The organism is Gilliamella sp. ESL1225, assembly GCF_058502635.1.
In genome coordinates, this window is record NZ_CP196358.1 from 57672 (window position 1) to 115342 (window position 57671).

Annotated in this window: 55 protein-coding genes (2 of these 55 cut by a window edge); 20 read left to right on the forward strand and 35 right to left on the reverse strand. The window is 34.3% G+C overall.

Going from position 1 to position 57671, the window contains the following annotated elements; all coding sequences use genetic code 11:
- From ACSYSW_RS00230 to murA, 8 genes are all read right to left on the reverse strand, one after another.
- Positions 1-556: the 5' portion of an acyltransferase family protein gene (locus tag ACSYSW_RS00230; protein ID WP_491706269.1), read on the reverse strand. The gene continues 449 nt to the left of window position 1, outside the view; the window shows 556 of its 1005 coding nt (coding positions 1-556); its start codon is at positions 554-556; its stop codon lies beyond the left edge, outside the window.
- 243 nt (positions 557-799) lie between these two features.
- Positions 800-1048: a GNAT family N-acetyltransferase gene (locus ACSYSW_RS00235; protein ID WP_491705258.1), complete on the reverse strand. Its 249-nt coding sequence runs from the start codon at positions 1046-1048 to the stop codon at positions 800-802.
- Positions 1049-1126: 78 nt separating this feature from the next.
- Positions 1127-2089: a 6-phosphofructokinase gene (gene pfkA, locus ACSYSW_RS00240; protein WP_491705257.1), complete on the reverse strand. Its 963-nt coding sequence runs from the start codon at positions 2087-2089 to the stop codon at positions 1127-1129.
- A gap of 73 nt (positions 2090-2162) precedes the next feature.
- Positions 2163-3080: a cation diffusion facilitator family transporter gene (locus ACSYSW_RS00245; protein WP_491705256.1), complete on the reverse strand. Its 918-nt coding sequence runs from the start codon at positions 3078-3080 to the stop codon at positions 2163-2165.
- A gap of 172 nt (positions 3081-3252) precedes the next feature.
- Positions 3253-3927, reverse strand: coding sequence for a GNA1162 family protein (locus ACSYSW_RS00250; protein WP_491705255.1), 675 nt, complete (start codon positions 3925-3927; stop codon positions 3253-3255).
- 2 nt (positions 3928-3929) lie between these two features.
- Positions 3930-4292 (reverse strand): DUF4810 domain-containing protein, encoded by a 363-nt coding sequence (locus ACSYSW_RS00255; protein ID WP_491705254.1) that lies wholly within the window; start codon positions 4290-4292, stop codon positions 3930-3932.
- A 57-nt stretch (positions 4293-4349) separates the two neighbouring features.
- Complete coding sequence (locus ACSYSW_RS00260) at positions 4350-5009, reverse strand: CsgG/HfaB family protein (protein WP_491705253.1); 660 nt, start codon at positions 5007-5009, stop codon at positions 4350-4352.
- 307 nt (positions 5010-5316) lie between these two features.
- A complete protein-coding gene (gene murA / locus ACSYSW_RS00265) occupies positions 5317-6570 on the reverse strand; it encodes a UDP-N-acetylglucosamine 1-carboxyvinyltransferase (protein ID WP_491705252.1) in 1254 nt (417 codons plus the stop codon).
- Positions 6571-6833: 263 nt separating this feature from the next.
- Here murA and ACSYSW_RS00270 point away from each other — a divergent pair, with 263 nt between their 5' ends.
- The gene (locus tag ACSYSW_RS00270; protein WP_491705251.1) at positions 6834-7892 is read left to right on the forward strand and encodes an FAD-binding protein; all 1059 of its coding nucleotides are present in this window, start codon (positions 6834-6836) and stop codon (positions 7890-7892) included.
- A gap of 11 nt (positions 7893-7903) precedes the next feature.
- A complete protein-coding gene (can, locus tag ACSYSW_RS00275) occupies positions 7904-8572 on the forward strand; it encodes a carbonate dehydratase (protein WP_491705250.1) in 669 nt (222 codons plus the stop codon).
- A gap of 63 nt (positions 8573-8635) precedes the next feature.
- On the opposite strand, the gene nrdG is transcribed toward can, so the two are convergent.
- The 5 genes from nrdG to trxA all read right to left on the reverse strand — a co-directional run bounded on the left by nrdG (position 8636) and on the right by trxA (position 15225).
- The gene (gene nrdG, locus ACSYSW_RS00280) at positions 8636-9100 is read right to left on the reverse strand and encodes an anaerobic ribonucleoside-triphosphate reductase-activating protein (protein ID WP_491705249.1); all 465 of its coding nucleotides are present in this window, start codon (positions 9098-9100) and stop codon (positions 8636-8638) included.
- A complete protein-coding gene (nrdD, locus tag ACSYSW_RS00285; protein WP_491705248.1) occupies positions 9097-11250 on the reverse strand; it encodes an anaerobic ribonucleoside-triphosphate reductase in 2154 nt (717 codons plus the stop codon). The genes nrdG and nrdD overlap by 4 nt, the downstream gene beginning before the upstream one ends.
- A 357-nt stretch (positions 11251-11607) precedes the next feature.
- Positions 11608-13017 carry an NADP-dependent phosphogluconate dehydrogenase gene (gene gnd, locus ACSYSW_RS00290; RefSeq protein ID WP_491705247.1) on the reverse strand — a complete coding sequence of 470 codons (1410 nt, stop codon included), beginning with the start codon at positions 13015-13017 and terminating at the stop codon, positions 11608-11610.
- A 260-nt stretch (positions 13018-13277) separates the two neighbouring features.
- Positions 13278-14540 (reverse strand): transcription termination factor Rho, encoded by a 1263-nt coding sequence (gene rho, locus ACSYSW_RS00295; protein ID WP_491705246.1) that lies wholly within the window; start codon positions 14538-14540, stop codon positions 13278-13280.
- 358 nt (positions 14541-14898) lie between these two features.
- Complete coding sequence (gene trxA / locus ACSYSW_RS00300) at positions 14899-15225, reverse strand: thioredoxin TrxA (protein ID WP_491705245.1); 327 nt, start codon at positions 15223-15225, stop codon at positions 14899-14901.
- 153 nt (positions 15226-15378) lie between these two features.
- Here trxA and rhlB point away from each other — a divergent pair, with 153 nt between their 5' ends.
- On the forward strand, positions 15379-16605 hold the full coding sequence (rhlB, locus tag ACSYSW_RS00305) for an ATP-dependent RNA helicase RhlB (protein ID WP_491705244.1): 1227 nt from the start codon (positions 15379-15381) through the stop codon (positions 16603-16605).
- A 56-nt stretch (positions 16606-16661) separates the two neighbouring features.
- On the opposite strand, the gene ACSYSW_RS00310 is transcribed toward rhlB, so the two are convergent.
- The 5 genes from ACSYSW_RS00310 to ACSYSW_RS00330 all read right to left on the reverse strand — a co-directional run bounded on the left by ACSYSW_RS00310 (position 16662) and on the right by ACSYSW_RS00330 (position 23094).
- Complete coding sequence (locus tag ACSYSW_RS00310) at positions 16662-17306, reverse strand: TfoX/Sxy family DNA transformation protein (RefSeq protein WP_491705243.1); 645 nt, start codon at positions 17304-17306, stop codon at positions 16662-16664.
- 366 nt (positions 17307-17672) lie between these two features.
- Complete coding sequence (locus ACSYSW_RS00315) at positions 17673-18959, reverse strand: hypothetical protein (protein ID WP_491706270.1); 1287 nt, start codon at positions 18957-18959, stop codon at positions 17673-17675.
- A 648-nt stretch (positions 18960-19607) separates the two neighbouring features.
- The gene (locus ACSYSW_RS00320; protein ID WP_491705241.1) at positions 19608-20486 is read right to left on the reverse strand and encodes an arginase family protein; all 879 of its coding nucleotides are present in this window, start codon (positions 20484-20486) and stop codon (positions 19608-19610) included.
- Positions 20483-21532, reverse strand: a complete 1050-nt coding sequence (locus ACSYSW_RS00325) for a GNAT family N-acetyltransferase (protein WP_491705240.1) — start codon at positions 21530-21532, stop codon at positions 20483-20485. The genes ACSYSW_RS00320 and ACSYSW_RS00325 overlap by 4 nt, the downstream gene beginning before the upstream one ends.
- A 152-nt stretch (positions 21533-21684) precedes the next feature.
- Entirely contained in the window at positions 21685-23094 is a 1410-nt protein-coding gene (locus ACSYSW_RS00330) for an aspartate aminotransferase family protein (RefSeq protein ID WP_491705239.1), read from the reverse strand.
- Positions 23095-23396: 302 nt separating this feature from the next.
- Here ACSYSW_RS00330 and gltA point away from each other — a divergent pair, with 302 nt between their 5' ends.
- From gltA to gyrB, 8 genes are all read left to right on the forward strand, one after another.
- Entirely contained in the window at positions 23397-24680 is a 1284-nt protein-coding gene (gene gltA / locus ACSYSW_RS00335; RefSeq protein ID WP_491705238.1) for a citrate synthase, read from the forward strand.
- Between the two features lie 346 nt (positions 24681-25026).
- On the forward strand, positions 25027-25776 hold the full coding sequence (locus tag ACSYSW_RS00340) for a MipA/OmpV family protein (RefSeq protein WP_491705237.1): 750 nt from the start codon (positions 25027-25029) through the stop codon (positions 25774-25776).
- A gap of 42 nt (positions 25777-25818) precedes the next feature.
- Complete coding sequence (locus ACSYSW_RS00345) at positions 25819-26727, forward strand: recombination-associated protein RdgC (protein ID WP_491705236.1); 909 nt, start codon at positions 25819-25821, stop codon at positions 26725-26727.
- Between the two features lie 199 nt (positions 26728-26926).
- Entirely contained in the window at positions 26927-27979 is a 1053-nt protein-coding gene (ompA, locus tag ACSYSW_RS00350; protein WP_491705235.1) for a porin OmpA, read from the forward strand.
- 178 nt (positions 27980-28157) lie between these two features.
- Positions 28158-29516: a chromosomal replication initiator protein DnaA gene (gene dnaA / locus ACSYSW_RS00355; RefSeq protein ID WP_491705234.1), complete on the forward strand. Its 1359-nt coding sequence runs from the start codon at positions 28158-28160 to the stop codon at positions 29514-29516.
- A 14-nt stretch (positions 29517-29530) separates the two neighbouring features.
- Positions 29531-30634, forward strand: coding sequence for a DNA polymerase III subunit beta (gene dnaN, locus ACSYSW_RS00360; protein WP_491705233.1), 1104 nt, complete (start codon positions 29531-29533; stop codon positions 30632-30634).
- A gap of 11 nt (positions 30635-30645) precedes the next feature.
- Positions 30646-31719 (forward strand): DNA replication/repair protein RecF, encoded by a 1074-nt coding sequence (gene recF / locus ACSYSW_RS00365; RefSeq protein ID WP_491705232.1) that lies wholly within the window; start codon positions 30646-30648, stop codon positions 31717-31719.
- Positions 31720-31873: 154 nt separating this feature from the next.
- Positions 31874-34285, forward strand: a complete 2412-nt coding sequence (gene gyrB, locus ACSYSW_RS00370) for a DNA topoisomerase (ATP-hydrolyzing) subunit B (protein WP_491705231.1) — start codon at positions 31874-31876, stop codon at positions 34283-34285.
- A 231-nt stretch (positions 34286-34516) separates the two neighbouring features.
- On the opposite strand, the gene ACSYSW_RS00375 is transcribed toward gyrB, so the two are convergent.
- The 10 genes from ACSYSW_RS00375 to tyrA all read right to left on the reverse strand — a co-directional run bounded on the left by ACSYSW_RS00375 (position 34517) and on the right by tyrA (position 43665).
- Positions 34517-34942, reverse strand: a complete 426-nt coding sequence (locus ACSYSW_RS00375; protein ID WP_491705230.1) for a F0F1 ATP synthase subunit epsilon — start codon at positions 34940-34942, stop codon at positions 34517-34519.
- 27 nt (positions 34943-34969) lie between these two features.
- Entirely contained in the window at positions 34970-36352 is a 1383-nt protein-coding gene (atpD, locus tag ACSYSW_RS00380) for a F0F1 ATP synthase subunit beta (RefSeq protein ID WP_491705229.1), read from the reverse strand.
- A 50-nt stretch (positions 36353-36402) separates the two neighbouring features.
- The gene (gene atpG / locus ACSYSW_RS00385) at positions 36403-37272 is read right to left on the reverse strand and encodes a F0F1 ATP synthase subunit gamma (RefSeq protein WP_491705228.1); all 870 of its coding nucleotides are present in this window, start codon (positions 37270-37272) and stop codon (positions 36403-36405) included.
- A gap of 14 nt (positions 37273-37286) precedes the next feature.
- Positions 37287-38828, reverse strand: a complete 1542-nt coding sequence (gene atpA / locus ACSYSW_RS00390) for a F0F1 ATP synthase subunit alpha (RefSeq protein ID WP_491705227.1) — start codon at positions 38826-38828, stop codon at positions 37287-37289.
- An 11-nt stretch (positions 38829-38839) separates the two neighbouring features.
- Positions 38840-39373 carry a F0F1 ATP synthase subunit delta gene (gene atpH, locus ACSYSW_RS00395; RefSeq protein WP_491705226.1) on the reverse strand — a complete coding sequence of 178 codons (534 nt, stop codon included), beginning with the start codon at positions 39371-39373 and terminating at the stop codon, positions 38840-38842.
- A gap of 13 nt (positions 39374-39386) precedes the next feature.
- Positions 39387-39857 (reverse strand): F0F1 ATP synthase subunit B, encoded by a 471-nt coding sequence (gene atpF, locus ACSYSW_RS00400; protein ID WP_491705225.1) that lies wholly within the window; start codon positions 39855-39857, stop codon positions 39387-39389.
- 30 nt (positions 39858-39887) lie between these two features.
- Positions 39888-40115, reverse strand: coding sequence for a F0F1 ATP synthase subunit C (gene atpE, locus ACSYSW_RS00405; RefSeq protein ID WP_491705224.1), 228 nt, complete (start codon positions 40113-40115; stop codon positions 39888-39890).
- Between the two features lie 34 nt (positions 40116-40149).
- A complete protein-coding gene (atpB, locus tag ACSYSW_RS00410; protein WP_491706136.1) occupies positions 40150-40917 on the reverse strand; it encodes a F0F1 ATP synthase subunit A in 768 nt (255 codons plus the stop codon).
- A gap of 271 nt (positions 40918-41188) precedes the next feature.
- A complete protein-coding gene (glmM, locus tag ACSYSW_RS00415) occupies positions 41189-42526 on the reverse strand; it encodes a phosphoglucosamine mutase (RefSeq protein ID WP_491705223.1) in 1338 nt (445 codons plus the stop codon).
- A 17-nt stretch (positions 42527-42543) separates the two neighbouring features.
- A complete protein-coding gene (gene tyrA, locus ACSYSW_RS00420; protein ID WP_491705222.1) occupies positions 42544-43665 on the reverse strand; it encodes a bifunctional chorismate mutase/prephenate dehydrogenase in 1122 nt (373 codons plus the stop codon).
- 125 nt (positions 43666-43790) lie between these two features.
- Here tyrA and xthA point away from each other — a divergent pair, with 125 nt between their 5' ends.
- The 3 genes from xthA (at position 43791) to dolP (ending at position 46663) form a co-directional block, all read left to right on the forward strand.
- Complete coding sequence (xthA, locus tag ACSYSW_RS00425) at positions 43791-44600, forward strand: exodeoxyribonuclease III (RefSeq protein WP_491705221.1); 810 nt, start codon at positions 43791-43793, stop codon at positions 44598-44600.
- Between the two features lie 36 nt (positions 44601-44636).
- Complete coding sequence (gene xseA, locus ACSYSW_RS00430; protein WP_491706135.1) at positions 44637-45986, forward strand: exodeoxyribonuclease VII large subunit; 1350 nt, start codon at positions 44637-44639, stop codon at positions 45984-45986.
- Positions 45987-46084: 98 nt separating this feature from the next.
- Entirely contained in the window at positions 46085-46663 is a 579-nt protein-coding gene (gene dolP / locus ACSYSW_RS00435; RefSeq protein ID WP_491705220.1) for a division/outer membrane stress-associated lipid-binding lipoprotein, read from the forward strand.
- A 187-nt stretch (positions 46664-46850) separates the two neighbouring features.
- Here dolP and ACSYSW_RS00440 read toward each other — a convergent pair whose 3' ends face one another.
- Positions 46851-47480 (reverse strand): NAD(P)-dependent oxidoreductase, encoded by a 630-nt coding sequence (locus ACSYSW_RS00440; protein WP_491705219.1) that lies wholly within the window; start codon positions 47478-47480, stop codon positions 46851-46853.
- A 346-nt stretch (positions 47481-47826) separates the two neighbouring features.
- On the opposite strand from ACSYSW_RS00440, the gene ACSYSW_RS00445 reads away from it, so the two are divergent.
- From ACSYSW_RS00445 to ACSYSW_RS00460, 4 genes are all read left to right on the forward strand, one after another.
- Positions 47827-50262 (forward strand): hypothetical protein, encoded by a 2436-nt coding sequence (locus tag ACSYSW_RS00445; protein ID WP_491705218.1) that lies wholly within the window; start codon positions 47827-47829, stop codon positions 50260-50262.
- Between the two features lie 3 nt (positions 50263-50265).
- Positions 50266-50538 (forward strand): hypothetical protein, encoded by a 273-nt coding sequence (locus ACSYSW_RS00450; RefSeq protein WP_491705217.1) that lies wholly within the window; start codon positions 50266-50268, stop codon positions 50536-50538.
- Positions 50539-50701: 163 nt separating this feature from the next.
- On the forward strand, positions 50702-51904 hold the full coding sequence (locus tag ACSYSW_RS00455; protein WP_491705216.1) for a cytidine deaminase-like fold-containing protein: 1203 nt from the start codon (positions 50702-50704) through the stop codon (positions 51902-51904).
- Positions 51905-51929: 25 nt separating this feature from the next.
- Entirely contained in the window at positions 51930-52310 is a 381-nt protein-coding gene (locus tag ACSYSW_RS00460) for a DUF6911 family protein (RefSeq protein ID WP_491705215.1), read from the forward strand.
- A gap of 19 nt (positions 52311-52329) precedes the next feature.
- Here ACSYSW_RS00460 and ACSYSW_RS00465 read toward each other — a convergent pair whose 3' ends face one another.
- On the reverse strand, positions 52330-52500 hold the full coding sequence (locus tag ACSYSW_RS00465; RefSeq protein ID WP_491705214.1) for a hypothetical protein: 171 nt from the start codon (positions 52498-52500) through the stop codon (positions 52330-52332).
- Between the two features lie 43 nt (positions 52501-52543).
- Here ACSYSW_RS00465 and ACSYSW_RS00470 point away from each other — a divergent pair, with 43 nt between their 5' ends.
- Positions 52544-52816 carry a hypothetical protein gene (locus tag ACSYSW_RS00470; protein WP_491705213.1) on the forward strand — a complete coding sequence of 91 codons (273 nt, stop codon included), beginning with the start codon at positions 52544-52546 and terminating at the stop codon, positions 52814-52816.
- Between the two features lie 138 nt (positions 52817-52954).
- On the opposite strand, the gene csdE is transcribed toward ACSYSW_RS00470, so the two are convergent.
- Genes csdE through ubiU form a run of 4 tightly spaced genes read right to left on the reverse strand, consistent with a single transcriptional unit; the run spans position 52955 to position 56504 of the window.
- Entirely contained in the window at positions 52955-53359 is a 405-nt protein-coding gene (csdE, locus tag ACSYSW_RS00475; RefSeq protein ID WP_491705212.1) for a cysteine desulfurase sulfur acceptor subunit CsdE, read from the reverse strand.
- Positions 53360-53408: 49 nt separating this feature from the next.
- Positions 53409-54620 (reverse strand): cysteine desulfurase CsdA, encoded by a 1212-nt coding sequence (csdA, locus tag ACSYSW_RS00480; protein WP_491705211.1) that lies wholly within the window; start codon positions 54618-54620, stop codon positions 53409-53411.
- Positions 54589-55467, reverse strand: coding sequence for a U32 family peptidase (locus tag ACSYSW_RS00485; protein ID WP_491706134.1), 879 nt, complete (start codon positions 55465-55467; stop codon positions 54589-54591). Before ACSYSW_RS00485 ends, csdA begins: the two co-directional genes overlap by 32 nt.
- Before the next feature lie 41 nt (positions 55468-55508).
- A complete protein-coding gene (gene ubiU, locus ACSYSW_RS00490) occupies positions 55509-56504 on the reverse strand; it encodes a ubiquinone anaerobic biosynthesis protein UbiU (RefSeq protein ID WP_491705210.1) in 996 nt (331 codons plus the stop codon).
- 199 nt (positions 56505-56703) lie between these two features.
- Between ubiU and suhB the strand changes: the two genes are divergently transcribed.
- Positions 56704-57507 carry an inositol-1-monophosphatase gene (suhB, locus tag ACSYSW_RS00495; protein ID WP_491705209.1) on the forward strand — a complete coding sequence of 268 codons (804 nt, stop codon included), beginning with the start codon at positions 56704-56706 and terminating at the stop codon, positions 57505-57507.
- 96 nt (positions 57508-57603) lie between these two features.
- Here suhB and tilS read toward each other — a convergent pair whose 3' ends face one another.
- A protein-coding gene (gene tilS, locus ACSYSW_RS00500; protein ID WP_491705208.1) for a tRNA lysidine(34) synthetase TilS crosses the window boundary here: on the reverse strand, positions 57604-57671 show its 3' end. The gene runs 1237 nt beyond the window's last position; 68 of the gene's 1305 nt are visible here — the last part of the coding sequence; the start codon falls outside the window, past its right edge; the stop codon is at positions 57604-57606.

Sequence of the window (57671 nt, forward strand, 5' to 3'; positions counted from 1 at the left end):
TAATGAGATCATAATTTTGTTTTAGCATCATCCCTATCAAATAAACGGGCCCAAAATGTAATAAGTTAAATAGTGGTTTATGGAAGTCCGGTTTGGTGAACATAATCACCCATACCATTGATATTAATCCAACAATAATAAGATTTTTTTTAGACCAATAATATAATAAAGGAGCCAGTGCATAAATTATCATAATCATTGGAATAAACCATAATGGCAATAATTGCGAGCCAGTTATCATCATGATAAAAATGCTTTTTATGATATTATCTCCATGTTCTGAATATAGTGGTAATTGTGAAAGCGAATCATAATGGAGAAATATAAAACAATATATTGATACAAATATGTAAGGAGAAAGTACATTTTTGATTTTAGACAAATAATAGGTTTTCGTGTCATATTTATATGTTAGATGTTGAAATAAAAAACCTGCAATCAAAACAAAAAAAGTCGTGAAGTTAAAGGCGAAAAGATTTAAGAATGAGAAAAGATAAGTATGATTAATTAGATTTTCATTTTTAAATACACCTAAACAATGACTAAATACAATCATGACTATCGAAACACCTCGCAATAGGTGAACTGAATTAATTTTTCTGCTTTTTGTCGTTATCATAATGAACTTGTTTCAAAAATATGCGGATAATCATTACACTTACTATGTAATACCTAAATTATTAAAATTAATAGGAATTTTATTCTTAGCAGAAGGCTAAGAATAAATAAAATTGTGATTAATATAATTTAACTGAATTTAACCAAAGAGAGGCTAATAACTTTAGTTTCTTATTTATTATTATTTTAATTTTTTCTCTGCAAATGAACATAAAGGAGTAATTTCCCTATTTTCTTCTTGTAATCGATGGACTGTGAGCTCAAGAAGTTTATCGGCAATTCCTTGACCTCTATAAGCAGGATCAACAAAAGTATGATCAATTGTTGCTTTATCTGTCCCTATTCGCGTAAATGTTATTTCGCCGATTTCATTATTATCATCAGTGTAAACATAAAAACGATTTTTATCTTCATTATAATGTAATGACATAATACCCCCTTATGACTTTGTTATGATAATAAAGTATTTTGCCATTGTTAAAATGGCAAAATAGTAAATTAATATAATTTAGAATAAACGTTTAGCTGTATTGTATAAATCCATATCAAATGGACGTTTCATATTTGTAATGGCGTCAATGATATCATGATGTACAAGTTTACCATTTTGTATACCAACACAGCGTCCAGCATAACCATCAATTAACAATTCAACAGCAAATGCGCCCATTCGAGATCCTAAAATTCGGTCATAAGGTACCGGTGAACCACCACGTTGTACATGTCCTAAAACAGTGGCTCTAGTTTCATGATGAACTGCGCGTTCAATTTCAGCCGCTAGTTTATTCACATCACACATATGTTCTGTTACAGCAACGATAGCATGCGTTTTACCTTTAGCAAAACCCATTTTAATTTCTTCAATTAAATCTTCCTGTGTATAAGATACTTCAGGAATAATCATAAACTCACAACCACCTGCAATGGCTGAATTTAAGGTTAAATCTCCACAATCACGTCCCATTATTTCAATAACTGAAATTCGATTATGCGAAGAACAAGTATCCCTTAATTTATCAATTGCTTCTACCGCTGTTGAAAGGGCAGTAAAATAACCAATAGTATAATCCGTACCACGAATATCATTATCGATAGTTCCTGGTAATCCAATACATGGAAATCCTTCTTCGGTTAATTTCATCGCCCCCATATAAGAACCATCACCACCGATAACAACTAACGCATCAATGCCATGTTGCTTTAAATTAGCAATGGCTGTTGCTCTTACTGTTGGGTCTTTGAATTCAGGAAAACGCGCAGATCCTAAAAATGTGCCACCACGTGTAATAATGTCAGAGACACTATGCCGAGATAATTGATTAATACGATTTTCACAAAGTCCTAAATAACCATCTGTAATACCATATACTTCTAAATTTTCAGTTAATGCAGCCCGCACAACACCACGAATTGCCGCATTCATTCCCGGTGCATCACCACCACTTGTTAAAACACCTATTTTTTTTATCATTTGTTATGCTCCCGTTATTTATTTTCTGTTCATTATAGAGGGATAAAGTATGTCTAACAATAGATGAAAAATGCTATTTAACTCGATTTTGTTGGATTATTAATCGCTCCTGGGGCAAAACAGAAATAGGATCTTGATGAATAATGACATCTGCCGGAGTAAATGTTTCTGCAATCTGCTTTTCAATCGCATCGGCTATAGCATGCGCTTTTAAAAGCGAAATATTATCATCTAATTCTATATGTAGTTGAATAAATTTGATAGGACCTGCTTGTCTTGTCTTTAACTCATGTACACCATGCACGTCAGGAAAAGATAGTGCAATTTTAATGATTTCTTCATTCATACTAATAGGTAACGCTCTATCAAGAAGATCTTGAATAGCCGAATAAATGATTTTACAGGCATTATAAAATAAGATTAGCGCAATAATAAAGGCAACAAGCGCATCAGCATACCAAATCCCATACCAACTTAAAAAAAGCGCGACAATAACAGCAACATTGACAAATAAATCTGCTGAATAATGAAGCTTATCGGCATTAATTGCCTTACTTTTTGTCAATTTGATAATACGATTTTGATAACAAACTAGTATGAACGTCATTATGATCGAAATACAAGATACTAGAATACCTAATAGAGGCATAGTAACAGGAATTGGATAAAAAAGGATTTTAATACTATTAAAAAGAAAAAAAGATAAAGAACCAATAATAAATGCACTTTGTGCTAATGCTGCTAATGATTCTGCTTTTCCATGCCCAAAAGTATGACCTTCATCAGGTGGCTTTAAGGCATATCTAACTAATAAAAAATTTAAACCAGAAGCAAGAAGATCAATAGATGAATCCAATAAAGAGGCAAATAAACTTAGTGATCCTGTTAACCAAAAAGTAATGCATTTTATAATTATAAGAATTATTGATAAACAAACTGCATATAAGGTCGCTCTTTTTATGAGTTTAGCATAACGATCATAACTTACCATTTTATGCACCTATTTTTTGAGCATTGAAATTATGGGTAATTATAAAGAAAATACGAAAGATACTATTTTAAATTATTAAAAATAATTGATTATTTTAAGTGAAAAAAGTATTAAATAATAAACGAGGATTTTCCCGTTTTATCAAACAGGAAAATCGATAAAATAAAACTTATTATTTTGTAGTTTGGTTTTCATAATAAGGCGAACGCGGTCCATACTGTAAATTTTTATTGTTACCCGTATTTGATGGTGCCAATAAACGATTCACAGCAATATCACTAATTTCATAAGTTTTATCTAATGAAGTATTGATAATATGTTTAGCAGCTGTTTGAACAAGTAAACTCATTAAACCAAAATTAACAGTACTATCATTCTCTAAGCTTGATGCTGAAGCTATACCACTCCAAAGGACTTTTCCAGTTTGCAAATTAACTAACTTGCCGCTTACTGTAACATGCGTATCACTTTGAATAACTTGATAATCCGTTCCAAATGAGGTTACATCAATATATAAAGCCGCATCAGCTTTAAAAATTTGATATAGTTTTTGTGGGGAAATATTATGGATATCATTTGCAACTGTAACGCCATTTTGTTTAAAAATTTCATCAGTTACAACCACGGGTAAAACATAATAGCCTGCCTCAGATAATGGATATGTTACATTTGATAAAACCGTATAGTTTGCTTTAACATCATTTGTGTTATTTTTTGGCATCAACACTAATATTGTTCTCGGGACTTCTGGTTTAGTTTCAACAACATCAGAAACAGAATTATTATTACTACAACCCGTAAGTAAAAGAGGCAAAGTAACAATTAATAATAAAATAATTTTTTTCATTTTTATTTTCCTTGAATTTTTTTATTCATAAAATCAACAAATTCTTCTGATTCTGGAAATTTTTGTTTTTCTAAGGCTAGCTGTTCCTTTGCTTTATCCATTGATCCTTTATTTATATAAAGCATTGCAAGATGAGCATGGAAACCTGGTGGAACAGGTTTATCTGAACCATTTGCTTTTATGAGCGTTTGTTCAAGGAATTCAATTTGTTGTTGTTGTGAAACTTTATCGCTTTGGTAATAGTTATATAATTGAGTTTGGTAATCACCCCAATAATAAATTGTTTTTTTAGATGAAGAACATCCCGTCATTAAAATAAGACATGAAATTAATAGGGAAAACGAAAAAATAAATTTACCGTTCATTGAGAAATATTCCTTTCTTTGATGAATAATTAACTTGTTAAATTAAGTCATTATTGTTTAATGATTATTTTCTAATTTATCAATAAGATTATTAACAGCATCTCTTAATGCTAAATCTAATACTTTACCATTTAACGTTGAATCATAACTTGCAGTTCCACCAAAACCAAGGATATCTCGATTCGATAATTTATATTCACCAGCACCTTGACTTGAATAAACAACTTCAGACGTTTTGACATTTATCATATTAAGTGTAATTTTGGCATATGCAATTTGCTGTTTACCTTTACCCAAAATCCCCCATAACTGATGATCACCTACTTCTTTTCGTCCAAATTCAGTAATATCACCGGTTATGATATATTTAGCGCCTTTAATAGATTGTGTTTGTTTTGAAAAATTGGCTTCTTGACTAATTTCAGTTAAATTTGTTCTATCTAAAACATTAAAATAATTAGACTGTTGTAAATCACTGATTAATAATGTTTTAGATTGATTTCCTAAACGATCAACACCATCAGAAAAAATCCCATTTAAAAAATTGGAACGATTATCAAATTTACCGATAGCAACTGGGATTTTGTCTCCTTGAGTTTGATGAACTTTAACCGCTGTTTCTTTTACATCAATACTATGTGATGATTCTGTTGCACACCCAAAAAGTAAAGAAGTAGAACATAATAATGCACTAATAACTAAGAAAGATTTTTTCATTTGAGATCCCTAAGCCTTATAAAAGTTTTTATAAATAAAATATGACCTAATTAAAATAATTAAATTTTAAGGTTAAACATTTTGAATAAACGAAAATATATATCTTTTTTTAAATCGATACACACTATAAGGTATAAAGACTAAAATAGCTACTATTATTTAAGAAATAAACATCACATAATGCGAGATTTTGATACGAGGGTTAATTAATAACTCATTGGATATTTAAAAGAAAAATAAAGCTTAATTGAGATTAATGCTTCTTTGATATAAGAAAATTAAAAAATAAGTTAAAAGAATCAGTTAATTAACTGATTCTTTTAATATTCGCACCTAATTTATTAAGCTTGGCTTCTATTTCTTCGTAACCACGGTCAATATGGTAAATACGATCAATTACTGTTGTTCCTTCGGCAATACAGCCCGCTAAGACTAAACTTGCCGATGCTCTTAAATCAGTCGCGATAACTTGAGTGCCACCTAATTTTTCAACACCATTCGTAATTAAAGTATTTCCTTCAATTTCGGCATGGGCGCCCATGCGAACTAATTCAGGAATATGCATAAACCGATTTTCAAAAATTGTCTCTTTAATAATACCTGTGCCTTCAGCAATAATATTAAGTAAAGAAAATTGTGCTTGCATATCCGTTGGGAATCCAGGATGTGGAGCTGTATAGACATTCACAGCTTTAGGTCGTTTACCTTTCATATCTAACGTAATCCAATCCTCACCAATTGTTATATCAGCGCCGGCTTCGCTTAATTTTGCAAGCACAGCATCTAATAAATGCGGGTTCGTATTTCGACAAGTAATTTTTCCTCTAGAAACGGCCGCCGCGACTAAAAAAGTGCCCGTTTCAATTCGATCTGCGACAATTTCATGAACACCGCCATTTAATTTTTCTACCCCTTCAATCGTAATGCGATCGGTACCTGCTCCTGAAATTTTGGCGCCAAGTGTATTTAAGAATTTTGCGGTATCAATAATTTCAGGTTCACAAGCAGCATTTTCAATAATTGTTGTACCCGTTGCCAATGTAGCTGCGGACATAATGGTAACTGTTGCCCCGACACTAATTTTATCCATCACAATATGCGCACCTTTAAGGCGCCCATCAACGGAGGCTTTGACGTAACCGCCATCAAGCGTAATCGTTGCACCAAGTTTTTCTAACCCTGCAATATGTAAATCAACCGGTCTATCGCCGATAGCACATCCACCAGGAAGCGACACTTGCCCTTGTCCAAAACGAGCAACTAGAGGACCTAAAGCCCATATCGATGCACGCATCGTTTTAACTAATTCATATGGAGCACAATAATTATTGATTTGACTAGCATCAATAAAAATAGCGCCATTACGTTCATATTTAACACCTAATCGCTGAAGTAATGCTAATGAGGTATCAATATCTTTTAATTGAGGAACATTATGTATTTCAACTAAACCTTGCGATAAAATAGTCGCAAACAAAATCGGCAATGCGGCGTTTTTAGCACCCGAAATAATCACGTCACCTGTAATAGTTTTTGGACCGACAACTTGAAACTTTTCCATTAACAACTCTTAGATAAAAAAAATTAGTAAGCATTATAAAAGTTATTTGCGGATTGATAAATCAATTTTGCTAAATAAAATAATGACAATGTTAGTTTATTTTTTAAAATTATTTTATTAAATTTGTATCAATATCTTATTTTGAAGGTAATAAGCATAAATTTTACGTTGTTTTTATTCAATTATATTCATACATAGCAGTTATTTATTTAATTTGATAAACTAGAAAGCATCAAAGTGATTATAATAAATATGATTTAAAAATGGATTATGATATTGCAATTATCGGCTTAGGTCCTGCTGGAAGTACCTTAGCACGTTTACTTGACCCTTCTTTCAAAATTATTGCATTAGATAAAAAACATCAATCAGAGCCTGGCGGATTTTATAAACCTTGCGGTGGTCTTTTGGCTAAAGATGCACAAAAAGCCTTTGTGCGTTTAAAATTAAATATGCCTACAAATATACTGACCGATCCACAAGTTTTCAGCGTAAAAGTATATGATCTCGCCAGTAAATTAATTCGCAATTATTATAAACATTACGTAAATTTCGACCGGCATAAATTTGATTTATGGTTAAAATCTTTGATTCCATCACATGTTACCGTGTTGCATAATACCTTATGTCAAGACATTGGTCGAACAATTGACGGTTATCAAATCAGTTATTTAGATGATAATCAGCAACAACATAAAGTGACTGCACGTTATGTTATAGGTGCTGATGGCGCTAGCTCTCTTATCCGCCGTTTACGCTATCCGAACCATAAAATTACACAATATATTGCTATCCAACAATGGTTCAAAGAACAGCATCCAGTACCATTTTATTCATGTATTTTTGATAATAAAATGACAAATTGTTATGCTTGGAGTATTTCTAAAAATAATCATTTTATAGTTGGCGGTGCCTTTCCTAAAAAAGATGCTATTCAGCGTTTTGAAGCATTGAAAACAAAATTATCTAACCAAGGATTTATTTTTGGTGAATTGATTAAAACCGAAAAATGTAGGGTGATTTATCCTCATCGATTTGGGGATTTTTATACTGGTAATGAGAATATCTTTCTCATTGGTGAAGCGGCTGGTTTTATTAGTGCAAGCTCACTCGAAGGCATTAGTTATGCTTTAGATAGTGCTGAGATTTTAAGTAAAATTCTAAATAGTCATCACTCCAAACCTAATAAAAAATATTATCAAAAAACGATACCGTTACGATTAAAATTATATGGTAAAATTTTAAAAGCTAAATTTTTAACAACTCCATTTTGGCGTAAATTGATTATGCGTAGTGGTATATCGCATATAAAAATAGAATAAAGAGAAAGGTTATGGCAGATATTCAAGATCTCATTCGATCTAATCATGAATGGTCCGAAAAAATAAAAAAAGATGACCCTGATTTTTTCAAACAATTAGCGATATCACAAAATCCTAAATATTTATGGATAGGTTGTTCTGATAGTCGAGTTCCCGCAGAAAAATTAACAAAATTAGAGCCAGGTGAATTATTTGTTCACCGTAATGTTGCCAATCTTGTTATTCATACCGATTTAAATTGTCTTTCTGTCGTTCAATATGCCATTGATGTACTAAAAGTCGAAGATATTATTATCTGCGGTCATTTGGATTGTGGCGGTATTCGCGCCGCAATAGAAAATCCTGATTTAGGTTTAATTAATAATTGGTTATTACATATCCGTGATTTATGGTTTAGATATAGTTCAATCATTGGTAAATTTCCATCTCATAAACGTATGGATATTTTATGTGAAATAAATGTAATTGAACAAGTATATAACTTAGGACATTCAACCATAATTCAATCAGCCTGGCAACGTGGTCAAAAAGTTAATTTACATGGCTGGGTATATGGAATCGATAACGGTAAAATATCCGATTTGCATATTTCTTCTTCGAGTCGGGAAACACACGAAATTAGTTATCGCGAAGCCATATCAACATTATTAAATCAACATGAAATTTATGAAAATAATTAATCCATTGAACAATGGATTAATTGAATTACTTACTAATTTATCCAATTAATTAATTTTAAAATATCAATTAAATCGATAGATAACTTGGTTACTACTACCGCGCCAAAGTAATGTTCTATCTGCAAGCTCTTGTATAAATTTTCCATCAATAAGCACATCAATAAAAGGAATGACAGATTGCTGTAATTCATTCAATTCCGATAATTTATACCCCGTCCATAACCAAATATCTTTACCAATACATTCATTTTTAACACGTTTAGCTAATTTTAAGATGCCATTAATATTTTGCGGGTGCAAAGGATCCCCACCTGAAAGGGATAATCCTTGCCTTTTGATATCATTTGCTTGTAAATCAGCAATGATCTTATCTTCCAATTCTTGCGTAAAAGCCCGCCCAGAATCTAATGCCCATGTTGATTTATTATAACAACCTCGACATTGATGAACACAACCCGCTACAAATAATGTACATCTTGTCCCTTCACCATTAACCACATCAACCGAATAATAACGATGATAATTCATACTAAATCCTCTGGATCATCAATTTTTCCATTTTGAAGATGTTTAATACGACGTTTAACTTCCTCTTGTTTACCTGCATTAAATGGTCTTGCATCAGGACTACCTAAATAGCCACAAACACGTCTTATCACTGAAACCTTCTCGGTTTCATGATTATCGCAACTTGGGCAAACAAATCCTTTCGATGTACATAAAAATTCACCTTTATAACCACACGCATAACATTCGTCTATTGGTGTATTTGTGCCATAATAAGGAACTTTGTTATAACTATAATCCCAAACATCTTCTAATGCTTTAAGATTATTAATCATATTTGGATATTCACCATAACAAATAAAACCACCACTCGCTAATGGAGGATAATCTTTTTCAAATTCTAATTTTTGATAAGGATTAACTTTCTTTTCAACATCTAAATGAAAACTATTCGTATAGTAACCTTTATCTGTAACGCCTAAAATATTACCAAATTGCGCTTGATCTAATCGACAAAAACGATCACATAAATTTTCACTTGGTGTACTATATAAACTAAAAGCATAACCTGTTTCTTGTTTCCAACGGTCGACAGCGACACGCAAATAGGCAACAATTTCAATACCTTTTTGGTTAAGATGATGATTATCAAATGGATGAGTTTGATTTCCATATAGAGCATTTAAAGTTTCATGAATACCAATAAATCCGAGAGAAATCGTTGCTCGCCCATTTTTAAAAATTTCACTAATATTATCATCAGCATTTAATCTTACTCCACATGCACCTTCCATATACAAAATAGGTGCAACTCGTGCTTTGACAGTCTCTAGATGCTCTATTCGTGTCATTAGAGCTTTTTTACTGATAAGTAAGCGCTCATCTAATAATTGCCAAAACTTTTTTTCATCGCCTTTTGCTTCAATGGCAATACGCGGTAGATTTATACTAATTACGCCTAAATTATTGCGCCCTTCGTGAATTTGTACACCATCTTCTTCATAAACACTTAAAAAGCTGCGACAACCCATTGGCGTTTTAAAAGAGCCTGTGACTTCAACAAGCTTGTCATAATTTAAAATATCAGGATACATTCGCTTACTCGCACATTCTAAAGCTAATTGTTTGATATCATAATTAATATCTCCCTGTTTATAATTAACACCATCTTTAATAGCAAAGACAAGTTTAGGAAATACTGCTGTTTTATGATGTCGACCTAACCCCTGCACACGAATGTTTAAAATGGATTCTTGTATTAAACGAGACTCAAAACTTGTCCCTAAACCAAATCCAAATGTAACAAAAGGTGTTTGTCCATTAGCAGTATGTAATGTATTAACTTCATATTCCAGCGATTGAAATGCATCGTAACATTCTTTTTTGGTTCGACTTTCTGCATAAGCACAAGGATTAGCTATCTGCCATTCTTCAGCCACTTTTTTATGTTTTTGATAGCTTAAAGTGACATATTTAGCTAAAACTTCATCAATTCGATTGATTGTAGTGCCACCATAAATATGACTAGCAACTTGAGCTATAATTTGTGCGGTAACAGCTGTTGCTGTCGCAATCGATTTTGGTGATTCGATTTCTGCATTCCCCATTTTAAACCCATTCGTTAACATACCGTCTAAATCAATTAACATACAATTAAACATTGGGAAAAAAGGGGCATAATCTAAATCATGATAATGTATTTCACCACGTTCATGAGCATCTGAAATATCTTTCGGTAATAAATAATGTTTAGCATAATGCTTAGCAACGATACCCGCTAATAAATCTCGCTGAGTTGGAATAACTTTACTATCTTTATTTGCATTTTCATTCAAAATAGCAAAATTATTTTGTTCAATTAATCCTTTTATATCTTGTGTTAAACGACTACGTTGTTCACGAGCTTTATCTCTATCATGACGATATTCGATATAGGCTCTAGCAAGATTTTTATAAGGACCTGACATCAATTTATCTTCAACCGCTTTTTGGATTTGGTCAATATCTACCACATCAAACTCAGCAACTTGTTTTGTCACGGCTTTAGCAATTTCTTGGCTATATTCAATATCATCCACCTGAACAGCTTGCGCCGCTTTGGTAATGGCGGCTTCGATTCGACTTTCATCGAATTGTGTTTTATACCCATCTCGTTTTACTACAATTGGCATACCTATATTCCTCAGCTCTAAATGATTAACAGCACAGACAAAACTTATCATGATTTTAAAAAAATATTAATGATATCGCACAAACACTATATATTGTGTTTGTTTTTAAATTATAAACCATATGTTGTGATTTTCTAGTTTTTTAAAAAAATTTTTCAATAATATTTAATGTCATAATCATAATGATTAAATGAATAAATTAAGCAAAAGACTGTTTCAAAATTTAAAAAAAGAAATGAAAAAAATACATGCAAAGAAATGCTATCAATAATAAATCGAACTCTTCATAATTATTGATACTAAAAAATAAAAAACGCCACTCAAAGTGGCGTCTAAACTTATTACAGCAAAAATAAATTACTTTTTCATCCAATCAGTGTGGAAAGTTCCCTCTTTATCGATACGCTTATAAGTATGCGCACCAAAATAATCTCGCTGAGCTTGGATTAAATTTGCCGGTAAAACAGCTGAACGATAACTATCATAATAAGCAATTGCAGCTGAAAAAGTTGGTACAGGGATCCCTTGTTGGATAGCCAAAGAAACAACATCGCGTAATGATTGTTGATAATTATCAACCGTTTTTGAGAAATAAGGTGCTAATAATAAATTATCAATATGATTATTTTCTTGATAAGCATCCGTAATACGTTGTAAAAATTGTGCTCGAATTATACAACCTGCCCTAAAGATTTTAGCAATTTCGCCAAAATTTAAATTCCAATGATATAAGTCTGAGGCTGCTTTTAATTGAGCAAATCCTTGTGCATACGAAATAATTTTACCCATATATAATGCTTGGCGGACTTTTTCAATTAACGCTAACTTATCGCCAGTAAATGCAACAGGTTTAGGCCCTTTTAATATTTTAGAAGCCGCAACACGTTGATCTTTAATTGCAGATAAATATCTTGCAAACACTGATTCGGTAATAAGTGATAAAGGTTCACCTAAATCTAAAGCACTTTGGCTTGTCCATTTTCCAGTTCCTTTATTGCCGGCCGCATCTAAAATAACATCAACCAAATATTTACCCGATTCATCTTTATGCTTAAAGATATCGGCAGTAATTTCGATAAGATAGCTGTCTAACTCGCCTTTATTCCACTCAGTAAACACATTAGCAATTTCATCGTTAGATAGTCCAACGACATGCTTTAAAACAGAATAACTCTCAGCAATAAGCTGCATATCCCCATATTCGATACCATTGTGAGCCATTTTTACATAATGCCCAGCTCCATTTGGACCGATATAAGTCACGCAAGGCTCACCATCTACTTTAGCGGCAATTTGTTCTAAAATAGGCGCAACAAGCTCATAAGCTTCTTTTTGTCCACCTGGCATAATTGAAGGGCCTTTTAATGCACCTTCTTCCCCACCAGAAACACCTGCACCAATAAAATTAAAACCATCATTTGATAACATTTCGTTACGACGAATAGTATCTTCAAAAAAGGCATTGCCACCATCAATAATAATATCGCCTTTATCTAACAGAGGAACTAACTCGTTAATAACCGCATCGGTACCTTTACCTGCTTGAACCATAATTAAAATTTTACGTGGTTTTTCGAGCCCATTAACAAAATCTTGAATATTATAATAAGGAACTAAATGTTTACCTGGATTTTCTGCTATAACTTCTTCTGTTTTATCTTTAGAACGATTATAAATAGCAATCGAAAAACCACGACTTTCAATATTAAGCGCTAAATTTCGACCCATTACCGCCATTCCAATCACACCAATTTGTTGTTTAGACATTATTAGGCTCCTTAAATTAATCTTTTAAAACTAAATAGCCAGTTTTATTAACACTGACTTTATCTTATATATATAAATAAAATGAATTGTCAAAATACATGATAATTCCATTATATTTGAGTATTATTAACAAAATGCGTTATTAATAAATAAGTATATAATAGAAAATGCATCCCGTCGTATAAAAATAATCTATAAAAAAGCCGCATCAATTAATAACACGGCTTTTCATTGAATAAAGTTCCTATTTTTAAAAACGATTAAGAACGTTTCATCATTTCAAAAAACTCGTCATTAGTTTTTGTCATGGCAAGCTTATCAATTAAAAATTCCATTGCATCAATTTCACCCATTGGGTTAAGAATCTTACGTAAAATCCACATTTTTTGTAATTCATCTGGCGAGGTCATGAGATCTTCTTTACGTGTACCAGAACGGTTAAAATCAATGGCAGGGAATACACGACGCTCAGCAATTTTGCGTGATAAATGGACTTCCATATTACCTGTTCCTTTGAATTCCTCATAAATCACTTCGTCCATTTTTGAGCCTGTATCAATTAATGCAGTTGCAATGATAGTCAAACTACCACCTTCCTCAACATTACGAGCAGCACCAAAAAACCGTTTTGGACGATGTAAAGCATTAGCATCAACACCACCTGTTAAAACTTTACCCGATGAAGGAACAACCGTATTATAAGCTCTCGCTAAACGGGTAATTGAATCCAATAAAATAATGACGTCTTTTTTATGCTCAACTAAACGCTTAGCTCGTTCAATAACCATTTCAGCTACTTGTACATGTCTTGCTGCGGGTTCATCAAATGTCGATGCAACGACTTCGCCTTTAACTAAACGTTGCATTTCGGTCACTTCTTCCGGACGTTCATCAATCATAAGTACAACTAATTCACATTCTGGATGATTAACGGCTAGACTTTGAGCAATATTTTGTAAAAGCATGGTTTTACCAGCTTTAGGAGGTGCAACGATTAGACCACGCTGACCTTTACCAATTGGTGATGCTAAATCAAGAACGCGAGCAGTTAAATCTTCGGTTGAACCATTACCACGTTCCATGCGTAATCTTGAATTTGGATGCAAAGGAGTAAGATTCTCGAATAAGATTTTATTACGCGCATCTTCAGGTTTATCATGATTAACTTCATTAACTTTTAATAACGCAAAGTAACGTTCACCTTCTTTTGGTGGGCGAATTTTACCTGCAATAGTATCACCGGTTCTTAGATTGAAACGCCTAATTTGGCTAGGTGAAACATAAATATCATCTGGACCTGCTAAATAAGAACTATCGGCAGAACGTAAAAAACCAAAGCCATCTTGTAGTATTTCAAGAACACCATCACCAAAAATATCTTCTCCGCTTTTTGCATGTTGTTTTAAAATAGCAAAGATAATATCTTGTTTACGAAGACGAGCGAGATTTTCTAAACCCATTGATTTTTCACCAAGCGTTACGAGTTCAGACACAGGTGTGTTTTTTAATTCAGTTAAATTCATAATATTAAAAGATTCTTGAGGGTGAATTGATATGCTTGTAAATAGTGCACATTATTTTCATTTATTAATTAGTTCAGTTAGGTTAGGTTACTCTCTGATTATATATAAATTCTAGTATTATTAAAAATCCATGATAAGCTTCATCAAAATCTATATAGAACCGTCATCATTTTAAGAAAATCAATGAATAGTCGAGAGGAATCGCTGTAAGAGTCTAGCAATGTACACCAAATCCAATCCAAAGTCTATACTCATAAAGTGCGAAAACAGAAAAACTCAAAAAATTAAAATCAAAAACGACATCGCATTGCTCACTAATTTTAATTATTAATGAGCAATGAGTTAAAAGATAAATAAACTAAAGATTAGCATCTATAAAACTCTTTAATTGTGTTTTTGATAAAGCACCAACTTGAGTTGCAATTACTTGACCATTTTTAAAAATTAAAAGCGTCGGAATACCACGAATACCGAATTTAGGTGCTATATTCGGATTTTCTTCAACATTTAATTTAGCAATAGTAATTTTATCACTATATTCAGGAGCGATTTCTTCTAAAATAGGACCAACCATTTTGCAAGGACCACACCATTCAGCCCAAAAATCAACTAGAATAGGTTTACTTGACTCATTGATTGTTTTATCAAAATTGTCTTCAGAAAGTAATACAATATTTTTACTCATTTTGTACTCCAAAATATAAATTATCGTTTTTTCATCTTAGATTATTTTACATAAGTGATCTAGTAATAATTACAATAGAAAATAATTATTAGTGATGACTGTTCATGAGATATGTTATAATTTAGCCATATTTCTATTTAAACTAAATATAACATGATTCAATCCTACCTTACCCAAACTAAGTTTAACGAGTTTCCGTTTCATCCCTTAATTATTAAAGCACTTGATAAAAAAGGCTTTGTTTATTGCACCCCTATTCAAGAGCAAACATTCCCTTTATCAACAAAAGGGCAAGATATTGCAGGACAAGGACAAACAGGAACGGGTAAAACTATGGCATTTTTGGCATCCACATTTAATTATTTATTAAATAACGATCCATTACCTGATCATAAAATTAATCAACCACGCGCAATTATCATTGCACCAACGCGTGAACTTGTTATGCAAATTTATCAAGATGCTGAAATGTTAGCAACAGAAACTGGCTTAAAACTTGGCTTAGCTTTTGGTGGAGATGGATATGATAAGCAATTAAAAATGCTATCAGAAGGGGTTGATATATTAATTGCAACTACTGGTCGATTAATTGATTATGCTAAACAAAATTATATTAATTTGGAATCTTTGCAAGTTGTCGTTTTAGACGAAGCAGATCGCATGTTTGATTTAGGATTTATTCGTGATATACGTTGGATATTCAGACATATAACACCACCAAAACAACGTTTAACCATGTTATTTTCAGCAACCTTAAATCATAATGTTCGCGAACTTGCATTTGAACATATGAATGATCCTAAATATATTGAAATTGAACCAGAACAAAAAATTGGACATCGAATAAAAGAAGAACTTTTTTTCCCATCCAACGAAGATAAACTTGCCTTATTACAGACATTAATAGAAGAAGAATGGCCCGAACGTTCCATTATCTTTGCTAACACTAAAATTGCTTGTGAAAAAATATGGCGTCATTTAAGTGCCGATAAACATCGTGTTGGTTTATTAACAGGTGATATTGTACAGAAAAAGCGCCTTGCTATTTTAAAGCAATTCACTAAAGGTGAATTAGATATTCTTGTGGCAACAGATGTTGCTGCACGTGGCTTACATATAGACAATGTCACACATGTATTTAATTATGATTTACCAGATGATTGCGATGATTATAGGCATCGAATTGGTCGTACAGGACGTGCAGGGGCTGAAGGATATTCAATTTCACTTGCCTGTGAACGTTATTCGCAAAACTTACCAGCGATAGAACAAGCCATTGGTCATGCCATTCCTGTTACACAATACGATCCAGCATCATTATTGACTGATTTACCGATCCCAAAGGCTGTTAAACGCGCCCCTCGTAAACGAGCATTTTAATCAATCTAATTACCCATCGCATGAGATGGGTAATTAATGACTTAAAAATACAAAAATTAATGATTATTAAAATCTAAATCCATATTCTTTCCATTATTTTTATCTTTAACAAATCTTTCATAAGCAAGTTTCAACTCATTTTTTATATTGTCCGATAAAAAACCAATATGAAGATTGTTTAATGAACTATAAAAAATAAATAAAATATTAATTGAGATATTTTTATTATTATTTTTTACACGGTGGTAAGCATCTAAGTAACCAATTTCTTGAAACATCAATCTATCTTTTATCCCAACAGTAAAAAGCAATTTTTCTAAAGATAATGTCATATTAGGTAATTCACTTATTCTTAATTTTTTAATTTGCTGCTTTTTAGCTTTATCATAACTAGCACATTCATAAACCATTTTCATAATATTAGATAACTGTTCTTTATCGTTCATTAAACTATCAGTCAATTTATAGTAATCCCATAATTTATTTGCCATACCAAACGAAAAATTTAAAGGTGTCATATTTAATTCAATAAAAAAAGAACGATAAAAAGCATGACCTCTTACATAAAAATCACTACCCTTTATCCAAGCAAACATTATTTCTTTTGAAAGAACACCAAATCCACCAAAAAAAGTTTTAATAGAAATATCATCAAAAGATGAAATAGCAGGATGTAAACGATAATTTTCTAACGAATTCATGTATTTCTTTTCCTCTTATAGAATTATATAAATAAATTACTTAAATAATTAAATCGAATTTAAATTATATGAACTCGGTTGTTTATTAAATAATTTTTTGGAAAAGCGTATTAAATTTGCGATCTTGGTTCCATAAATCAAAATGTCGTTAATCAATATCATTGGATTTTAGACAAACCAATGGTCAATTTAATTTTTTAATTACAAGCTTGAAATTTGAAATTAGTGACAAAATTTTTACGTTAAAAGAGGATTTAAAATATGACATCAAGAATATTAAGAGGGATAATATTATTTTAATAACAAAAATAATACCCTACGTAAAATATCCGAATAAAGATATAAATTACGTAGGATCAGTATTAATTAAGGCATCACACACACAGCACTGGCAGCGGTATCATTTGATATTACGCTCCAAACACTCCCATCAACGCCGTTGACCATAAGTTGATATTCTTCATCATACGGCTCGCTTGACCAATAATTTTTCGTTCGAAAATCACTACCTGAATAGTAATTATTGCTTATTGCACCCCATTCAGCAAACAAGCCACCCGCGATATCACGAGTATAGCTCATATGGACACCTGTAGACCATCCATCCTTATCCGCATTTGTCATATCGGAAATTGCAGCAATACGATAGCCAATATTATTGCAATAATCAACAGCAGTTTGATAATTATTAGCCCCTCTCGGATCAACAACAAACCATGTTGTAATCTTAAAAGAATAAAGGACATTTTGTTTAGAATTATCCGAATAAAGGATAAATGTAGTTGGAACAATAGATGATAAATCACTAGCACTTGAACCATCTTTCGGTCCCGTTAATAACACTTCCGCTATATTATCATGACCTGTTAATGTAATATTAATATTTGAATTTGTTGGCGATTTATCATAAACAACATCTTTCCCTAAACCACCGGCAATGATCACATTAAAATGAGCTTGATTAAAACCGATTGATGGAAAGTTAGACGAGGGTTCGTTAATATTTATTGGATTAAAACCTTTTGCAGGATTCCAAGATGTCGCAGAACCACCTGTATAATTCAAATTAGGTTGAGCCCAACAAGGATAAGGCTTTATAATTTTAGGCTTAATATAATAAATAACTTCACTCTTATCAAATTGACCGTTCCTTGGAAGCCCATAATTCGTTATTAATTCACCCGTAGTACTAGACAAGGTAACTTGATATGGTGAATAACAGCCATCTAATACATCTTGCCGATCGACAAGCGTATTATCACTATTACGAATAATTAGACTCAATGAACCATTAACCGTAATGCCTTCATCACCGTCATTATCTTTCCAATAAGAATTAGTTTCCGCAATAAGTTGCTGTAAATTCATACGTTGACTTACGCCATTATCAGAAGGCGTATCAAGTGGAATAGGCATAGTAATATCAGCAATTGATTGTAATGGAACAGGTAATTCTAAAGGGGTATTTTGGCTAGACGGATTATTTAATTTTGAATAATGCCGTCCATCTGACAATGTAATATCTAATAGTGAATCAATATTCGTCGCTTGACTCTTTCCATCATCAAAAGTTAGATAAGGAGGTGTGCCCGCAATATGACCTACTGATGCTGCATATAAATAGGCTTGTGCTTGCAAAGCATAAAAGCCCATGCTCGCAAATAACATCCTTAATGCTATAAAAGCAATCTTAGGAATAATTACAAATTTTATTTTAAAAACTTTATGACACATTTCTATTACCTTTTCATTACATTATTTTTAATTTCTAGAAATATTTATATAAATAAATCTTAATATGGTATAAGTCAGTCTTAATAAAACAAATTACCAATCTCATGTATATAATTTACCAAAAATAACTGATTTTTTGAATATACTGAGCAAGGATAATAAATCTAATTATTTTTAGAAACTGAGTTTTTGTTAAGAAATTTTAAGAGAAGATATTTTATCCAAAAATGATCTTATGTCAATTATCAGTATAAGATCAAAAAAAAGTCAAAAAATTGATAATATATTTTTATAAATCAATTAATTAAAAAAACCAATAAAAAACAAAAAAGTTATTGGAATAATTTAATCGAAAACATTTTTTTACTAAAAAAATGAAATTTCTTATTATTAAAATAGGTAAAACTTTACAAAAAAAATATCTAAAAAAACATGAAATAGATAAATAAGTTAAAGATAAAAAAGGTATATTTAGTGATAATATTGTGTATCACTAAATAATAAAAAATATCAATTTAACTAATCTAAGATATATAATAATTTATAAGCCATCTTAATCCTTATGATTTAGCGATTATCATCAAGCGCCTGCAATAACGTCAAATTTAATTGGTACTGTTCTTGTTGCCACTCTTTTAATGTTTGATTTGGAATAGTCGGCTGTTTATCAAGCGAGGACAATAAACGTTTAAACCAACTTTTAGCTGTCCAGATCGATAAATCACCCGTAATATCACTACCTATAATTTGAGATTTCAATGCTGAAATGGTATCTAATAAATGGTAAGTTTGTAATTGACCTTGATCCCAATTAGTATGCACAACACTTTCATGTAAAACATCTTTATCAATTGACAGATATATTGGTTTAGTATTATGGTACTGTTCAGCTAAAAAACTCGTAATTAAATCATCCGGTGATGCAAAAGAACGATACGCATTTCCTAGCCCCAATTTTTTAGCCCAATCAACTTTCACACCTAAACTCCAATAAGTTAATTTTTGATGGAATAAAGGAGACCAACGGTTTTCTATAAAATGTCCGAGACCAATATCGCTTGATGTGATACCCAAAACATGAACATGGCTCACAAACGGTAAATGAGCAACATGACTTACCCACGAACCACAATGAATACCAAAAGGATAACGCATATTATCAGGATGGTTATCAAAAATGACAACTTGAATAGGATTTTTTGCCGAATACTGTTTAGCTAATCGCTCAATCAATAATAATGAAACATGATGATAATCACCACTGCCCATTAAAACGGTGCCGTACTTTTCGGGCAATTCTTTATGTAAGTATTGATTAAATGAATCAAATTGTTTTATTGTTGATCCAAAGCGAATGGTATCTTGCCATTTTGTTAGCTCTAAAATAGTCGCATCTTCAATATATCCGATGCTTTGATCGAAATTAAGTATCAAAGGATTTGTCATATTATTTTCTCCTTATCACTTTCAAAATGATTTATAAATTTTCTTAAGATCCCTCTTAATATTGGATTGCGAATATAGACAAGGTGTTTAGTAAAGGTAAATTTTGCCCCTAATTGCCTTTTCACCTCCGGATCTGTCCAACCAGCAATGTAATGCGTTAAATTATGCTTTAACGCATATTCTAAATTGGTAAACCAGCTGACATAATAAAGATTTAATTCTCGAGCTTGTGGATAAACAAGTCCAATATATTTATCGATGAGCATGTTATTTTTAATAAAACAAATATTATAACCAACTAGTTTATTTTGATGATGATAAGTAAAAATCCGCGCTTTTGAAGTCTTGCTTTGTAATAATTGGACAAAAAAAGCTTTACTTAATTTATCAAAATGGATTTCACTTTGTTCATACACATTAAGATAAAGTTTATAATACTCATTTAATATCAAATCATTAAAAAAGCATTCATCACCACTTTCAATAACATTGACTGTCAAATGCTGTTTAGATTTCAATTTGCGCCTAAAGTTTTTGCGACGACTATATGAAAATTGCGCAAATACCTCGTCTATATGAGTAAAATTAATCGGCACATAAGCTAATGCTTGCCCTTCAACTTCGATAAAGCCATTCTTCTTTAACGCATTTTTTAATTCATTACTTAAAGCATTGTCTTTTTCGGGTAATAATGGCGATGAATCGGGTAAATCTTTTACAATAGTAAACGGGTAGCTTTTACAAAAAGTAGTTGTAATATTATCTGTCAATAATTGTGCATCATCTATTTTAGGTAATAAAGCATACTCTGAAACCGTAGTACCAATAAAACTGGTCTTTGGTTTTAAATAATGGCTCCATCGACCATAAAAAGGAATCTTGTGGATTTTATGTTTAAAACGATCATCAGCCGTTGTAAGGAGATCAAATTTAGCAGTAAAAAATGGCAGATTATCCTTGCATTGACCAACCGAAAAATCTTGTGGGGGATTAAGCAAGAAATCTTCAATTAATTCATCTGGCTCTATCTGATTGAAATAGTTCATAAATAATTAAAAGCTTAATAGATTAGTTTGAGTTTAAAAAAGTTTGCTCTGTAAATTTTCTTACTTAATCAAATTATTAATTCATTTCTATTAATGAATATATTAAAAATCATCAATCCCGATAAATGCATTATCGGGATTGAGAGCAAGAATTAAAGCTCTTTTTTAGCGCGAGTGATAAGCTGATCAAGTAATTCAATACCTTGATCTATCTCTTGGCGCGAGATTAATAATGATGGCGCAAAGGTAATGACATTTTTATAATAACCACCGATATCCAGCACTAAGCCCATTTTCTGCCCATTCCAATCAAGATCGCCTGACATACCAATATCAACCATTTTATCAACCAATGCTTTATTTGGTGTAAAGCCATCTTCAGTACAAATTTCGGCACGTAATGCTAACCCTAAACCATCAACCTCACCAATTTCTTTATGGCGTTTTTCAAGTGTTTTTAATCCTTCAAGGAAGTAGGCACCGCTATCCATAACCATCGATTCATAATCAGTTTCTGACGTCATTTTTAATACTTCAAGCCCAACAGCTGTACCCAGCGGGTTAGAGGCAAAGGTTGAATGCGTTGAACCAACAGGGAATACTTGAGGATTGATGAGTTCTTCACGAGCCCATAAACCTCCTAGCGGGTTTAATCCATTAGTTAATGCTTTTGCAAAAACAACAACATCAGGTTTAACATCAAAATGTTCAATCGACCATAATTTGCCGGTACGATAAAAGCCCATTTGAATTTCATCGACAACTAATAAAATGCCATACTGATCAAGAACTTTCTTAAGCCCTTTAAAATAATTACGCGGAGGAACAATATAACCACCTGTTGCTTGTAAAGGTTCAGCATAAAATGCAGCATACTCTGCTTGACCGACTTTTGGATCCCAAACGCCGTGATATTCTGTTTCGAATAAACGCGCAAATTCATCCACCAGATGCTCACCATATTCTTCAGCTGTCATGCCTTTAGGGCGACGGAATGGATATGGGAAAGGAACAAACATCGCACGATCGCCAAAGTGACCATATCGACGACGATAACGATAACTTGAGGTAATAGAAGACGCCCCTAAAGTACGACCATGATAACCGCCTTGGAAAGCAAACATTAATGATTTACCGTTAGTCGCATTACGTACAACTTTTAAAGAATCTTCAATACATTGCGATCCACCAACATTAAAATGAACTCGTCCTTCGTAACCAAAACGATCTTTCATACCTTCTGCAATCGTTTTTGCTAATTCAATTTTGGTAGGGTGTAAATATTGGCTAGCACACTGCGGTAAAGTATCAATTTGATGTTTAAGTACATTATTTAAACGTTCGTTGGCATAACCAAAGTTACATGCTGAATACCACATTTGTAGATCCAAAAAGGCTTTACCTTCTTTATCGTACATATAACTGCCTTCGCAACCATCAAATATTTTTGGTGGCTCTACATAATGCACTGTATCACCAAAAGAACAGTATTTTGCTTCGTCTGCTAATAATGTAGCATCATCAGGACGGCTGTTAATCATGTCTGAAGTAGGTTTACTCATATTAAATCTCATTTATTTTTTATTTAGAAAAGTAGCGCTATTATTCTAGAAAACGAATTGTAAGACTGTACATTTCTTGTATAGATTGTGTGACAGTGTTTAATTTTATTAATTTAATCCTGTTATAAGAATTTTCTATTGGAAAATATTTTCTATCACCGAGTAAAATTGAATAAATCGAGGCAATTTCCACCATGGCTAAAAGAATTCATTCGATAATTTATCATCTACCTTAATCATAATGAGATCACGATACATATTTAAAAAAATAAAATTCTATAATATTAAGAAAGGAGCAAAAAATGTCTAAAAAAGCTATTTTAACGATTGAGGGGCATGAATCGATTGAATTACCTATTTTATCTGGAAATTTAGGCAATGATGTTATTGATATACGCCCATTATTTGCTAAAACGCAAACTTTTACCTTTGATCCTGGATTAACATTAACGGCGGCTTGTGAATCTAAAATTACCTATATAGATGGTGAAAACGGATTATTATTTTATCGCGGTTATCCGATTGAACAGTTAGCCCGAAAAAGCGATTATCTTGAAGTGTGTTATTTGTTGATTTTTGGAAAATTACCTAATGCTACTGAAAAAAAACAATTTGATTTAGGTGTATTGCGTCACAATATGGTACATGAGCAATTGACTTGGTTTTTTCGAGGTTTTCGCCGCGATGCACATCCTATGGCGATGATGGTAGGCGTTATTGGTGCATTATCCGCCTTTTATCAAGACAGTTTAGATATTAATAATCCTGATCATTGCCGAATTGCTGAATATCGTATTATCGCTAAAATTCCAACATTAGCTGCCATGTGTTATCGTTATTCAAAAGGATTACCCTTTAATTATCCGCGTAATCATTTATCTTATAGTGGTAACTTTTTACACATGATGTTTGCAATACCAACCGAAGAATATGTGATCAACCCAGTATTAGAACGTGCGTTAGATCGTATTTTTATACTTCATGCCGATCATGAACAAAATGCATCAACGTCAACAGTTCGCTTAGCAGGATCGTCTGGTGCTAATCCATTTGCATGCATCGCTGCCGGAATAGCATGTCTTTGGGGACCTGCTCACGGCGGAGCAAATGAAGCCGTTTTAAAAATGCTTGATGAAATTGGTGATATATCTCGCGTTGGTGATTTCATACAAGGAGTAAAAGAAAAACGTTATCGACTCATGGGCTTTGGCCATCGGGTTTATAAAAATATTGATCCTCGAGCTAAAATAATGAAAGAAACCTGCGATGAAGTCTTACGAGAATTAGGATTAATAGATAACCCTAAATTTAAACTTGCTATGGCTTTAGAAAAGATCGCTTTAGAAGATCCTTATTTTGTTGAACGTAAATTATATCCTAATGTTGATTTTTATTCTGGCATTGTTTTAAGTGCTATTGGTATCCCAGTTTCAATGTTTACAGTCATATTTGCATTAGCGCGAAGTGTAGGTTGGATTTCGCATTGGCACGAAATGATTAATGATCCTCATCAAAAAATTGGGCGACCACGGCAATTATACACAGGTGAAAAGCGTCGAGGTTATGAAGAAATTGAAAATCGATGATCATTATTTATATCTTGATCCAAAATTACGATCTCTATCGATAATATATGATCGCTAAAAAGTAAAAAAACAACGTCAATACGTTACGACTTAACTATAGATAACAAGAATATGGATAATAATTCTGAAACCGATAAAATTAACTTATTGATTAATCAAAATATTAATATCAAGATATGCAAAAATAAGAATCTGTTTGCCGAAACATTCGAATCAGCATAATCTATGTCGTTATTATTTTAATGAAGGCTAGACTATAAAAAAGACATTATTTAGTTATAATGATTTATGTACTTTATATCTTAGTTATTGATTTTATCTTTAGCAAATTGACGAGAATTATTTAATGAAAAAATTAGGTTACATCTTAACTCTTATTGCAATACTTACAGGTAGTTATTCGGCAAACTTATATGCAGAACCTACCTCAATTGGTTTAGGTGTTAGCTCATCTGATTCGCCTTATAAAGGTTATGATACAAATTACGCTCTTTTTCCGCATATTGATTATGATAACGGCATCTTTTTTATTGATGACTTATCCGCACATGTTTATCTATTCGATAAAACGAACCAAAGTTTATCATTCGGCATAAGCTATTTGCCGTTTGAATTTAAACCACATCATTCTAGTAATCATCAACTTAAAAAACTATCAAAACGTCATGCTAGCGTGTTAGCTGAGGCAGAATACTCTATCGATACAAATATAGGTAGCTTTTCAACAAAACTTGGAAAAGATATTTTAAATGAAAGCAATGGTTTAATAGTCAATGCTGATTATAGTGTTCCTTTTATCGAACAAGATTTAATTATTGTTCCTAAACTAGGTATCATCTGGGCTGATAGTCATTTAAATAATTATTATTATGGTGTATCTCATAAAGAATCCGCTCGATCAGGCATAAAATATCATAACGCCAACGGCACATTTACCCCTTATGCTGAAATGAATTTTCAATATCCATTAACACAATCAATAAATACATTAGGCGGTATTCATATTGATAAATTGACCGGTGATGTCGCTAAAAGTCCGATGATCAAAAATAGTATCGTAACATCGGTTTACCTGGGAATGGCTTACTCATTCTAATTTTTATCATCTGCCTTTACTTCTATTAGGAAAATAACAACTATGCTTTGGTTTAAAAATGCTATTGTTTATCAATTAAATAACGATATGCTATTTAATAAAGATGCTATTATAAACGCGCTAAAAGCACAATTATTCACCCCTTGCTCGCATTCCGATATGCAAAAATCAGGTTGGGTTTCTCCTTATCATGATAAAGATCAAGATAATTTACTGATAGATCTGCAAGGTCATCAACTTTTACGCTTTAAAAAAGAAACAAAAATAATACCGAATCCTGTTATCAAACAAGCATTACAAGAAAAAATCAATAAACAAGAACATACACTTGCTCGTAAATTAAGTAAAAACGAAAAAGCAACGTTAAAAGATGAAGTCATGCTTGATCTTTTACCTCGTGCTTTTAGTAAATATAGTTATTATTGGTTTTGGATTGATACGATTAATAAACGTATCATTATTGATTGCAGTAGCTTTAAGCAGGCGGAAGACATTTTATCTGTTTTGCGTAAAGAATTAGGAGCACTTGCCGTCGTACCTCTCTCGAGTGAACAGGCATTTGAGCAAATCATGACAACATGGGTAAAAGAGAAATTAAATTTCTTACCATTAGAATTAGGTGATGAAGCCGAATTTAAAGATCCTCTTGAGGGAAACGGCATTATACGTTGTAAAAATCAAGACTTATTAAGTGATGAAATGAAAACTCACCTCGATTCAGGAAAATGGATAACTAAATTAAAAATTGTTGATGAGCGAGGATTACATTTCATTGTTAATTCTGATTTTACGTTAAAACGCATCAAATTTGATGCCAATATTTTAGATGAAAATGAAGATATTGGTACAGATGAGCACGAAAAACGCCTTGAAGCTGACTTTACAATAATGACAAAAATGTTAACAAACACTCTTAATGAGTTTTGTAAAACTATGAATAAAATGAAATAAATATTCTAGCAAAATTAACAAATCTGTCATAAAGATTAATAAAAGATAGCTTTGCATATTCACTATGTTATACTATTTGAGAAATTATGTTAGTCACATAATTAATAATAACAAGTAACACTACTCTTAAACGCAAGATAATCTTGAATTTAAGGAAAATATACAACGTCTTAAACAACAATTAAGTTGAGGCAACAAAATGAAAAAAACAACTTTAGCTCTTGCTATCGCTTTATCTGGCTTAACAGCCTCAATGGCTAATGCATCTTACGAAAATAATACTTTCTATACAGGTGCTAAAATCGGTTGGTCTAACTTTTTCCACAATCACAATGAAAAAGTTCCAGGCACAACCGAAGTTAAACATAACACCGTTGGTGCAGGTGCCTTTGTTGGCTTCCAAGCAAATCCTTATTTAGCAGCTGAACTAGGATATGACTGGTTAGGTCCTGTTAAATACAAAAATAACGATCACGCTGATAGTAAAACAGAAGTTCAGGGTGTTTCATTCACTGGTAAATTGTCTTACCCAATTTCATTTATTTCTGATGATTTAGATGTATACGCGCGTGCTGGTGCATTTGTTCGTATCGCTAAATGGAAAGATGGTGCTACAGGTCATAGCAGCACTGATACAGGTGTTTCTCCAACTTATGCTTTAGGTCTTGATTATCGTTTCGATGAAGATTTTAGTACTCGTTTAGAATATCAATATGTTCAACGTATTGGTAATGACGGCCCAGCACGTACAGATAATGGACTTCTTTCTTTAGGTATTACTTACCGTTTAGGTACTGTTTCAAATGAAACGGCACAACCTATTGAAGTTGCAACTCAAGAAAACCGTTATGTTTTAGATGAGAATGTCCTTTTCCCTTATGCTAAAGCTGATTTAAAAGAAGAAGGTCGTCTAGCATTAGATGCATTAATCTCTTCTCTAATTCAAATCAATCCTACTCAAAGCGCAATTATCGTTGTAGGCCATACTGATCGTATCGGCTCTGATGCTTACAATCAAAAATTATCTGAACAACGTGCTAATTCAGTTATGAATTACCTAGTATCTAAAGGGGTTCCTTCTAACTTAATTAATGCTCGTGGTGCAGGTAAAGCTGAACCTTTAACAGGTGATAAATGTAATGCTCTTCGTGGCGCTGATTTAAAAGCTTGTTTAGCACCAGATCGTCGTGTTGAAATTCAAGTTAAAGCACGTACAATTCAAGAAGTGGAAATTAACCAATCTACTCATTAATTGAACTTTTTTTAATTTAAAAGGCAATTATAAAAAACCCAGATCTTTCTGGGTTTTTTTATGATCTTATAACTTTTAATCAATAAAAAATTATATCGCCCTTCAGATCTATAAAAGATCGTCAAAAACTATTATAATCACTCCACGATCATCTTTATATTTTATTAAAGGAGTTAGGGTGTCTACCGATATATGGCAAGATTGTCTGTTGCAACTACAAGAAGAATTACCCACAACGGAATTCAATCTATGGATTCGTCCATTACAAGCACAATTGGTGGATAATAAATTATTTATTTATGCCCCAAATAAATTTGTTTTAGATTGGGTCAGAAATAAATACCTATCACATATTTCCGCATTATTAAACACCCTATTAAATAATAATGCTCCTAAGTTACATCTTGAGGTTGGCTCAAGCTTACCGCAAGATAAAAAAAGTACGAATCCACCGACAAAACCCGAAGTCCTACCCGCTTGGAAGACAACTAAAGGTAAGAGCACAACTCATACCTATAATTCAAATCTTAATCATAAGCATACATTTAATAGTTTTGTTGAAGGTAAATCAAACCAGCTTGCTGTCGCTGCAGCAAAACAAGTGGCTCAAAACCCAGGTAAAGCCTATAACCCTTTATTCTTATATGGTTCGACTGGACTTGGTAAAACACATTTATTGCAAGCAGTTGGCAACCAAATTCTTCATTTTAAAAAAGATGCCAAAGTTGTCTATATGCATTCGGAACGATTTGTACAAGATATGGTAAAAGCATTACAAAATAATGCTATTGAAGAATTTAAAAGTTATTATCGTTCAGTCGATGCTTTACTCATTGATGATATTCAATTTTTTGCTAATAAAGAACGATCGCAAGAAGAATTTTTTCACACTTTTAACTCACTTCTAGAAGGTAATCAACAAATTATTTTAACGTCAGATCGTTATCCTAAAGAAATTAATGGTGTCGAAGATAGATTAAAATCGCGTTTTGGATGGGGATTGACTATCGCCATAGAGCCACCGGAGCTTGAAACTCGCGTAGCGATATTAATGAAAAAAGCTGAAGAAAACAAAATTAAATTACCTGAAGAAGTCGCATTCTTTATTGCTAAGCGATTACGTTCAAATGTCCGTGAATTAGAAGGTGCACTTAATCGAGTTATTGCGAATGCAAACTTTACTGGCAAATCTATTACGATTGATTTCGTAAAAGACGCCTTAAAAGATTTACTTGCCTTGCAAGAAAAACTCGTTACTATTGAAAATATACAAAAAACTGTCGCCGAATATTACAAAATTAAGGTCGCCGATTTATTATCGAAAAGGCGATCACGCTCGGTTGCAAGACCAAGGCAAATTGCCATGGCACTCGCTAAAGAATTAACTAACAAAAGCTTACCTGAAATTGGCGATGGCTTTGGTGGACGAGATCATACAACCGTCTTACATGCGTGCCGTAAAATTGCCGAGTTAAGAGAAGAAAGCAATGATATTAAAGAAGATTATTCTAATTTAATTCGCACTTTATCAACTTAAAAAGAATAAACCCTATGAAATTTATTATTGATCGCGAAAAACTTATTAAACCTTTACAACTTGTTAGCGCCCCTTTAAGTAGTCGCCCTACTTTACCTATATTAGGTAATCTTTTATTACAAGTAAGCGATAATATGTTATCAATGACAGGTACTGATCTTGAAATTGAAATGATTGCTCATTTACCACTTATAGAATCAAGTGAAGCCGGTGCTACAACCGTGCCTGCTCGTAAATTTCTTGATATTTGCCGTAATTTGCCTAGTGATGCTCAAATTTCAGTAACGCTCGATGATAACCGTTTAATAATTCAATCAGGTCGTAGTAAATTCTCGTTAGCAACATTACCAGTACATGATTTTCCAAATTTAGAAAACTGGCAAAGTGATATTGATTTCTCAATACCACAAAAAACCGTAAAACGATTAATTGACTCAACGCAATTTTCAATGGCAAACCAAGATGTTCGCTATTATCTAAATGGTATGTTATTTGAAATTGAAGATGGATTATTAAAAACAGTTGCAACCGATGGCCATCGTTTGGCAGTTTGTTCATTACCTATTGGGCAGAACATTGAAAAACCCTGTACTGTCATTCTACCGCGTAAAGGGGTAATCGAATTAGCAAAATTAGTTGGCGATAATGATGATTTAATTAGTATGCAAATTGGCAGTAATAATTTACGTGTAAAACTTGCCGATTTTACGTTTACATCAAAATTAATTGATGGTCGTTTTCCAGATTATAAACGTGTCTTACCTCGTAATCCGGATAAAAAACTTCACGTAGATTGTGATGAATTAAAAAATGCTTTATCGCGGGTTGCCATATTATCCAACGAAAAATTTCGCGGCATTAGACTTTATGCAAATAATCATCAAATAAAAATTACCGCGAATAATCCAGAACAAGAAGAAGCAGAAGAAATTGTCGATGTAAAATATAATTCGCCTGAACTCGAAATTGGTTTTAATGTAACCTATTTGCTTGATATTTTAAATACCTTAAAATGTGATTCAGTCGAGTTATTATTAACTGATGCAACATCAAGCGTACAAATTGAAAACCTTGATGACCCGTCTGCAACTTACGTTGTTATGCCTATGCGATTATAATTTTTTTCATTATGACAATTTCGCATTTAAATCTGCATTATTTTCGCAATATTTGTTTCGCGGAATTGTCATTATCGCCAACTTTTAATTTTATTATTGGCGACAATGGAAGTGGAAAAACGAGCTTTCTAGAAGCTATTTATATGCTCGGTCACGGACGCTCTTTTCGTCATAACCAATCAAATCGAATTATTCAGCATCAGCAAAATGAATTCGTTTTATATAGTAAAATTGAAACGGCTAATGATAGCCAACGTACGATTGGACTTGCTAAAACACGTAACAATGATAATAAAATTAAAATAGATAATGACGAAGGTTATCGCTTAACTGATTTAGCAAAGCTTCTTCCAATACAATTAATTAATCCTGAAGGGTTTGATTTACTCACCGGCGGTCCAAAATTTCGACGTGCTTATATTGACTGGGGATGTTTTCATCATTACCCTGAATTTTATATTTTATGGAATAATTTAAGAAGATTATTTAAGCAGCGTAATGCCTTACTAAAACAATCGCCTAATTATAATCAATTATTAAATTGGGATCGCGAAATTATTCCGATCGCAAATAAGATCACACAAATTCGAGCTGATTATACCCAACATATTTTTCCCGAAATTATTAATACAACAAACGCATTTTTACCAGAATATGCTTTGGAATGTCATTATTACCAAGGTTGGGATCCTAATATGGATTACGCGGATGTTTTATTTAAATCTTATGAACGTGATAAAGCATTAAATTATACCTCACAAGGACCTCATAAAGCGGAATTACGTTTACGCATTGATAATGTTCCTGTCGAAGATTTATTTTCTCGAGGGCAACTAAAATTATTAATGTGCTCAATGCGACTTGCACAAGGAGAATATTATTCAACGACAACAAAACAATCTTGTATATACTTGCTTGATGATTTTGCATCAGAATTAGACGAAAGCAAACGTCAATTACTCGCAAAAAGATTAAAATCAACTCATTCTCAAGTATTTATTAGCGCTGTTCATTATGATCAAGTTAGCCATATGATCGATGAAAATTCTAAGATTTTTTACATTAAATCTGGTATAATTACCTAATTATACACATCCTTTTTTATATCCTATGACATTGAACTAAAGAAACAACTCAATTACGCATTGGTTAATCTTTATTCTCAAATATAGCCTTATTTTGATAAGTCAAAAAGGATGTAATAACTGAAAAATACAATCAACTAAAGTAGAGAAATTCATGTCGAACTCTTATGATTCTTCAAGCATCAAAGTTCTTAAAGGGCTTGATGCTGTCCGTAAACGTCCGGGTATGTATATTGGTGATACTGATGATGGTACTGGTCTTCACCATATGGTTTTTGAAGTTGTTGACAATGCAATTGACGAAGCATTAGCAGGTTATTGTACAAGCATTGATGTCACCATTCATCCTGATAATTCTGTTTCCATTCGCGATAATGGTCGAGGTATTCCAACTGACATTCATAAAGAAGAGGGGATTTCGGCTGCCGAAGTAATTATGACCGTTTTACATGCTGGCGGTAAATTTGATGATAATTCTTATAAAGTATCAGGTGGTTTACACGGTGTTGGCGTCTCAGTTGTTAATGCCTTATCGGACAAGCTTGAGTTAATTATTTATCGTGAAAGTAAAATCCATCAACAAATTTATCGCCTTGGTGTGCCTGATGCGCCATTAAAAGTCATCGGAGATACGACCGAATCAGGCACTTATGTTCGTTTTTGGCCTTCACCACAAACCTTTTCCAACATCGAATTTATTTATGAAATTTTAGCTAAGCGTTTACGTGAATTATCATTCTTAAATTCAGGTGTTGCCATTAATCTCACTGACGAACGCACAGGTAAACATGAAAACTATCATTACGCGGGTGGTATTCAAGCTTTTGTTGAATATTTAAATAAAAATAAAAATCCTATTCACCCTAAAATATTCTATTTTAGTACTGAAAAAGACAATATTGGTGTTGAAGTTGCTTTACAATGGAATGATGGTTATCAAGAAAATATCTATTGTTTTACCAATAATATACCCCAACGTGATGGTGGTACCCACTTAGCCGGATTCCGTGGCGCAATGACGCGAACTTTAAATAATTACATGGAATCAGAAGGATATAGCAAAAAAGCTAAAATTAGCGCAACGGGTGATGATGCGCGTGAAGGATTAATTGCGGTTGTATCTGTTAAAGTACCGGATCCTAAATTCTCATCACAAACTAAAGATAAATTAGTTTCATCAGAAGTTAAATCTGCTGTTGAATCGGTCATGAATGAAAAGCTCACCGAATATTTACTTGAAAGCCCGAATGATGCAAAAATTATTGTCGGTAAAATTATCGATGCCGCAAGAGCACGTGAAGCTGCCCGTAAAGCACGTGAAATGACAAGACGTAAAGGGGCGCTTGATTTAGGCGGATTACCGGGTAAACTTGCTGATTGCCAAGAAAAAGATCCTGCTTTGTCTGAGCTTTACCTCGTGGAAGGGGACTCAGCGGGGGGCTCGGCTAAACAAGGACGAAACCGTAAAAATCAAGCTATCTTACCGTTAAAAGGTAAGATCTTAAACGTCGAAAAAGCCCGTTTTGATAAAATGCTATCTTCACAAGAAGTTGCAACCTTAATTACGGCATTAGGATGTGGTATTGGTCGAGATGAGTATAACCCTGATAAAATGCGTTACCATAATATTATTATTATGACCGATGCCGATGTCGATGGCTCACATATTCGTACGCTTTTATTAACATTCTTTTATCGTCAAATGCCAGAAATCATTGAACGTGGTTATGTGTATATAGCACAGCCACCTTTGTATAAAGTGAAAAAAGGTAAACAAGAGCAATACATTAAAGATGATGATGCAATGACACAATTTCAAATTACATTAGCGCTTGAAGATGCTTCTCTTCATGTTAATGCTGATGCGCCGCCATTAGCAGGCCAAGCGTTAGAAAAATTAATTGCTGAATACCAAAAAGTTGAGAAATTAATTCAAAAAATGGAGCGTCGTTATCCTAAAGCATTACTTTCTGCACTGATTTACCACCCTGTTTTAACAGAAGATATGATGCAAGATAAGCAAAAGGTAATCGATTGGTCACAACAATTAGTTGATATACTAACTAGCCATGAACAACATGGAAGTACCTATAATTACAGTGTGATTTACAACGAACACCAGCACCTTTATATTCCGGTTATTAAAGTTAAAACACATGGTGTTGATTCAAGCTATGCTTTAGATCAAGTGTTTATTCACAGTAATGAATACCGCAATATTTGTCATTTAGGATCTCAGCTTTCTCATTTAATTGAAGATGGTGCTTATATTCGACGTGGTGAACGCCGCCAACCTGTCGATTCATTTGAAGAAGCCGTTGATTGGTTAATTAAAGAATCTCGTCGTGGACTGATGATTCAACGGTATAAAGGATTAGGTGAAATGAATCCTGAACAATTATGGGAAACAACCATGGATCCAAATAGTCGTCGAATGTTACAAGTAACCGTTAAAGACGCTATTGAAGCAGATCAATTATTTACAACTTTGATGGGTGATGAAGTTGAACCACGTCGCCTATTTATTGAAGAAAATGCGTTAAAAGCTGCGAATTTAGATTTTTAATATCTTTTGACTGTTCTTTTAAAATCTGGACAATTGTCCAGATTTTTTTATTTTTGTTTACTCACTAACACTCAATTAAACACCGCAATTTTATTGTTAGCTTAATTTTATTTATAAATGGCACTGATCGTAAATGTCATTTATATAATGATCATTTAGGAAAATACCCATAAAAAAAGCCTATAACCATTATGCTATAGGCTTTTTTATTAGTTAAAAAACGACCACCGTTTATTGATTAATACGACGTGTTAATTCAATAACTTTAAGTTTTGCTAGTGCTTTAGACAATTCCGCTGATGCTTCAGCAAAAGATTTATCCTTACTGGAATTTTGAATCTTTTCTTGCGCTTGTCTAACAGATTCTTGAGCTCTTGCCTCATCTAAATCTTCGCCACGGATCGCTGTATCAGCCAGAAGAATAACTTTTTTCGGTTGAACTTCTAAAATTCCTCCCGAAAGATAAATAAATTCTTCTTCATTATTTGCTTTAACAATCCCAACCATTCCAGGTTTTATCGTTGTTAATAACGGTGTATGACCAGGAAAAATACCTAATTCCCCTTCACTACCCGTTACCCTTATTCGCTGAACCTCACCTGAAAATAAATGAGCTTCAGCACTAACGACTTCTAATTGATAGGAAGTTAGTGCCATAATTCTCTACTCCTTTCAATAAATCCCTTAAAGAGATTTAGCTTTCTCAATGACTTCGTCAATTGAGCCAACCATATAGAATGCTTGTTCAGGAAGATGATCGTATTCGCCATTCATGATGCCATTAAATGCACTAATCGTATCTTTTAATGGAACATATTTACCTGGACTACCTGTAAATACTTCAGCAACGAAGAACGGTTGTGACAAGAAGCGTTGAATCTTACGTGCACGTGCAACAATCAGTTTATCGTCTTCTGAAAGCTCATCCATACCGAGAATCGCAATAATATCTTTTAATTCTTGGTAACGTTGTAAAATAGATTGTACGCCACGAGCACAATTATAATGCTCTTGCCCAACAACTAACGGATCTAATTGTCGACTAGTAGAATCAAGTGGATCAACCGCTGGGTAAATCCCTAATGACGCAATTTGGCGACTTAAAACAATCGTTGCATCTAAATGCGCAAACGTCGTTGCTGGTGATGGATCGGTTAAGTCATCGGCTGGTACATAAACTGCTTGTATCGAAGTAATCGAACCGGTTTTTGTTGAAGTAATACGTTCTTGTAATAAACCCATTTCTTCAGCAAGCGTTGGCTGATAACCTACAGCTGATGGCATACGACCTAATAATGCTGATACTTCAGTACCGGCTAAAGTATAACGGTAAATATTATCAATAAATAATAATACATCACGCCCTTCATCACGGAATTTCTCAGCCAGTGTTAATCCTGTTAACGCAACACGTAAACGGTTCCCTGGTGGCTCATTCATTTGTCCATAAACAAGAGATACTTTATCAAGAACGTTTGAATCTTTCATTTCATGATAAAAGTCATTCCCTTCACGAGTACGTTCACCAACCCCCGTAAATACTGAATAACCAGAATGTTCAATCGCAATATTACGGATCAACTCCATCATATTAACGGTTTTACCTACACCAGCACCACCGAATAAACCGACTTTACCCCCTTTTGCAAATGGGCAAATCAAGTCAATAACTTTAATACCTGTTTCAAGTAATTCAGTTGAATTGGCAAGCTCTTCATATGAAGGAGGATCACGATGAATTGGTAATGATTCAGGTGCATCAATTGGTCCTTCTTTATCAACAGGCTCACCTAGTACATTCATAATACGACCAAGCGTTTTAACACCAACTGGCACCTCAATGCCATGTCCTGTATTAACAACACTTAATCCACGTCTTAAACCATCAGATGATCCCATAGCAATACAACAAACAATGCCACCACCTAATTGTTGTTGGACTTCTAAAACTAATTTTTCAGTGCCTGTGTCGACTTCTAATGCATCATATATTTTTGGAACTGCATCTTCTGGGAATTCAACATCAACTACAGCGCCGATGATCTGGACAATCTTTCCAGTAGCCATTTTTAATCCTCTACGTCTTTATCTTAAAAATAAAAGCCAATAAATAAGCACTAACCCGATACAGCCGATGCGCCTGAAACAATATCAATTAATTCATTTGTAATCGCACTTTGACGTGCTTTGTTATATACAATTTGTAACTCATTAATTAAATTTGCACCATTATCTGTTGCTGCTTTCATTGCTACCATTCTAGCCGCTTGTTCACTCGCTAAATTTTCAACAACTGCTTGATAAACTTGCGATTCAATATAACGTCTTAAAATGATCTCAAATAAAGATTTAGCATCAGGTTCATAAATATAATCCCATGATGATTCCTTAAGTCCTTCATCATCAGATACAGATAACGGTAACAATTGCTGTATAACTGGCTTTTGTGACATGGTATTGATAAATTTATTGGTCACAATATATAATCTATCAATTTTGCCACTATCAAAGGCTTCCAGCATGGTTTTTACAGGACCAATTAGATCAGCTAATGTTGGTGTATCTCCTAAACCTGTCACTTGTGCCAAAATATTTGATTTTAGAGATGAAAAAAATCCAACACCTTGCGACCCAATAATAGCAAGATCGGAAGTAACTCCTTTTTTATGCCAATTTGACATATCCCCTAAAACCGTTTTAAACAGGTTAATATTTAACCCACCACATAAACCACGATCGGTTGATATGACAAGATAACCAACACGTTTAATTTCTCGTCCTGCAAGGTAAGGATGTTTTGCACCAACTTGAGCCAATGCTAAATGCCCTATCACATCACTAATCATTTCAGCATAAGGGCGGCTAGCAGCCATTCTATCTTGCGTTTTACGCATTTTAGAATTGGCTACCATCTCCATAGCTTTGGTAATTTTTTGCGTGCTTTGGATACTCGCAATTTTTGTTCGTATCTCTTTTGCATTAGCCATATTCTACCTCATGCTTACCATGTCTGAGTTGACTTAAAGCTTTCAAGTAATGTTTTAAGCTGATTCTCAATCTCATCATTATAATTGCCTGTTTCATCAATAAGCTTAACTAAATCAGCATATTGACTATGAGCATAAGCAAGTAATGCATCTTGGAAAGGTAGAACTTTAGCAAGCTCAACATCTTCAAGATAGCCGCGCTCTGCTGCATAAAGCGCTATAGATTGCTCAGCAACTGTCATTGGCGAATATTGCTTCTGCTTCAATAGTTCTGTTACTTTTTCACCATGACTCAATTGACTGCGTGTAGCTTCGTCAAGATCAGAGGCAAATTGTGAAAACGCAGCAAGTTCACGATATTGAGCAAGTGCTGTACGAATACCACCAGATAATTTTTTCATTATCTTAGTTTGCGCAGCACCCCCTACACGAGAAACCGAAATACCTGGGTTAACAGCAGGTCTAATACCCGCATTAAATAAACTTGTTTCTAAGAATATTTGTCCATCTGTTATTGAAATAACATTTGTTGGTACGAAGGCAGATACGTCACCGGCTTGGGTTTCAATAATAGGCAATGCCGTTAATGAACCTGTTTTACCTTTAACTTGTCCTTTCGTGAATTCTTCAACATAGCTTTCATTAACACGTGCAGCTCTTTCTAATAAACGAGAATGTAAATAGAATACATCACCAGGATAAGCTTCACGCCCAGGCGGACGACGAAGTAACAACGAAATCTGACGATAAGCAACGGCTTGTTTGGATAGGTCATCATAAACAATTAACGCATCTTGACCACGGTCGCGGAAATATTCACCCATTGCGCAACCTGCATAAGGGGCTAAATATTGTAATGCTGCTGATTCAGAAGCAGATGCAACCACAACAATCGTATTTTTTAACGCGCCATATTCTTCAAGTTTACGCACAACATTCGCAATGGTCGATTGTTTTTGACCAATCGCAACATAAATACATTTAACACCTGAATCACGTTGATTGATAATTGCATCAATAGCTAACGCCGTTTTACCTGTTTGACGGTCACCGATAATTAACTCACGTTGACCTCGACCAATTGGAATCATTGAATCGACAGCTTTATAGCCAGTTTGTAACGCTTGATCGACCGATTTACGATCGATTACGCCAGGTGCAACGACTTCAACAGGAGAAAAACCATCATGTTGTAATGCGCCTTTTCCATCGATCGGCTGACCGAGTGTATTAATGACACGACCTAATAGTCCATCACCGACAGGAACTTCTAAAATACGCCCTGTACATTGGACTTTCATGCCTTCAGAAAGATCTTGATACTCACCCATAACTACGGCACCAACTGCATCTCTTTCAAGATTGAGTGCAATCGCATAGCGATTTCCTGGTAATGCGATCATTTCGCCCTGCATCACATCAGTTAGTCCATAAATACGGAGAATACCATCACTAACAGATATGATAGTTCCTTCATTGTGAGCTTCTGTCACAACATTGAACTTATCAATCCGTTCTTTAATTAGTTCACTTATTTCAGTTGAATTTAGCTGCATTATCAGTCCCCTTAAGACTGGAGGGATTCATTTAAGCGATTTAAACGCCCTCGGATACTACTATCTATAACCATATCGCCCGAACGAATAATAAATCCAGAAATGAGCGATTTATCGATAGCACATTTCAAATTTACTTTTCGAGATAAACGTTTTTCGACAAAAGCAGTAATTTTATCTAATTGAGACTCAGAAAGAGGCTCTGCCGAAATCACTTCAACATCAGCCTGTGATTCTTTGTCTAATTTCATTTGCGCAAATAGTATTAATACTTGAGGCAAAAGAGATAAACGTTTATTTTCGGACATTACCTTAATAAAATTAGCGCCGTACTCATCAATTTCATTATCACAAATTTGGATAAATAATTTAGCAATAGAATCAGGTTTTGTGTCAGATAATAACAAACTGTTAATTTTTGGATCTTCACTCACTTTAGCGGCAAAGACCAACATATTAAGCCATGACTCTAAGCTATTTTTTTCTACTGCAAAGTCAAACGCTGCTTTAGCATAAGGACGAGCAATTGTAATTAAGTCAGTCATTGCTCATTTCCTTTTATAATTCAGCGACAAGTTTATCAATGATGTCGCTATTAGCGGCTTCATTAACTGAGCGTTCAATAATTTTTTCAGCACCAGCAATAGCAAGCATCGCAACTTTTTGCTTCAGCTCCTGTTGCATACGCTTACGCTCTGCATCAACTTCAGCAAGTCCTTGAGCAATAATACGTTCTTTTTCGCGTACTGCTTCTTGCTGTGCTTCATCAATAATAACGGCTTTACGTTTATTCGCTTGCTCGATGATGATATTTGCCTCAACCTTAGCCTTTTGCATGATATCAGTTGTATTTGCTTTGGCTAATTCCAAATCTTTTTTTGCTGTTTCTGCTGAAGCAAGACCATCGGCTATTTCTTTCTGACGCTTTTCAATCGCTTGAATAACCGGCGGCCAAATAAATTTCATGCAGAACCATACAAACAATACAAATGTAATGGCTTGACCGAGGAGAGTTGCATTCATATTCATGAGACAATTCCTCTTAAGTTGTTAATAAGGTTATGCAACCGCAAAAATAATATATAACGCGATACCCACACAAATCATAGGGATAGCATCGACTAGACCCATCACGATAAAAAATTGTGTTCTTAACATTGGCATTAGTTCAGGTTGACGAGCGGCGCCTTCAAGAAATTTACCCCCTAATAAACCAATACCTACCGCACCACCAATGGCAGCTAAGCCCATCATTATGCCTGCGGCAATAAATAACATACTATCCATTTTATACTCCAGTTAATTATAAAAAAATTTAAGGTTAATGATCATCTGTTGCCGATGCCATCGCAAGATAAACAATCGTCAACACCATAAAAATAAAAGCTTGTAAGGTGATTATCAAAATATGGAAAATCGCCCACGGTAAAGATAATGCCCATTGAAACCACCAAGGCAATAACGCTGCGATTAAAATAAAAATCAATTCACCCGCATACATATTACCAAATAGACGTAGACCTAAAGAAACAGGCTTAGCTAATAGACTTACTACCTCTAAAACTAAATTGATAGGAGCAAACGCCCAGTGATTGAAAGGATGAAGCGTATATTCTTTAATAAATCCTTTAATTCCCTTAAATTTAATGGAATAAATGATAATAAGAATAAAGACACCAAGTGCCATTGACATAGTCACACTTACATCTGCCGTTGGTACTACTCTTAAATGTTCAAAACCAAAAAAATATGTACCTAAAGATGGAAGAAAATCAATAGGAATAAGATCCATGAAATTCATTAAAAATACCCAAACAAAAACAGTTAACGCCAAAGGGCCAATTAACTTATTATTGCCATGGAACATATCTTTAACGGTATCATTTACAAATCCAAATAACATTTCGATAGCACATTGTAATTTACCCGGTACACCACTCGTTGCTTTTCTAGCGACAAGATAGAAGATCCCTAAAAACAAAACGCCTAATAGAATTGAAAAGAACATAGAGTCTAGATTTAATGACCAAAATCCAGTACCTTCATGTAAATTTTCAAGGTGATGCTTAATGTAAGCTTGTGGTGTCATTGGAGAGGAAACCGCCATAAAACCCTCTTGCCTAAAATTAATAATGAATTAAATTTATCTTTAATGAGATAAACTATCGTTTTAATAAAAATACGTGCGGTATTTTAACCCCACTAACCTATAGAAAGTCAATAAAAGATTCAGAAAATTTAAATGCAAGCATTTTTTTGATTAAATTTTTCTATCATAAATTATTATCATTATAAAAGATGTAGCGCCCTAACATATTGATAAAAAGCGGTTTTACCTTTCATATATAACTCGTATATAGCTAACAATTTGCCTTTACCGAAAGCGCAATTTTTTCAGCAAATTTTTTAACCTCATCTTCATTACTACCTTCAACCATTACTCTAATTAAAGGTTCTGTACCCGATTTACGTATAAGAACTCTGCCTTTATCATTTAATTCATTTTCGACTTGTTTGATAGTCTCAATCACATTAACGTTATTTAAAGGATCTTTATTGGCTTTAAATTGAACATTAATTAGTACCTGTGGCAACATTATCATACCTTGGCATAAATCTGCTAAAGACATATCATTACGCACCATTGCGCTTAAAACTTGTAAACCAGCAACGATTCCATCACCTGTCGTTGTTTTATCTAATAATAGAACATGACCTGAATTTTCTGCACCAAGACGCCAATTTCTTTCTATTAATTTTTCAAGCACATAACGATCACCTACATTGGCGCGGACAAATGGAATCCCCAAATTTTTGAGAGCGATTTCAAGTCCCATATTACTCATTAAAGTTCCAACCACACCACCTTGCAATTGACCATTACGTAAAGCCTCCCGAGCAATAATATAAATAATTAAATCACCATCAATTTTACGCCCTTTGTGATCAACCATAATAATGCGATCACCATCGCCATCCAATGCAAAACCTAGATTTGCCTTTTCTTCAATGACCTTCTCGGCTAATAACTTTACATTGGTTGCACCGCAATTTTCATTGATATTAACACCATCAGGCTCACAACCAAGTTTAATGACATCAGCGCCCAACTCTTGTAAAACTTGTGGCGCGATATGATAAGTTGCACCATTAGCACAATCGACCACAATTTTTAAACCCGCTAAACTTAAATTATGATCAAAAGTACTTTTACAAAATTCAATATAACGACCTGCAGCATCGGTTATGCGACTCGCTCGACCAAGTTGCTGGGATTCAACGCAATCAATTTCTTTTTGGAGTTCTTGTTCGATTTGCAGTTCAATAGCATCATCTAATTTTTTACCATCGGTCGAAAAAAATTTAATGCCATTATCATAAAATGGATTATGTGATGCCGAAATGACAACACCTGCATCAGCACGAAACGTTCGCGTTAAATAGGCAATAGCCGGTGTCGGCATAGGTCCAGTAAATGCCGCCGCAACACCTGCTGATGCAAAACCGGCTTCTAATGCAGATTCAAGCATATAACCAGATATACGCGTATCTTTACCAATAATAACCTTTTTTATACCATCTTTAGCTAATACTCGACCAGCTGCCCATCCTAACTTTAAAGCGAAATCTGGCGTAATTGGATATTGACCTACACGCCCACGAATTCCATCGGTGCCAAAAAATTTACGTTCTGACATTTATGTCTCCTACATTATTATTCACGATTATCATTTGCCAGTTTTAACATCGATTGGCTTTCTTTGATAAAACGCTGTGCATATTCTCCAAACCATGCTGTCACATCATTAAAACTGTTAATAAATTTTTCTTTATCGCCATTCTCGATTAATTCGATCATTTTACCAAAACGCTCATAATAGCGTTTAATTAATTCAATATTCTCGTTAGATGACAAAATAATATCAGCATATAATTGGGGATCTTGAGCAAATAATCGCCCAACCATCATAAGCTCTAAACGATAAATTGGCGAAGAAAGGGCAATAAGCTGTTCTAAATCAACATTTTCTTTTTGTAAATTAACACCATAAGTAAACGACGTAAAATGACGTAATGCTTGAATAAACGACATGCATTTATCATGTTCGTTTGCATCAATTGCATAAAGGTTTGCTCCCCAAATACGCATTTGTTCAATTAACCACTGATATTTATCAGCATCTCGACCATCACAATAAACAATAATTTGTTTCGCCAAATTGGGTACATCGGGTCCAAACATCGGATGTAAACCGACAACAGGCCCTAAATGTTGTCGTAACATCGCATCAAGCGGTTTTGCTTTAATTGAAGTAAAATCTGTTAAAATACAATCTTTTGGTAAAGGTGGAAGATTTTTAATAATCTCCTCGGTCTTATTAATCGGTACAGTAATAATGACAGCCGCTGCATCAGCTACCATCTCGGCGGCTTGATGCATATTTTTTGAACCGAGCGTTTTAACCTGATAACCTGACATAGTGAATAATCGGCTAAATAATCGCCCCATCTGCCCATTTCCACCAACAATGACAATACTACCCAGCCCTTGATAAAGTTTTTTAAAACTTCGATTATTCTCATGGTTATAAGATTCACGCATTAAACGACGTAAAATATCCTCAATAAGATTAGGCGATATTCCCTGTAATTCAGCATCTTTTCGTCGCATGCTGAGCATTCTTGCTTCACCCTTGGGATCATAAATAGGCATACCCAGCTCGCTTTTAACTTCGCCAACTTTACCAACTAAAGCTAATCGCTCACTAATTAATGATAAAATAGATTTATCAATAGCGTCGATTTCATCGCTTAAATCTAATAATTCCTTCGACATCGTTAATGTTTCCTTTATGATATAATATCAATCATAACAACTTTTGCAGTAATAACTTAACAGTATAACGTATTTTTGCTAGGATGAAATATCATGAACCTCTTTATAAATAGAATAAATTTACTATGAAAATTATCTCATTTAATATTAATAGTCTTCGCGCCCGTATTCATCAATTAGCCGCCATTATCGAAAAGCATCAGCCAGATGTAATTGGCTTGCAAGAAACAAAAGTCCATGATGATCAATTTCCACTTGCTGAACTTGAACAATTCGGTTATCACTTAAGTTATTATGGACAAAAAGGGCATTATGGTGTTGCAATTTTAACTAAACAAAAACCATTATCTGTAAAATATGGATTTCCAACTGACGACATTGACGCTCAGCGTCGCTTAATTATCGTTGAGCTTGAAACGCCGAAAGGCAATCTCACCGTTATTAATGGATATTTTCCACAAGGTGAATCATTACATCATGAAATAAAATTCCCAGCAAAACGTAAGTTTTATAAAGATCTTAATAATTATCTCGTTAAAAATCAATTAAGTGCTCAATTAACAATTATTATGGGTGATATGAATATTTGTCCAACTGATATTGATATTGGCATAGCGGATGTTAATCGTAAACGTTGGCTTAAAACAGGTAAATGTGCATTTTTACCAGAAGAACGTGAATGGATGAATAGCTTAATGTCTCTAGGATTTATCGATACCTATCGCAATGCACATCCCTCAACAACTGATTATTCATGGTTTGATTATCGCTCCCGTGGATTTGATACTAACACAGGTTTACGTATTGATCTTATTCTTGCAAGTCAAAAATTACTCGATTATTGCCAAAATACAGGCATTGATTATGATATTCGCGCCATGGAAAAACCCTCTGATCATGCTCCCGTTTGGGCGGAATTTAAATTAGAGTCATAAATAATCACTTACAAATAACTATGGGCGATATTAATGATGAATGATAATAAAATGAGTAATGACAAAGTCTTATCGGTCAAAGATCTGAATCAATTAGTTAAAGATTTACTCAGCGATGCGATTGGTCAAATTTGGTTAGTCGGTGAAATTTCAAATTTTTCTCGCCCTGCATCTGGTCACTGGTACTTTACGCTTAAAGATGAAACTGCCCAAATACGCTGCGCGATGTTTCGTAATACCAATTTTCGTACCGGTTTTATTCCACAAAACGGACAACAAGTTTTAGTTAGTGCCAATGTCACCCTTTATGAAGCTCGCGGTGAATATCAATTAATCATTGATAAAATGCAACCTGCTGGCGCGGGTCTTTTACAACAAAAGTTTGATGAATTAAAACAAAAATTAAAATCTGAAGGTTTATTTGATGAAATACATAAAAAACCTATACCTCAAAATACATGCGTTGTGGGTATTATTACGTCATCAACTGGCGCCGCTTTACATGACATTCGTCAAATATTAAGCCGACGTGATCCAAGTCTTAAGCTAATAATCTATCCAACACAAGTACAAGGTAATGAAGCAGCGAAACAAATTGCAAGTATGATTCAAACGGCTAATTTACGTCAAGAATGCGATGTTCTTATTGTCGGTCGTGGTGGCGGATCACTCGAAGATTTGTGGTCATTTAATGAAGAAGTCGTCGCCCGTGCTATTTTTGCAAGTCAAATACCAATAATCAGCGCGGTCGGTCACGAAATTGATTTTACTATTGCGGATTTTGTTGCTGATATTCGTGCCGCAACACCATCAGCTGCAGCTGAGCTTGTTAGTCACAATAAAAACGAACAAATTAAGCGCTTACAAGTCCATGAACAACAATTATCAATGGCGATGGATTATTTCATTGTAAGATATCGTGAAAAATTAGCTAAATTAAATCATCATTTACAGCTTGTCCATCCACAAACAAAATTAACCAAACGGCTTAACCACTTGCAAGTTAATCAACATGCATTAATGGCAAGTATTGAACATTATTTAATAAAACAAACAAATCGTTATCAATTATTAGAACGAAGACTTGCTAAAGAATCTCCACATAATAAAGTTATTTATTTCACACAAAGATTTACCCAATTACAACAGCAAATTCAGCATATTATTCAAAATAAACTTACTGCATCTAAACATTTATTAACACTACAAGCCACCCAATTAAATACAGTAAGCCCATTAGCTACGCTTGAGCGTGGTTATTCAGTTACGTTAAATCAAACAGATCATATAATACAAAATAGCCAACAAGTTAAAATAGGTGATCATATCGTAACACGTTTAAAAAAAGGAAAATTAATCAGTCAAGTAACACAAATCGAAAAATAATGCGATGGAAAGGCATTGGTTATTGCTGTCTATACATGCATAATAGTCAATGAATGTTGCATTAAAGAGCAACGATTATAAAAACAGTAGGATAACAGATGAAAAAATTAACAATCACAGCACTCTTATTATCGAGTATTTTAATGTTACAAGGCTGCGTTGCTGCAGTTCTTGGTTTTGGCGCAGGCAGCGCAGCAAAGATAGCGACCGATCCGCGAACAACGGGTACACAAGTCGATGATACGACACTCGATATGCGCATCAATAGCAAATTGAAAGACAACAAATCCGATTTCATTGGATCACGTATTATTGTCAGTACATACAATGGTAATATTCTTTTAACGGGTCAAGCAACCCATCAGCAAAGTCAAAAAGCAGCGCAAATAGTACAAGATGTTGATGGCGTTAAAAAAGTGTATAATCAACTTCGTCAAAGTAGCGTCGTTGGTTCAGGTACTATCGCAAACGATACTTGGATCACAACAAAAGTAAAATCGCAATTAATTGCTAATCCAAATACTAAAGCGCGTAAAATTAAAGTCGTAACCGAAAATAACGAAGTATTTTTAATGGGGATTGTATCAAAACAAGACGGTAAAGCAGCATCTCAAGTAGCGAGTAAAGTAGATGGTGTTAAATTAGTTACAACTTTGTTTACTTATGAAGATGATTAATTAAGCGATTTATACTTGTTAACATTGATTTAAATTTCTAATCTAATACAAAAAAGTGACGGTATTTGCCGTCACTTTTTTGTCTACTATGCTCTCTAGTCACATCAACAGAACATCTCATTAATTAATGAGATTCCATTTACAGAAAATCAGTTTCATCTTTCATTTCAATACATTATTAGAATTATTAAGCACCAATAACACTAAAACGTTGTTTGTTATGTTGTGGATGTAATATTTCATCAACTAGAACAATAGCATAATCACTATAACTAATATAGCTTTGCCCATCTTTGTTAGCAATCGCTTGCTCACCACCAACAATAAATTTATTTGTCCGTTTACCTTCTGCATCAAAAATAGCTGCTGGGCTTAAATAACACCAATTTACATCATTACGGCTACGCAAATAATCAAGCTGTTTTGACATAGCGGTTGCTAATGGTAAATATTCTTTAGGAAATTCGCTCGTTTGATAAGCTTGCAAGGTCTGTTCAGGATTGACATATAAGCTACCTGCACCACCAACAAATAATAAACGTTTATTAGTATTAGCAACAAGATCACAGAGGTGTTTTGTTGTCTCCGTAAATTGATCCAATTGCGATGGATCCCAAATCCCAATAGCTGAAACAATCACATCAAAAGGAGTTAAATCTGCTTTAGTTAACGATAAAATATCTTTTTCAATAACTGGTAAGCCATCAACTTTTGATTTATCCCTAACAATCGCTGTGACATCAATCCCTTTTGATTTTGCTTCACTGACTATTTCTTTTCCTGAACGACCATTTGCACCAATAACTGCTATTTTCATTTCAACCCCTATCTTATTTTATTAATTGTTGACGAATAACAATAAGCTTAACAGCAACTTATCGTTTATTTATCACAAAGAAATTCGTAAAAATACTCTCGAATTCTAATGTAGACTAAACTAAAAAGTAATCAAATTTTATAATAACAGATTTGTGATATAAATCTACTTTTAATACAAATTACATGTTGTTCTTTAAAGAATGTGATTGAAGCACTTTTCACTTTGCAAATGATTAGCCCTATGCTAATCTTCTCACCACAATAATTATCGGTTTTATTCAATATCAATAACGCGCCAAACTAACCGATACTAATTAATAAATACAATAAAATGGGTCAAGGAAATGTACTACTATCAACTGCTCACCCCAAGCGAGTGGGATAACCTTATACAAGAATTTAGAGAGGGTGAGGGCGAATTTAGATGCAGCCCTTTTTATCCTCGTCGCATTAAATACTTCCATAAAACCGACTATCACCCGATTATTAAAAAGCTCGTTGCCAACCCCAATAGCTGTAAAAATTTCTATCCCTTACTGCAAAAAAACGGCTTACATTATGCGGCTTATTATCACCGTTATCCCGATAAGGTCGCGAAGTGTTTATTACAGGCCCTCTATCACGAACGACTTATTTTGCGCACCTTACCGATTTTCAATCCCGTTTTCGATATGCGCCCTCCCTCCCCACCTGTGCCACCGCCCATTCCATATAATAAAAAAATTCCGGAATACCAACCTGATTACACTTGGATTATTGTTGAACTCACCAACCGCCCCGCACAGCCCATCGGCTTTTATGATGGTATATCACCTGACATTAATACCACTCATTTCCTGTTCAATCATGATTTTAGCCCCGATGAAATTTTTTTAGGTAAGAATAAAAGTGTGTTTAGTACCGAAAAGGTGTATCCCAAAGTGCATTTACTGCTAGGCGGTGGACTAAATGCCATTGAACTTGCGGAAAGGGGCGATAAACGCTTACACGTTAAAAAACTGGCACAAGCCTGGCTTTATGACTTAACTGCCTTATTAACCTCCGGCAATTCGCCCTTTACGGTTGAGATAGATAACGCCCTAGCGGGTCAAATTAATTATGGCTATTCAACCGAGCATTTCCGCTATGCCCCTTTGCTTTGGCAACAAAATATGTTTCGACCGGATGAGCACATTGGGTTTATGTTTTATCAGCTACTGATATTATTAAACAACACCTATTTTTTTACCGCCGAGCAGCGCATCGGCACGTTAGACTATGAAGACAGCGAAGGGGCAACTTATCCGCCCTCCCTCTACAAGGACGTGATTTCAGCCGTTAGTCAGCTTAAACACAGTGAGGGATTTGATAAGGCGGATTATCGCTATCATAATAGTGATATCGTTAAACGTGTCCGCGCCTATCTCTATAGCCCCCTTGTGTTAGATGGCACAGGTGATGAGCGCGATGAAGAAACACGCTTAACAGCCGCCATTAAAACCGCCACGCAGCATGATAATCTTACCGATATCGAGTCCCTATACGTTAATGCCCTTAAGCTGCTCAAATACCTGCGGCAACCGGCTATTATTAAGCATGTTGAAACACGCAAAAAGTATCGGTTAAAAGGCACCCGGATTGAATTTGCCTATACGCAGCTCCCAAAATGTGATGAGGTACTGCTTCAACTTCATTCCAGTTATAAATATAAAATCATTCCCCAGATTGAGGATAATCCTTATCATCTCGATAACGATACAGCAGATTGCCAATTAATTGGACGTTATAACCCCAAGGATTTATGCCGCGTTAAAATCCCTAAAAAATGGGCACATATCGAAAAATGGCAAGTGATTAATGAGCCCGTTGAGCCTGACTTTGTTGATAACAAAATAGCCAGGTACACATGGACCGAGCACGATAAACAAAATGTTTGGAATAGCTTTGTACTGAGTGAGCAATTCTGCCTGCCTTTTCGCATTACCCCCATCGGTGACTTAGTCTGCCACACAGCACTCGTGACTGCGGGTTATACCACCGAAGGCAAATCAAACGAAGCCCTTGAGCACGAAATGCCCCGCTTTTTAGGGGGGATGAAAGTCGTACAAGGTGCAGCGACACTGATTGCTGCCAGCGCGTTAGCTGAAACCGGCATCGGTCTAGGGCTTGCAACCACGTTACTGTTTTTTGGGCTAGATAATATTCAATCAGGGACTCGGCAAGTAATATCGGGTGAATACACGTCAACAATCGGTGGCAGTTTAATTGAAGCAACCGGCATATTCCCCGATGGCACCGGCGAAGATATTTACGCATTAGCCGATATGACTGCAGCCGGTAAAGCGGGCTTAGTCATTAAAACAGCGACACAATCCCGTAATATCATCAAACTCACCAGCATTAAAGGCACCCCACCTGTTAAACCCAGTGAAATTGGCATTACCGTTGAGAATATCTCGCTTAATCAACGTAATATGATTACTATTGACGAGCCGACGTTTAGTCCATATGCTAAAAAGGAAACTACTGAGCAAATACTTCATAATTTACCAAAAACTAGAGTTGAGCTTTATACAGATCTAAAATCGAAAGGTTTTACAAATAATGGAAAATCGCAGGGAAATTATGAAACTTGGAAAGGCTCAGATGGTGTCACTGTAACAATCAAGCCAACCGGTGAAGTTATTAGAACACAAAGAGTATGGAAATCTGATGGTTCAGGTAAATATTCTGAACGACAAGATTATTTAGGTAATAGACTTCCAGACCAATCACATTCAACAGGACATTTTGTGGAGTAAATTATGAAATTTGAAGATGTATGCCTTGGAACTGTAGATTTTAGTAATTTCGGGTGCGATATTATTTTTGATATATGGAGTACTTATGATGGGGCATCTTTAGGAAAGATCCATTGTAAGAATGTAAAGGAATTTGAATTTAAAAATACACTTGATGGAGAAGAATTGTATGGTTCTTATATCGCTCTCGTGAAAATAGAATCAGGAACTTTAATAATGGAGTCTGGTGAGATTTGGTTTAGAGTGATTAGTGAAGAAATAATTTCCACTTTATAGATTAATAATCTTAGGTGTAATTAACGAAGATTTAACTTTTAATTATTAAAACAATATTAAATATGAACTTCTAAAATCTAATCAATGGGTAAACAATTCAAATACGAAGATTTTTATTAGTTCTAAAAATAGCTTATTAAATAATAAATATCCTTTATAAAAAATGACGATTAACTCGTCATTTTTTATTGACTATCTCAATACAACAAGCGCGGTTAATAGCGCATTTATTGATGACTATTTTAGCTATCTTAACCCCCATCAGTTAAGTAATGCCTTCGAGGCGAAGGCCCATCCCGCCTCGCTAATGTCCCCCGCTTCAACCATAACAAGTGGCATCCTCGGGTATTTTTGGGGCGATACGCTAAAAGCTCAAGCAGAGAAAAACCAGGCGTTTTTTGATAAATATGAAAATAAAATTATGGGGGGCTTGCAAGTCATTGGCGGGGTACTCACCCTTATTGCCGCTGTTGGCGTTGAAACAGCGACCGTGGGCTTTGGGACACCTCTTGCCCTGGCTATTGGCTTTATTGGCGCAGATAATATCGCCGCTGGTGTGACCCGGTTTATTACCGATAAAGAAGTGAGCACTATCGGTGAAAAAATCATTGCTAAAACCGGCATTGTCCCCAAAGGGTATGAAGGTATCACTTATGGACTGATTGATATTGGTGCTGCCAGTAAATTAAATGCCATTAACAAAATGGCGCATACTCGTCATAATATGGCTTATTTTAATCACCTTGCAACCAATACTGCTAATGCATCAAAAGGCACTATCATCAATGACATTAAAAGCCTTGAAATCGGCGCAACAAACCTCTCACCCAATACCCCATTTAAACGTCATACCATTAAGTTTCAGGGTTTTAGTGAGGTGAAGTTGGTTGAGAAAGAAACTGAGCAAAGTGCTAAAATTGAAACTGTCGAAATAAATAATCTTACCAATAAAACAATCTTTAGGACGAAGCCAACTGTAATCGCTGAATTAGAAATTAATGGAATAAAATTCATCGATTCAAATCAGACAGCTCGAGCAATTGAAAAAGCAAATGCTAATGAACCTACGTTAATTGCTGAACTAATAAATAATAAAGAATTATCATTAATTGAAAAAGGTAAAATTAAAAATCTTCCTTTGCCAAATAGTAATATGGCTAATGCGCATGCCGAAATAGCTGTTCTACAACAAGTACATAATGCCGGTTTAGCTAAAGGTGCAAATTTAAAAATAAACGTTAGTGGTAAACCTATTTGTGGATTTTGTAAAGGAGATATAGCTGCTATTGCAGAAAAAGCAGAAATAAAATCATTAACAATCAAAGAAATAGAAACAGGAAAAACTCTGTTTTGGGAACAGGTATGAGAACATTATTAATCGGAGAATAAACATGAAATTTTTACTATCATGGGTTATCAATAATGAAGGTGGCAATAAACAGCCACTAAATTTTGAAGATATAAAAATTAAACTTAAAAATTTAAAAAATAATAATGGAAGTGTTACATTAGATAGGATCGATATTGATGTTGGTGCGCTTTCATTACAAGTTTTATATGATCGAGGAAAATATTTATTAACACTAGGGGAAGATAACGGTGAAGAATATATTGTACGAACTTATGATAATAAATTAGTAGAACATGAAATGATAGAAATTCTTGGTGATGAATGGAGTTCTAATATTTTATTAGATGATTGGAATATAATTTTAAATTCATTTTATGATTTTTATGTAATTGGTGATGTTAGTAATACGTTATTAAATTAATACTATTATCCTTTTACATCTACAGTAAAAAAATTGCTGCCAGCGCGTTAGCTGAAACCGGCATAGGTCTAGGACTTGCAACCACGTTACTGTTTTTTGGGCTAGATAATATCCAATCAGGGACTCGGCAAGTAATATCGGGTGAATACACGTCAACAATCGGTGGCAGTTTAATTGAAGCAACCGGCATATTCCCCGATGGCACCGGCGAAGATATTTACGCATTAGCCGATATGACTGCAGCCGGTAAAGCGGGCTTAGTCATTAAAACAGCAACACAATCCCGTAATATCATCAAACTCACCAGCATTAAAGGCACCCCACCCGTTAAACCCAGTGAAATTGGCATCACCGTTGAGAATATCTCGCTTAATCAACGTAATATGATTACTATTGACGAGCCAACGTTTAGTCCATATGGGTCAGTGGGAGCAGCTAAACTCTGGACAGTTGCGGATAGGTTAAGGTATGCTCAATTACCTACTAAAAGGAAGAAGATGTTATGATGAAGAATATATTCTTTCTTTTGATAAAGACGAAGTTAAACCTACTGGAAAAAGGTTTAAAAAAGAAGACTTTTATTAATCCTAAAAATATCTTTAATAAAAAATATCGATTAAAAGGCGCTCACCATGTGAATTTATTTAAGTAATGGAAGCTACTCTTTGAATTCTTTCAATTATTTTTTTAAGTCCTTGCAAGCGTGACTCGCTTAATTCATCGATTATCTTTAATTCTTGTAATGCAGTAATATAATCAAATTCTGCAATTTGCTTTGCAGTTTTACCGTTACTTAAACTTAGCAATACAGCAATTAAACCTTTTACTATCCGGCCTTCACTGTCTGCTTGAAAAAGATAAGTCTCATCGGTCGTTACTTGATGCGTTATCCACACGCGATTTTCACAACCTTCAACTTGATTTTCGGCGGTTTTTAGATGCGCAGGAAAATCATCAACTTGCTTTGCAAGTAAAATCAATTGTCGATAACGATCTTGCCAATTTTGCTGTTTGGCAAAGAGATCAAATAAAGCGTTTGATGACAACATGTTTATGTCCTAAAAGTCAATCTCATTTAAAAGTAAAGAAACATTCTACTTAACTTAAAATGCTCAGCGCCATTTTAAGTGCCTCAATTAATTTATCAATATCTTGCCGACAATTATAAGGCATTAATGATAATCTTACCGCTCCCGATACGCCTAATTTTTGCATTAATGGATGAGCACAAAATTGCCCTGCTCTTACCGCGATATTTTGTTCACTTAATAAAATAGATAAATCATTATGATGTAAAGGAGGAAGGGTAAAAGTAATAATTGGGCTATGAGGAACTTGGTAAAATTGAATATCGGTAAATTGCTGTAACTGTTTCACAGCATAATCTGCTAATTGTTCAGTATAATGATTAAGTTCATCTAAATGCCATGTTGTGAGCCAATCTAATGTAGCCGATAATCCTAAAATCCCAGCAATATTAGGTGTTCCTGCTTCAAATTTATTAGGTAATTTTGCCGCTTGAAATCCACTAAATGAAACGGTTTCAATCATTTTACCGCCGCCTTGCCAAACTGCCATCTGTTCAAGTAATGATTTCTTACCATATAAAACCCCCATCCCCGTTGGTCCGTAAAGTTTATGGGCTGAAAAGGCATAAAAATCAATATTTAATTGCTGAACATCAATAGGATGATGAACCACTCCTTGCGCACCATCAACCACTAACAAAGCTGAATATTGATGAACAATCAGACTAATTTCGGCTAATTTAGGGCAAAAACCAGTCACATTCGACATTTGCGTAATGGCAACAATTCGAGTCCGTTGTGACATTAATGCTTTTAAATCGCAACTATTGCCAGACCATTCGATAACTTTAGCACCACATTGCTCAGCGACAATAAGCCAAGGGATTAAATTACTGTGATGCTCAAAAATGCTGACAATAATTTCATCCCCTTCTTTTAAAAAAGGGCGCGCATAACTTTGCGCAATGATATTTATAGATTCAGTAGTTCCTTTACTCCAAATAATTTCACTTGTCTCTCTTGCACCAATAAAATTTGCTACTTGTGCTCGGGCTTTATCAATAGCCTGATTTATATTCAATGTATTTTGATGCAGCCCTCGCTGAGTTGATGCCGTATTTTCTGCATAATAACGAGTGATTGTTTCAATCATTGATCTCGGTTTTAGCGCTGTCGCTGCCGAATCTAAATAGACAGTCGAAGAATTTAATGCGGGAAACTCTGCACTAAATTCTTGATATGAGAAGGATCTATTGGCTAAGTTCAAGTCCGGCAATACCATTCCAATAACCATTACAATCGCGATTATGTTCAATATGAAGCGGCGATAAACCCGCTTCATTTGCCCTAAATTGTTTAATAATATCAAGCGTTTCAATGCCCAGTGGCGAGATACGAACGATATCGACTAATCCTTTCATTTGTGTCAGATTATTGCCTAAATTATAACAATAACCACTTTGTGTTTGAATACCATTTAATACAAATACTTTTTGTTGTTCTTGCGAAAACACTTCGCGTCCAACCGGATAATTAATGCAACAAGTCATACATTTATCTTTGGGTTTATCTTCAGAACGAGCCGTAAAACAACGAGCAGAATAAGCGAGAGGTAAATATCCATAGCTAAATACTTCAATGTCAAATTTACGCTCAATATGCAAATCATCAAATTGTTTTAACATATTGATCAACCAATCCCGTGATAATTCAACCGGCATACACCAGCGCACCATTCCTTGTTTTTGTAATAATTTTAAGGTAAAAGCATTGTAACAATTGATTGCAGGACCTGCGACAAATGGTAAATTGTTTTCCTGCGCAATATTAATAGCAGACAAATCATTTGCTTCAATTAAAAAATCACCGTTATTAATTAGCTGACGCATTTCATTTAATTCAGAAGGCGCTTCAAGCAAAGCTAAAGTCGAAAGAACAACTTGCTTACCTGATTTTGCAACCTCTTTTGCTAAATCTAACCAATTAGGCACCTTCATTTCACGACGCTTTGAACAAACGGTTTCACCCATATAAACTATATCTGCATCGCTTTCTTTTGCTGCTTGATAAAACGCTTCCGTTTCAGTTCTAGTCCAATAATAGAGTATTGGTCCTAATGCATATTTCATCATATTACTCATATCTTTATTTTTTAATTTAGGATTGAAATCTATTGCCATTTGCGATGATAAGCACCTAAGGTTGTTTGTGTTCCTTCTGAAACTGCCCCTAAGCTATCTTTCCAATTTTGTTCAGCCTGATAAGATTGTGGATTATTCTTATATTTATCGATCGCTTGGCGCCAAACTTTAGTCACTTGTTCGACATAAGCAGGGCTACGTTGACGACCCTCAATTTTTACTGAGGCAATATTCGCGGCAAAAAGTTCGGGTAATAATTCAATGGTATTTAAACTTGTTGGCTCTTCGATTGGATGATAAAGCTGTTCACCGACATAATAACGACCTTTACATAAAGTTGGGTAGCCCGCGTTTTCTCCTTTTTTATGGCAATCAATTAAGACATTATTTAAACGCGACTCAAGCCCTTTTTCGGTTTCTTCCCAGCGAACAAATTTAGCTGGCGAGCAAACACCATCGGTATTTGGTGATTCACCCGTTAAATAAGAAGATAAATAGCAACGCCCTTCTGCCATGATACATAAACTACCAAAAGCAAAAACTTCAAGCGGAACGGGCGATACTTGTGATAATTGTTTTACTTGATGTATGGAAAGCACTCTTGGTAAGACAATGCGATGAACTTGGAAGTTATTATGATAAAACTTTATTGATTCTTCATTGGTCGATGAGGCTTGCACAGATACATGTCTTTCAAGCTGAGGGTATTTTTCAGCTGCATATTCTAACATAGCTAAATCAGCAATAATTAATGCATCTGCACCAATATTAGCGGCCGTATCAACGGCGCTTTGCCAACGAGAAAAATTTTCTGGATGGGCAAAAGTATTAATGGCAATATGCAACTTTTTACCACGTTTATGAACATAATCGGCGGCTTCAAGTAACCGTTTCTCATTAAAATTTAATCCTGCAAAGTGACGCGCATTAGTATCATCTTTTAATCCAATATAAACAGCATCTGCACCATTATCGATAGCAATTTTTAACGAAGGCAATGAACCTGCTGGGCAAAGAAGTTCCATAATTATTCCTAACACAATTCTTTATTCAAAACAGGCGTTATTATGCAATATTTTCAAGACTAATGCGATATAAACATAAATGGGTGATAAAGATAAACTAGTAAAAGTTAAGCAAAACCTTTATACTAACGGGCGTTAAATTGCCTATAATTATTTTAGACAAAATCCGTTCTTTAAAATCATCAATTTGGAATAAATTATGCATCCGATGCTCAATATCGCTATTCGCGCTGCCCGCAAAGCAGGAAACGTTGCCATTAAAGCCTATGAAAACCCATCTTCAATCGACGTGATTAACAAAGGTGAAAATGATTTTGTCACCAATGTGGACAAAGCAGCAGAAGCGTTAATTATTGAAACCATCCGTAAAGCATATCCAGATCATACTATTATTACTGAAGAAAGCGGCGTCCTAAAAGGTCGAGATCAAGAAACCCAGTGGATAATCGATCCCATTGATGGTACAACCAATTTTATAAAAAATATTCCCCATTTCGCTGTTTCTATCGCTGTTCGCGTAAAAGGTAGAACAGAGGTTGCTTTAGTTTATAATCCAATGTCTAACGAACTATTTACAGCTGAACGTGGTGCGGGTGCTCAACTCAATGGTTACCGTATCCGAACTGGCGCAAGTAAAAGTTTAGATGGTACTATTTTAGCAACCGCTTTTCCTTACACCTTAAAACAATATAGCGATAATTATTTTGAAGTATTACAAAAATTATTTACGCGCTGTGCGGATTTTCGCCGTACAGGATCTTCTGCATTAGATCTTGCTTATGTCGCAGCGGGTCGATTTGACGGATCATTCGAAATAGGACTAAAACCTTGGGATATCGCGGCAGGTGAGTTAATTTTACGCGAAGCTGGGGGCGTTATTACTGATTTTGCAGGGGGTAATAATTATATGGCTTCGGGTGATATTGTGTCAGGTAATCCTAAAATAGTTAAAGATTTCTTAGTGACAACACAGTCATTATGGAATGAAAAATTACGTCAGTAATTTATTTTTTGATATTCAACACGATCAAGTATACCCATAAAATCGTTTTATCATTTTGTTTTATCTTATTAGATAAGATGAAAATGATAAAACGATTTATGATAAATTAAATCCTATGTTATTACCTTGCCCTTCTTCCGTCACAAATACCCCAACAGCAGTAA

Excerpts from the sequence above, each read along its gene's own strand:
- ACSYSW_RS00440 (WP_491705219.1), bottom strand. The coding sequence starts at position 47,480 with ATGAAAATAGCAGTTATTGGTGCAAATGGTCGTTCAGGAAAAGAAATA.
- ACSYSW_RS00340 (WP_491705237.1), top strand. The coding sequence starts at position 25,027 with ATGAAAAAATTAGGTTACATCTTAACTCTTATTGCAATACTTACAGGT.
- atpD (WP_491705229.1), bottom strand. The coding sequence starts at position 36,352 with ATGGCTACTGGAAAGATTGTCCAGATCATCGGCGCTGTAGTTGATGTT.
- gyrB (WP_491705231.1), top strand. The coding sequence starts at position 31,874 with ATGTCGAACTCTTATGATTCTTCAAGCATCAAAGTTCTTAAAGGGCTT.
- xthA (WP_491705221.1), top strand. The coding sequence starts at position 43,791 with ATGAAAATTATCTCATTTAATATTAATAGTCTTCGCGCCCGTATTCAT.
- ompA (WP_491705235.1), top strand. The coding sequence starts at position 26,927 with ATGAAAAAAACAACTTTAGCTCTTGCTATCGCTTTATCTGGCTTAACA.
- csdE (WP_491705212.1), bottom strand. The coding sequence starts at position 53,359 with ATGTTGTCATCAAACGCTTTATTTGATCTCTTTGCCAAACAGCAAAAT.
- suhB (WP_491705209.1), top strand. The coding sequence starts at position 56,704 with ATGCATCCGATGCTCAATATCGCTATTCGCGCTGCCCGCAAAGCAGGA.
- rho (WP_491705246.1), bottom strand. The coding sequence starts at position 14,540 with ATGAATTTAACTGAATTAAAAAACACACCTGTGTCTGAACTCGTAACG.
- ACSYSW_RS00325 (WP_491705240.1), bottom strand. The coding sequence starts at position 21,532 with ATGAACTATTTCAATCAGATAGAGCCAGATGAATTAATTGAAGATTTC.
- ACSYSW_RS00245 (WP_491705256.1), bottom strand. The coding sequence starts at position 3,080 with ATGGTAAGTTATGATCGTTATGCTAAACTCATAAAAAGAGCGACCTTA.
- atpA (WP_491705227.1), bottom strand. The coding sequence starts at position 38,828 with ATGCAGCTAAATTCAACTGAAATAAGTGAACTAATTAAAGAACGGATT.
- atpG (WP_491705228.1), bottom strand. The coding sequence starts at position 37,272 with ATGGCTAATGCAAAAGAGATACGAACAAAAATTGCGAGTATCCAAAGC.
- ACSYSW_RS00460 (WP_491705215.1), top strand. The coding sequence starts at position 51,930 with ATGAAATTTTTACTATCATGGGTTATCAATAATGAAGGTGGCAATAAA.
- tyrA (WP_491705222.1), bottom strand. The coding sequence starts at position 43,665 with ATGTCGAAGGAATTATTAGATTTAAGCGATGAAATCGACGCTATTGAT.
- dolP (WP_491705220.1), top strand. The coding sequence starts at position 46,085 with ATGAAAAAATTAACAATCACAGCACTCTTATTATCGAGTATTTTAATG.
- trxA (WP_491705245.1), bottom strand. The coding sequence starts at position 15,225 with ATGAGTAAAAATATTGTATTACTTTCTGAAGACAATTTTGATAAAACA.
- ACSYSW_RS00330 (WP_491705239.1), bottom strand. The coding sequence starts at position 23,094 with ATGAGTAAACCTACTTCAGACATGATTAACAGCCGTCCTGATGATGCT.
- nrdG (WP_491705249.1), bottom strand. The coding sequence starts at position 9,100 with ATGAATTATCATCGTTATTATTCGGTTGATGTGGTTAATGGTGAAGGG.
- can (WP_491705250.1), top strand. The coding sequence starts at position 7,904 with ATGGCAGATATTCAAGATCTCATTCGATCTAATCATGAATGGTCCGAA.
- ACSYSW_RS00450 (WP_491705217.1), top strand. The coding sequence starts at position 50,266 with ATGAAATTTGAAGATGTATGCCTTGGAACTGTAGATTTTAGTAATTTC.
- ACSYSW_RS00345 (WP_491705236.1), top strand. The coding sequence starts at position 25,819 with ATGCTTTGGTTTAAAAATGCTATTGTTTATCAATTAAATAACGATATG.
- gnd (WP_491705247.1), bottom strand. The coding sequence starts at position 13,017 with ATGTCTAAACAACAAATTGGTGTGATTGGAATGGCGGTAATGGGTCGA.
- ACSYSW_RS00485 (WP_491706134.1), bottom strand. The coding sequence starts at position 55,467 with ATGAAATATGCATTAGGACCAATACTCTATTATTGGACTAGAACTGAA.
- ACSYSW_RS00260 (WP_491705253.1), bottom strand. The coding sequence starts at position 5,009 with ATGAAAAAATCTTTCTTAGTTATTAGTGCATTATTATGTTCTACTTCT.
- ACSYSW_RS00470 (WP_491705213.1), top strand. The coding sequence starts at position 52,544 with ATGACTGCAGCCGGTAAAGCGGGCTTAGTCATTAAAACAGCAACACAA.
- gltA (WP_491705238.1), top strand. The coding sequence starts at position 23,397 with ATGTCTAAAAAAGCTATTTTAACGATTGAGGGGCATGAATCGATTGAA.
- recF (WP_491705232.1), top strand. The coding sequence starts at position 30,646 with ATGACAATTTCGCATTTAAATCTGCATTATTTTCGCAATATTTGTTTC.
- ACSYSW_RS00315 (WP_491706270.1), bottom strand. The coding sequence starts at position 18,959 with ATGGGCTTTTATGCTTTGCAAGCACAAGCCTATTTATATGCAGCATCA.
- ACSYSW_RS00235 (WP_491705258.1), bottom strand. The coding sequence starts at position 1,048 with ATGTCATTACATTATAATGAAGATAAAAATCGTTTTTATGTTTACACT.
- ACSYSW_RS00250 (WP_491705255.1), bottom strand. The coding sequence starts at position 3,927 with ATGAAAAAAATTATTTTATTATTAATTGTTACTTTGCCTCTTTTACTT.
- ubiU (WP_491705210.1), bottom strand. The coding sequence starts at position 56,504 with ATGGAACTTCTTTGCCCAGCAGGTTCATTGCCTTCGTTAAAAATTGCT.
- atpB (WP_491706136.1), bottom strand. The coding sequence starts at position 40,917 with ATGACACCACAAGCTTACATTAAGCATCACCTTGAAAATTTACATGAA.
- dnaN (WP_491705233.1), top strand. The coding sequence starts at position 29,531 with ATGAAATTTATTATTGATCGCGAAAAACTTATTAAACCTTTACAACTT.
- ACSYSW_RS00455 (WP_491705216.1), top strand. The coding sequence starts at position 50,702 with ATGACGATTAACTCGTCATTTTTTATTGACTATCTCAATACAACAAGC.
- rhlB (WP_491705244.1), top strand. The coding sequence starts at position 15,379 with ATGATTCAATCCTACCTTACCCAAACTAAGTTTAACGAGTTTCCGTTT.
- ACSYSW_RS00465 (WP_491705214.1), bottom strand. The coding sequence starts at position 52,500 with ATGCCGGTTGCTTCAATTAAACTGCCACCGATTGTTGACGTGTATTCA.
- ACSYSW_RS00310 (WP_491705243.1), bottom strand. The coding sequence starts at position 17,306 with ATGAATTCGTTAGAAAATTATCGTTTACATCCTGCTATTTCATCTTTT.
- ACSYSW_RS00270 (WP_491705251.1), top strand. The coding sequence starts at position 6,834 with ATGGATTATGATATTGCAATTATCGGCTTAGGTCCTGCTGGAAGTACC.
- murA (WP_491705252.1), bottom strand. The coding sequence starts at position 6,570 with ATGGAAAAGTTTCAAGTTGTCGGTCCAAAAACTATTACAGGTGACGTG.
- atpH (WP_491705226.1), bottom strand. The coding sequence starts at position 39,373 with ATGACTGACTTAATTACAATTGCTCGTCCTTATGCTAAAGCAGCGTTT.
- ACSYSW_RS00375 (WP_491705230.1), bottom strand. The coding sequence starts at position 34,942 with ATGGCACTAACTTCCTATCAATTAGAAGTCGTTAGTGCTGAAGCTCAT.
- pfkA (WP_491705257.1), bottom strand. The coding sequence starts at position 2,089 with ATGATAAAAAAAATAGGTGTTTTAACAAGTGGTGGTGATGCACCGGGA.
- atpE (WP_491705224.1), bottom strand. The coding sequence starts at position 40,115 with ATGGATAGTATGTTATTTATTGCCGCAGGCATAATGATGGGCTTAGCT.
- ACSYSW_RS00445 (WP_491705218.1), top strand. The coding sequence starts at position 47,827 with ATGTACTACTATCAACTGCTCACCCCAAGCGAGTGGGATAACCTTATA.
- ACSYSW_RS00320 (WP_491705241.1), bottom strand. The coding sequence starts at position 20,486 with ATGACAAATCCTTTGATACTTAATTTCGATCAAAGCATCGGATATATT.
- csdA (WP_491705211.1), bottom strand. The coding sequence starts at position 54,620 with ATGGTATTGCCGGACTTGAACTTAGCCAATAGATCCTTCTCATATCAA.
- xseA (WP_491706135.1), top strand. The coding sequence starts at position 44,637 with ATGAATGATAATAAAATGAGTAATGACAAAGTCTTATCGGTCAAAGAT.
- ACSYSW_RS00255 (WP_491705254.1), bottom strand. The coding sequence starts at position 4,292 with ATGAACGGTAAATTTATTTTTTCGTTTTCCCTATTAATTTCATGTCTT.
- atpF (WP_491705225.1), bottom strand. The coding sequence starts at position 39,857 with ATGAATATGAATGCAACTCTCCTCGGTCAAGCCATTACATTTGTATTG.
- nrdD (WP_491705248.1), bottom strand. The coding sequence starts at position 11,250 with ATGCCAATTGTAGTAAAACGAGATGGGTATAAAACACAATTCGATGAA.
- glmM (WP_491705223.1), bottom strand. The coding sequence starts at position 42,526 with ATGTCAGAACGTAAATTTTTTGGCACCGATGGAATTCGTGGGCGTGTA.